This is a genomic window from Cellvibrio sp., from assembly GCF_046347455.1.
Lineage (GTDB): Bacteria > Pseudomonadota > Gammaproteobacteria > Pseudomonadales > Cellvibrionaceae > Cellvibrio.
In genome coordinates this window covers 173,015-220,000 of the sequence record NZ_JAXMGC010000006.1, presented here as the reverse complement: position 1 = coordinate 220,000, position 46,986 = coordinate 173,015, and the positions used below count along the sequence as shown (strand labels likewise).

General features: G+C 47.3%; 47 protein-coding genes (2 of these 47 only partly in view). 26 read left to right on the top strand and 21 right to left on the bottom strand.

Annotated elements, in window-relative coordinates; genetic code table 11:
- On the bottom strand, positions 1-547 hold the 5' end (the start) of the coding sequence (gene tyrS / locus U1F02_RS12695; protein ID WP_409990774.1) for a tyrosine--tRNA ligase. It extends 764 nt beyond the left edge of the window; only the first 547 of its 1,311 coding nucleotides appear in the window; the start codon lies at positions 545-547; its stop codon lies off the left edge, out of view.
- A gap of 197 nt (positions 548-744) precedes the next feature.
- On the opposite strand from tyrS, the gene U1F02_RS12690 reads away from it, so the two are divergent.
- Together U1F02_RS12690 and U1F02_RS12685 are read left to right on the top strand one after the other, a co-directional pair.
- Entirely contained in the window at positions 745-2,220 is a 1,476-nt protein-coding gene (locus tag U1F02_RS12690; RefSeq protein WP_409990773.1) for a peptidoglycan DD-metalloendopeptidase family protein, read from the top strand.
- Positions 2,220-3,329, top strand: a complete 1,110-nt coding sequence (locus tag U1F02_RS12685; protein WP_409990772.1) for an anhydro-N-acetylmuramic acid kinase — start codon at positions 2,220-2,222, stop codon at positions 3,327-3,329. Before U1F02_RS12690 ends, U1F02_RS12685 begins: the two co-directional genes overlap by 1 nt.
- A 43-nt stretch (positions 3,330-3,372) precedes the next feature.
- Here U1F02_RS12685 and erpA read toward each other — a convergent pair whose 3' ends face one another.
- From erpA to argC, 4 genes are all read right to left on the bottom strand, one after another.
- Entirely contained in the window at positions 3,373-3,726 is a 354-nt protein-coding gene (gene erpA, locus U1F02_RS12680) for an iron-sulfur cluster insertion protein ErpA (protein WP_409990771.1), read from the bottom strand.
- A gap of 58 nt (positions 3,727-3,784) precedes the next feature.
- Positions 3,785-4,207, bottom strand: coding sequence for a polymer-forming cytoskeletal protein (locus U1F02_RS12675; RefSeq protein ID WP_409990770.1), 423 nt, complete (start codon positions 4,205-4,207; stop codon positions 3,785-3,787).
- Positions 4,208-4,219: 12 nt separating this feature from the next.
- On the bottom strand, positions 4,220-4,969 hold the full coding sequence (locus tag U1F02_RS12670; RefSeq protein WP_409990769.1) for a DUF6776 family protein: 750 nt from the start codon (positions 4,967-4,969) through the stop codon (positions 4,220-4,222).
- Positions 4,970-5,071: 102 nt separating this feature from the next.
- The gene (argC, locus tag U1F02_RS12665; protein WP_409990768.1) at positions 5,072-6,118 is read right to left on the bottom strand and encodes an N-acetyl-gamma-glutamyl-phosphate reductase; all 1,047 of its coding nucleotides are present in this window, start codon (positions 6,116-6,118) and stop codon (positions 5,072-5,074) included.
- Between the two features lie 148 nt (positions 6,119-6,266).
- On the opposite strand from argC, the gene U1F02_RS12660 reads away from it, so the two are divergent.
- The 5 genes from U1F02_RS12660 to U1F02_RS12640 all read left to right on the top strand — a co-directional run bounded on the left by U1F02_RS12660 (position 6,267) and on the right by U1F02_RS12640 (position 12,245).
- Complete coding sequence (locus U1F02_RS12660) at positions 6,267-8,021, top strand: chloride channel protein (protein WP_409990767.1); 1,755 nt, start codon at positions 6,267-6,269, stop codon at positions 8,019-8,021.
- Entirely contained in the window at positions 8,018-8,446 is a 429-nt protein-coding gene (gene hemJ / locus U1F02_RS12655) for a protoporphyrinogen oxidase HemJ (protein ID WP_409990766.1), read from the top strand. The genes U1F02_RS12660 and hemJ overlap by 4 nt, the downstream gene beginning before the upstream one ends.
- A 17-nt stretch (positions 8,447-8,463) precedes the next feature.
- Positions 8,464-9,084 (top strand): thiamine phosphate synthase, encoded by a 621-nt coding sequence (gene thiE, locus U1F02_RS12650; protein WP_409990765.1) that lies wholly within the window; start codon positions 8,464-8,466, stop codon positions 9,082-9,084.
- Positions 9,085-9,121: 37 nt separating this feature from the next.
- Positions 9,122-10,405 carry a glutamate-1-semialdehyde 2,1-aminomutase gene (gene hemL, locus U1F02_RS12645; protein WP_409990764.1) on the top strand — a complete coding sequence of 428 codons (1,284 nt, stop codon included), beginning with the start codon at positions 9,122-9,124 and terminating at the stop codon, positions 10,403-10,405.
- Between the two features lie 304 nt (positions 10,406-10,709).
- Positions 10,710-12,245, top strand: coding sequence for a carbohydrate-binding protein (locus tag U1F02_RS12640; protein ID WP_409990763.1), 1,536 nt, complete (start codon positions 10,710-10,712; stop codon positions 12,243-12,245).
- A 424-nt stretch (positions 12,246-12,669) separates the two neighbouring features.
- Here the strand turns inward: U1F02_RS12640 and U1F02_RS12635 are convergent, their stop codons facing one another.
- The 3 genes from U1F02_RS12635 to U1F02_RS12625 form a co-directional block, all read right to left on the bottom strand.
- Positions 12,670-13,749 (bottom strand): response regulator transcription factor, encoded by a 1,080-nt coding sequence (locus U1F02_RS12635; protein WP_409990762.1) that lies wholly within the window; start codon positions 13,747-13,749, stop codon positions 12,670-12,672.
- A 191-nt stretch (positions 13,750-13,940) separates the two neighbouring features.
- On the bottom strand, positions 13,941-16,814 hold the full coding sequence (locus tag U1F02_RS12630) for a TonB-dependent receptor plug domain-containing protein (protein WP_409990761.1): 2,874 nt from the start codon (positions 16,812-16,814) through the stop codon (positions 13,941-13,943).
- 312 nt (positions 16,815-17,126) lie between these two features.
- Positions 17,127-17,843: a glycerophosphodiester phosphodiesterase gene (locus tag U1F02_RS12625; protein ID WP_409990760.1), complete on the bottom strand. Its 717-nt coding sequence runs from the start codon at positions 17,841-17,843 to the stop codon at positions 17,127-17,129.
- A 151-nt stretch (positions 17,844-17,994) separates the two neighbouring features.
- Between U1F02_RS12625 and U1F02_RS12620 the strand changes: the two genes are divergently transcribed.
- Positions 17,995-18,621, top strand: coding sequence for a mechanosensitive ion channel family protein (locus U1F02_RS12620; RefSeq protein ID WP_409990759.1), 627 nt, complete (start codon positions 17,995-17,997; stop codon positions 18,619-18,621).
- A 60-nt stretch (positions 18,622-18,681) separates the two neighbouring features.
- Here U1F02_RS12620 and U1F02_RS12615 read toward each other — a convergent pair whose 3' ends face one another.
- Positions 18,682-19,872: an aromatic amino acid transaminase gene (locus tag U1F02_RS12615; protein WP_409990758.1), complete on the bottom strand. Its 1,191-nt coding sequence runs from the start codon at positions 19,870-19,872 to the stop codon at positions 18,682-18,684.
- Between the two features lie 122 nt (positions 19,873-19,994).
- Positions 19,995-20,915, bottom strand: a complete 921-nt coding sequence (locus U1F02_RS12610) for an ROK family protein (protein ID WP_409990757.1) — start codon at positions 20,913-20,915, stop codon at positions 19,995-19,997.
- Positions 20,916-21,052: 137 nt separating this feature from the next.
- Here U1F02_RS12610 and U1F02_RS12605 point away from each other — a divergent pair, with 137 nt between their 5' ends.
- On the top strand, positions 21,053-21,745 hold the full coding sequence (locus U1F02_RS12605; protein WP_409990756.1) for a YkgJ family cysteine cluster protein: 693 nt from the start codon (positions 21,053-21,055) through the stop codon (positions 21,743-21,745).
- A gap of 23 nt (positions 21,746-21,768) precedes the next feature.
- Here the strand turns inward: U1F02_RS12605 and U1F02_RS12600 are convergent, their stop codons facing one another.
- Positions 21,769-22,554, bottom strand: a complete 786-nt coding sequence (locus tag U1F02_RS12600; protein ID WP_409990827.1) for a TSUP family transporter — start codon at positions 22,552-22,554, stop codon at positions 21,769-21,771.
- Positions 22,555-22,686: 132 nt separating this feature from the next.
- Here U1F02_RS12600 and U1F02_RS12595 point away from each other — a divergent pair, with 132 nt between their 5' ends.
- From U1F02_RS12595 to U1F02_RS12585, 3 genes are all read left to right on the top strand, one after another.
- Positions 22,687-22,983, top strand: coding sequence for a hypothetical protein (locus U1F02_RS12595; RefSeq protein ID WP_409990755.1), 297 nt, complete (start codon positions 22,687-22,689; stop codon positions 22,981-22,983).
- Positions 22,984-23,078: 95 nt separating this feature from the next.
- On the top strand, positions 23,079-24,461 hold the full coding sequence (locus U1F02_RS12590) for an MATE family efflux transporter (protein WP_409990754.1): 1,383 nt from the start codon (positions 23,079-23,081) through the stop codon (positions 24,459-24,461).
- Positions 24,462-24,475: 14 nt separating this feature from the next.
- A complete protein-coding gene (locus U1F02_RS12585; protein ID WP_409990753.1) occupies positions 24,476-24,730 on the top strand; it encodes a DUF2164 domain-containing protein in 255 nt (84 codons plus the stop codon).
- Between the two features lie 233 nt (positions 24,731-24,963).
- Here U1F02_RS12585 and U1F02_RS12580 read toward each other — a convergent pair whose 3' ends face one another.
- Positions 24,964-25,656 (bottom strand): HAD family hydrolase, encoded by a 693-nt coding sequence (locus tag U1F02_RS12580; RefSeq protein WP_409990752.1) that lies wholly within the window; start codon positions 25,654-25,656, stop codon positions 24,964-24,966.
- Between the two features lie 73 nt (positions 25,657-25,729).
- Complete coding sequence (locus tag U1F02_RS12575) at positions 25,730-26,632, bottom strand: LysR family transcriptional regulator (protein WP_409990751.1); 903 nt, start codon at positions 26,630-26,632, stop codon at positions 25,730-25,732.
- A 119-nt stretch (positions 26,633-26,751) separates the two neighbouring features.
- Here U1F02_RS12575 and U1F02_RS12570 point away from each other — a divergent pair, with 119 nt between their 5' ends.
- A complete protein-coding gene (locus U1F02_RS12570; RefSeq protein ID WP_409990750.1) occupies positions 26,752-27,363 on the top strand; it encodes an NAD(P)-dependent oxidoreductase in 612 nt (203 codons plus the stop codon).
- A gap of 27 nt (positions 27,364-27,390) precedes the next feature.
- Positions 27,391-27,990 (top strand): isochorismatase family protein, encoded by a 600-nt coding sequence (locus U1F02_RS12565; protein WP_409990749.1) that lies wholly within the window; start codon positions 27,391-27,393, stop codon positions 27,988-27,990.
- Positions 27,991-28,022: 32 nt separating this feature from the next.
- On the opposite strand, the gene U1F02_RS12560 is transcribed toward U1F02_RS12565, so the two are convergent.
- Complete coding sequence (locus U1F02_RS12560; protein WP_409990748.1) at positions 28,023-28,685, bottom strand: YoaK family protein; 663 nt, start codon at positions 28,683-28,685, stop codon at positions 28,023-28,025.
- Between the two features lie 152 nt (positions 28,686-28,837).
- Between U1F02_RS12560 and U1F02_RS12555 the strand changes: the two genes are divergently transcribed.
- Positions 28,838-29,329 carry a nuclear transport factor 2 family protein gene (locus U1F02_RS12555; protein ID WP_409990747.1) on the top strand — a complete coding sequence of 164 codons (492 nt, stop codon included), beginning with the start codon at positions 28,838-28,840 and terminating at the stop codon, positions 29,327-29,329.
- 60 nt (positions 29,330-29,389) lie between these two features.
- Here U1F02_RS12555 and U1F02_RS12550 read toward each other — a convergent pair whose 3' ends face one another.
- Entirely contained in the window at positions 29,390-29,962 is a 573-nt protein-coding gene (locus U1F02_RS12550) for a TetR/AcrR family transcriptional regulator (RefSeq protein ID WP_409990746.1), read from the bottom strand.
- A gap of 115 nt (positions 29,963-30,077) precedes the next feature.
- Between U1F02_RS12550 and fabF the strand changes: the two genes are divergently transcribed.
- Together fabF and hisC are read left to right on the top strand one after the other, a co-directional pair.
- A complete protein-coding gene (gene fabF, locus U1F02_RS12545; protein ID WP_409990745.1) occupies positions 30,078-31,349 on the top strand; it encodes a beta-ketoacyl-ACP synthase II in 1,272 nt (423 codons plus the stop codon).
- Between the two features lie 85 nt (positions 31,350-31,434).
- The gene (gene hisC, locus U1F02_RS12540; protein ID WP_409990744.1) at positions 31,435-32,484 is read left to right on the top strand and encodes a histidinol-phosphate transaminase; all 1,050 of its coding nucleotides are present in this window, start codon (positions 31,435-31,437) and stop codon (positions 32,482-32,484) included.
- Positions 32,485-32,522: 38 nt separating this feature from the next.
- Here the strand turns inward: hisC and U1F02_RS12535 are convergent, their stop codons facing one another.
- Positions 32,523-33,161 (bottom strand): STAS domain-containing protein, encoded by a 639-nt coding sequence (locus U1F02_RS12535; protein ID WP_409990743.1) that lies wholly within the window; start codon positions 33,159-33,161, stop codon positions 32,523-32,525.
- Between the two features lie 417 nt (positions 33,162-33,578).
- Between U1F02_RS12535 and U1F02_RS12530 the strand changes: the two genes are divergently transcribed.
- On the top strand, positions 33,579-35,858 hold the full coding sequence (locus U1F02_RS12530; protein WP_409990742.1) for an EAL domain-containing protein: 2,280 nt from the start codon (positions 33,579-33,581) through the stop codon (positions 35,856-35,858).
- Positions 35,859-35,909: 51 nt separating this feature from the next.
- Here the strand turns inward: U1F02_RS12530 and rimK are convergent, their stop codons facing one another.
- A complete protein-coding gene (gene rimK / locus U1F02_RS12525) occupies positions 35,910-36,815 on the bottom strand; it encodes a 30S ribosomal protein S6--L-glutamate ligase (RefSeq protein WP_409990741.1) in 906 nt (301 codons plus the stop codon).
- A 27-nt stretch (positions 36,816-36,842) separates the two neighbouring features.
- Complete coding sequence (locus tag U1F02_RS12520) at positions 36,843-37,322, bottom strand: ATP-dependent zinc protease (RefSeq protein WP_409990826.1); 480 nt, start codon at positions 37,320-37,322, stop codon at positions 36,843-36,845.
- Between the two features lie 195 nt (positions 37,323-37,517).
- On the opposite strand from U1F02_RS12520, the gene U1F02_RS12515 reads away from it, so the two are divergent.
- Positions 37,518-37,721, top strand: a complete 204-nt coding sequence (locus U1F02_RS12515; RefSeq protein WP_409990740.1) for a PA3496 family putative envelope integrity protein — start codon at positions 37,518-37,520, stop codon at positions 37,719-37,721.
- A 136-nt stretch (positions 37,722-37,857) separates the two neighbouring features.
- Positions 37,858-39,159 carry a GGDEF domain-containing protein gene (locus U1F02_RS12510; RefSeq protein ID WP_409990739.1) on the top strand — a complete coding sequence of 434 codons (1,302 nt, stop codon included), beginning with the start codon at positions 37,858-37,860 and terminating at the stop codon, positions 39,157-39,159.
- Positions 39,160-39,294: 135 nt separating this feature from the next.
- Here U1F02_RS12510 and U1F02_RS12505 read toward each other — a convergent pair whose 3' ends face one another.
- From U1F02_RS12505 to U1F02_RS12495, 3 genes are all read right to left on the bottom strand, one after another.
- Positions 39,295-40,320, bottom strand: coding sequence for a LacI family DNA-binding transcriptional regulator (locus U1F02_RS12505; RefSeq protein ID WP_409990738.1), 1,026 nt, complete (start codon positions 40,318-40,320; stop codon positions 39,295-39,297).
- A 71-nt stretch (positions 40,321-40,391) separates the two neighbouring features.
- Positions 40,392-41,099 (bottom strand): DnaA regulatory inactivator Hda, encoded by a 708-nt coding sequence (gene hda / locus U1F02_RS12500; protein ID WP_409990737.1) that lies wholly within the window; start codon positions 41,097-41,099, stop codon positions 40,392-40,394.
- Between the two features lie 13 nt (positions 41,100-41,112).
- Entirely contained in the window at positions 41,113-41,715 is a 603-nt protein-coding gene (locus U1F02_RS12495) for a DUF2066 domain-containing protein (protein WP_409990736.1), read from the bottom strand.
- Between the two features lie 191 nt (positions 41,716-41,906).
- Here U1F02_RS12495 and U1F02_RS12490 point away from each other — a divergent pair, with 191 nt between their 5' ends.
- The 6 genes from U1F02_RS12490 to slyD all read left to right on the top strand — a co-directional run.
- On the top strand, positions 41,907-43,169 hold the full coding sequence (locus tag U1F02_RS12490) for an MFS transporter (RefSeq protein WP_409990735.1): 1,263 nt from the start codon (positions 41,907-41,909) through the stop codon (positions 43,167-43,169).
- A 262-nt stretch (positions 43,170-43,431) separates the two neighbouring features.
- Positions 43,432-43,875 (top strand): hypothetical protein, encoded by a 444-nt coding sequence (locus tag U1F02_RS12485; RefSeq protein WP_409990734.1) that lies wholly within the window; start codon positions 43,432-43,434, stop codon positions 43,873-43,875.
- Between the two features lie 208 nt (positions 43,876-44,083).
- Positions 44,084-45,139 (top strand): phosphoribosylformylglycinamidine cyclo-ligase, encoded by a 1,056-nt coding sequence (gene purM / locus U1F02_RS12480; protein WP_409990733.1) that lies wholly within the window; start codon positions 44,084-44,086, stop codon positions 45,137-45,139.
- Between the two features lie 5 nt (positions 45,140-45,144).
- Complete coding sequence (gene purN, locus U1F02_RS12475) at positions 45,145-45,801, top strand: phosphoribosylglycinamide formyltransferase (RefSeq protein WP_409990732.1); 657 nt, start codon at positions 45,145-45,147, stop codon at positions 45,799-45,801.
- Between the two features lie 13 nt (positions 45,802-45,814).
- Entirely contained in the window at positions 45,815-46,525 is a 711-nt protein-coding gene (locus U1F02_RS12470; RefSeq protein WP_409990731.1) for a DUF3108 domain-containing protein, read from the top strand.
- A 163-nt stretch (positions 46,526-46,688) separates the two neighbouring features.
- On the top strand, positions 46,689-46,986 hold the 5' portion of the coding sequence (slyD, locus tag U1F02_RS12465) for a peptidylprolyl isomerase (RefSeq protein ID WP_409990730.1). 188 nt of this gene lie beyond the right edge of the window; only the first 298 of its 486 coding nucleotides appear in the window; its start codon is at positions 46,689-46,691; its stop codon lies beyond the right edge, outside the window.

The following is a 46,986-nucleotide window of genomic DNA, read 5'->3' as shown; positions in this document are numbered from 1 at the left end:
ACTGCAACAACATATAGGTGAATTCGGTAAAGGAGATGCCCTCACCTTCGCGCTCAATCCGCTGCTTGACCGATTCTTTGTTGATCATGTTGTTAACGGAGAAGTGCTTACCCACATCGCGCAGGAAGCTGAGCACATCCATTTTCCCAACCCAATCTAGGTTATTAACAACGTCGGCGGAATTAGCCCCGCATTCGAAATCGATAAAACGCGACACCTGAGCGCGCAACTTACCAACCCAGGACGCCACTACATCAGGTGTGTTGAGCTTACGCTCTTGCGCCTTAAAGCTAGGATCGCCGATTAAGCCGGTCGCACCGCCTACCAAGGCGATAGGTTTATGACCTGCAAGCTGGAAGCGCTTGAGCATAAGCAAGGGAACCAAGCTCCCTATATGAAGGCTGTCGGCGGTGGGATCGAAACCACAATAAAGAGTACAGCTTGCGGAGTTAAGGTGTTCGGCCAAAGCATCGCCGCCCGTTGTTTGCGCGATAAGGCCGCGATCCTGCAACTCCTGCAAGAAATTTGTGTCAATTTTCGTCGTCATACTTCACCAAAACCGTGTTCAAAGCTGAATTTAAGCGGGTAAAAAAAGTTGGCCACAATATCCTATCCCGCGCCAAAAACAAGACCGAAACACGACCAAGTTACAAGAAAATGAATTTTAAAGATGTCTTTAGAAATTTTTTCTGCTATAACTATCAGCCCAGAAACTAACATATAACGCCGGGTTAGCCTTTCTATATGCATTCAATAATAAAAAGTTCCAAAAAGGCGCTCAGCGCAACGCTTGAACAGATTCCGCGCGGCCACTTGGTTGCAGCAGGTTCGTTGGTTGCTAGCTTGTTAGTCATGCTCGCGTTGAATCCAAGTCAACCGGCTCCCTCTGAAGCAATTGATAATCCCGCGCAAGATCTTGTTATTGATACCCATTTAGTTGATTCCATTCCTGAAACCAGCATTCTCTTGTCATCTAAGAATGAAAAACAGGATGAAGAGCAAGCAGATTTCAGCTTGGCTTTTTCAGACATCAACACCATTCTGGCACCGCAAGAAGCTAATCAAGAAATAGCAAAGAAAGAAGCAAAATCTAGCAAACCTGCGTTACAAGAGCTCACGATTAAATCTGGCGATAACCTATCCAGCGTGTTTGCACGCATGGGGCTGAATGACCGCGATATCTATGAGTTGTTTGATGGCAATAAAAGCGCTAAAGATTTACGAAGTATCGCCCCGGGACAGAAATTTGAATTCCTCGTGGACGCACAAGGCAAACTGCAAGAACTTAAATACTACAAAAATAACCTAGATTCGCTGAAATTTACCCGCAACGAAACCGGTTTTACCAGCCAACAAATCTCCCTAAAACCTGAAGTGAAGCGCAGCTTCCGTCAAGGAACCATTAATAGCTCCCTGTTCGTTGCAGGCAAGCAGGCCGGCCTTCCTAATACATTAACCATGGAACTCGCCAATATCTTTGGTTATGACGTGGACTTCGCATTGGATATTCAGAAAGGCGACCAGTTTAAAGTTTTGTTTGAAGAGCAATATCTCAACAACGAGAAAATTGGTACTGGTGCGATTCTAACGGCAGAATTTACTAACGCCGGTAAAACATACCGCGCAGTGCGCTACACCAATAAAGATGGTATTACCCGTTATTACTCGCCGGATGGCAAAGGCTTAAATAAAGCCTTCTTACGTACACCAGTGGATTTTGCTCGCATCAGTTCTTCCTTCAGCTTGGCGCGTTTGCACCCCGTTTTAAACACCATTCGTGCGCACAAAGGTACTGATTACGCTGCTTCTGTGGGAACCCCTATTCGCGCTACGGGTGACGGAAAAGTGATTTTCGCGGGTCGCCAAGGTGGTTACGGCAACCTGATTGTGATTCAACATGGCCAAGGTTATGAAACACGCTACGGTCACATGAATGGCTTTGCCAAGGGCATTTCAACCGGATCGCGTGTAAGCCAAGGTCAAGTTATCGGTTATGTGGGAATGACTGGTTTGGCCAGCGGTCCTCATTTGCATTATGAGTTCCATGTAAACGGGCAGGTTCGTAACCCCGTGACTGTTCAACTGCCACAATCCATGGGCGTAGCTTCCAACGAAAAAGAGCGCTTCAATGCTGCAACCCAAACCTTGGTTGCGCAACTGCAAACAGCTGATAGCAAGAGCCGCCTGGCTTTAGGCGAGAGCCAAACCAAATCTAACTGATGAGCACTGAGTATTATCTTGGTCTCATGTCTGGCACCAGCGCTGACGCCGTTGATTTAGCGTTGGTCGATTTCGCAAATAACACGATCAATCTAGTCGCTACACACGCCTTCCCCTTACCCAGATCCACGCGTCAGCAAATTCACGGTTTATCCACCCCCAGCGAAAACGAAATTGACCGAATGGGAGAGCTGGATATACAGCTTGGCGAGATTTTCGCGGATTCCATCAATCAATTAATCCAAAAAACGGGCATTCCAGCCCAGCTAATTCTGGCAATTGGAAGCCACGGTCAAACTATCCGTCACCGCCCTCCCGGTACCTTCGCACATCCATTTACATTGCAAATTGGTGATGCAAATGTCATTGCCGAGCGCACAGGTATTACCACAGTCGCTGACTTTCGCCGCCGCGATATGGCGGCGGGTGGCCATGGAGCGCCGCTAGTACCGGCATTTCACCGTGCTATTTTCCAGTCCGAAACTATAGATCGCGTAGTGGTGAATATTGGCGGAATGGCGAACATTACGTGGTTGCCAAGGTTTGGCCATACAAAAGGGTTTGACACAGGCCCCGGCAACGTTTTGATGGATGCTTGGACTCTGAAAACCTTGGGCAAAGCTTATGACTCGAATGGCGATTGGGCGGCCTCTGGAAAGATTGATGTAAATTTGCTTCAAGCACTGCTCGAAAACCCGTTTTTTGCGCAGATGCCCCCCAAAAGTACCGGTCGGGAACTATTTAATCTGGCTTGGATTGAAGCTCATACCGCAGCCAGAAACTTGGCAACAGAGGATATTCAAGCCACGCTACTGGCTTTAACGGCAGAATCCATTGCGCAGGAAATTTGCCGACTCAGCAATGAACCTTGCGACATTTTTGTATGCGGTGGCGGGGCTTACAATCGCACGCTGATGCGCGAACTCGAGAAGCGTTTGCCTCAAGCAAAGGTCGAGAGCACTCAAGCACTTGGAATCGCCCCCGAGTGGATTGAGGCCATGGCGTTCGCTTGGCTTGCGCGACAAACGATGAACCACCGAGCCGGAAACTTGTGCGCAGTTACCGGAGCGGAGCGGGAAGTTATTTTGGGTGGGGTTTATTTTGCTTGATTGGAACTGTAAGAACAGCTTAAAACAAATCAGGCAACCGAATTTATATGGAGAAGGACGAACCGCAGCCGCAGGTGCTAGACGCATTAGGGTTTTGAATCACGAATTTTGAGCCTTGAAGCCCCTCTTCGTAATCTACTTTGGCACCCACCAAATAGGGATAGCTCATAGCGTCTACTACGACTTTAACGCCATCTTTTTCCACAACAGAGTCATCTTCTGCGACGGCTTCATCAAAGGTAAAACCGTATTGAAAGCCTGAGCAGCCGCCACCCGTTACATAGACACGCAGCTTCAGATCCGGATTATCCTCTTCTTCTACAAGGCTTTTTACCTTGGCAACAGCGCTATCTGTAACGTAAACAACTTGTGGGACAAAGATTTCTGCGGTGGCCATTAACAACTCCAAAGACGGTTACTGCGCAAGTAATTATCCCTTTACCTGAGTAAATTAGTCAACTATTAACGGGGTTTGAGGAAATGAACTCTACCTGTACATCCTTCATGGCAGCTTGTTGCTTTACGTTGGAATGCATTTGGCCGATCAACTGTGCACCCTTCACCATTTCTATCGATTGATAATAAATCGCCCCTTCCACCACCGCTTTAGCCGCGAGCTCCAAGTGCTTACTCGAATAAATGGTTCCGCGCACGTGACCATTAATGATTGCATTGGACGCATGGATTTCGCCTTCAACAACGCCCGTTTCGGTCACAATAAGCTTGGCGGGCTTGCCCTCTTCCGTATAAATATTGCCTTTAAGCGTACCTTCAAGATAAAAGTCGCCGCTGAAATGAATATCACCTACCACCTTAGTTGCCGCGCAAAGTAAGGAGTGATGACTAGCAAAGGCTTTTTTCTTTTTGGAGATCAGCATGGCAATTCTCTTTTAAGGAATGGATTTATTGGGTTTGGTAGCAGACATCGGCCAGTCCAGTTCAGCTGTGACCAACGGAGGAGCTTTTTTATCGAGCGTTTTGACTACCAATTCAACATTTTGCGGTGTAAAACCGGAAGGTAGCGTCATATCGCCTTCCAAGGTCTGAAAATACTTAAAGTTAAGTGGAATACTAGGCACCGTGACCTGAGAGGACACTTGGTACAAAGACAACTGCAAGGTTTTGCCGTTTTGCTGGCCGATAATCCTAAACTCCAAGGTTCCTGAAAAATCCGCCTCTTTGGTAGACAGCTTTTGAACCGTCAGGCTGTAACTAAAATGTCCACTATCTTTCAAAGGCAAAACAGTAAAAACGCCAAAGCTAATTCCCAGAGGATTGGTTTTTACACTCGGGGATAAAAGGTCTTTGTAAACTCGTAAATCACGCTCTGAAGCGCTAATTTGAGCTTTTTGGGTCATGACGAGCTGACGTAAATCTTCCATGGTTTGGCGATCCACCTCTGCACCAGTGCGTAACTGTGCGACCTGCCGGGAGAGTTCGGCGGTTGCTTGATCTTGCTTGGCTCCCGCTGCTGCCTCCAGCGACTCATAGCGTTCTTTCGTAAACCAAACACCCGTGTAATAGGCACCACCAACGCAGGCGACAAATAGCACAAGCAACACCAACCACCGCACCGCGCTAGCCAGCGGGCTATGGGGGATAATGCGCATGGGTTTAACTTTGCTACCTTTAACCGCCACGTTTATCTGCCTTATTAAGTGGAACGAAAGTGTTTAAAGTACGAAAGCTCTAAAGCAAGAAGGGACCAAGTGGTCCCTTTTTGATGATCTAGACGAACAAACTTATGGCAAGAGCGCCACCACATTCAGACCGGCGGTTTCTTCAAAGCCGAACATAATGTTCATGTTTTGAATAGCTTGGCCTGACGCGCCCTTGGTCAAGTTGTCGATGACGGACAATACCACTACCGTATCGCGATTTTGCGGACGCAATACCGAAATCCTGCACATATTCGAGCCTTTCACGGTACGCGTTTGGGGTAATACGCCAGCAGGCAAAACATCTACAAAAGGTTCATTGGCATACCGTGCCTCATACAAGGCCTGAAGATCAGGTAGCTTGTTTACATCCAACGCCGTTGCATAAAGCGTAGCGTGGATACCCCTAATCATCGGCAGCAAATGCGGAACAAAAGTTAAGCCCACAGGCGCAGCGCCAGCGGGTTGAATGTCACGTAAACCCTGCTCAATTTCTGGTAAATGACGATGGCCTGATACGCCGTAAGCTTTAAAGCTATCCATAATTTCGGTGAGCAAATTATCGATTTTGCCTTGGCGACCAGCACCGCTTGCACCGCTCGCTGCGTTGGCAATAAGACGGGTTGGATCAACCAGATTGTTCTCCAACAATGGCAAGAAACCCAATTGGGTCGCGGTTGGATAGCAGCCTGGGCAAGCAATCAACTTAGCGGTTTTAATGGCTTCACGATTTACTTCAGGTAAACCGTAAACAGCTTGGGATACCAACTCAGGCGCGCCGTGAGGCTGGTTGTACCATTTCTCCCAGAGGGGAACATCGCGGATTCTAAAGTCAGCGGACAAATCGATAATGCGGGTGTTAGTAGCCATGAGCGCAGGCATCATGTTTTGCGCTACACCGTGCGGAGTGGCGAAGAACACCACGTCCAACTCACCAAGCACAGCAACGTCCGGCTCGGTAAAGGCTAAATCGATGTGACCGCGCAAGCTTGGGTACATATCAGCCACTTTTACACCCGCTTCGGCGCGTGAAGTAATTACGCTCACCTCAACCTGTGGATGATTGACCAACAACCGTAGCAATTCGACTCCGGTGTAACCTGTACCGCCAACAATACCTACCTTAATCACGTGCAACCCCTTAAATTTACTGCGTAGCTAATTTACTGCGCTAACCAAATGGTTTCGCCATTTGCTTCATGGCGAAGCTTTGGGCTATGGTGCAGCCCTGAACAGCCCACTATGATAAGAGCCTTGCCGATAAACCGAAAGTAAAAATATGACCCAAATGACCCCGCCTCTTGAGCCTAAATCGCTACAAAGCCGCTGGCATACGGCAAGCGAACGCTGGCGGGATCGGCTCTCGGGCATGGATGCGCTACCTTTGCTAACCATTTTGGGGTTACTCACAGGTGTTATCGCGGGAACAGTGATTGTTATTTTCCGCCTCATGGTTGAAATCCCCCTGCACTTCATACTTCCTGAAAATACTGAAAATTTTGAGGGTTTAAGCAATAGCTGGCATTTCTGGCTACCCTTTTTGGGTGCAGCAGTATTCGGGTTAGTCCTGCAGCGTGTAAATAAAGAACATTACGCCGCCAGCGTCGGCCATGTTATCGACCGCATCCACAATCATCAGGCGCGCATGCCGCTGGGTAACTTTATTAACCAGTTTTTGGGTGGTGCTTGGTGCTTGATTACCGGGCAATCCGTAGGTCGTGAAGGCCCAGCCGTTCACTTGGGTGCCGGTAGCGGCAGCTTACTGGGGCAATGGTTAAATCTACCGAGTAATGCCTTGAGTTCCTTAGTCGGATGCGGCGTTGCCGCCGCTATCGCCGCCTGTTTTAACACACCACTAGCGGGCGTTATTTTTGCGATGGAAGTGGTCGTAATGGAATACAGCATCACTGGTTTCATTCCCGTCATCCTCGCTGCCGTAGCTGGGACTTTTATCAACCAGTGGGTGTTTGGATTTTCAACGGTATTCCACGCTCCGCCTGTTGCGCTCAAGAGCTTGCTGGAACTGCCGTTGATCACTGTATCGGGACTGATAATCGCAGGATTCGCCGCTGCATTTATCCGCTTGCAGGCGATGACTTGTAGGGCTTCGTTAAACCAACCTATCGCCTTACGCTTTGCTGTAGCGGGTTTACTGGCGGGCATAGTTTCGCTTTTCGCACCGCAAATCATGGGTGTGGGTTATGACACCATCAACAGCGCTCTCGCAGGCAACATGGGACTCTGGCTGTTGCTGGTCATTCTGCTGGCCAAGCTTTTAGTGACATCCGTAAGTCTTGGCGTTGGCTTACCGGGCGGCGTTATCGGGCCTTTGCTGTTTATGGGCGCCTGCGCGGGTGGAGCTTTAGGTGTGATCGCCAACCACCTTATGCCGAACTCAGCCAGCCCCGTCAGTTTTTATGTGCTTCTAGGCATGGGCGCTATGATGGGCGCAGCGCTCAATGCTCCACTGGCCGCCATGATGGCAATTTTGGAGCTCACCTATAATCCCAATATCATATTCCCCAGCATGTTGGTCATTCTGGTGGCATGTCTCGCCACACGCTGGGTATTTAAATGCGATGGTCTTTATCAAACCCTACTCGCTATACACGGCAAAAAATCGAGCCTTAGCGATCACGAACGGCTTTTGAGTCGCGTGGGAATTCGCAAGGCGATCGACAAAGAGGTTGTTGAAGCGGCAACGCAAATCAGTTTTTCTCAGGCACGGACACTCTTGTCCGACAACCTCCGATGGATTGTTCTGACTGAACAGAAATTGCTCGTGGATTCCAATAACCTTGGGCATTTACTAAGTGACAAGCAAGCGCCGGCTGATACACTGCTCAACCTGTTAAGCCTGCCCGCGAAGCCGTACGTAGAATTGGCAGATCACTCCAATTTGTACCAAGCCTTGCTGACCATGAACCAAGCAAACGTGGACGTCGCCATTGTGAAAACCCTGCAAGCCCCCGGCTTGGGCGTGATCACGCGCGAGGCCATTAATCACATTTACAGCCCACAAAAAATCTTATGACATTCCTCTGGCTAAAAGCTTTCCATATTGTTGCCGTCGTCTCCTGGTTTGCCGCGCTGTTTTATTTGCCGCGCCTATTTGTTTATCACACCATGAGTGAAGACACTCCTAGCCGCGAGCGTTTCAAAATTATGGAACGCAAATTACTGCGCGGAATTGCAAACCCCGCCATGATTGCCGTTTTCATTTTGGGCAGTTGGATGAGCTACTTAAATTGGGATTATTACTCACACGCCACTTGGTACTGGTGCAAGTTGGTTTTGGTTGGATTAGTGACAATTTATCACCACGCATGTGTCGGTTACTTCAAGCAATTGCGCGACGACAAATGCCAAAAGAGCCATACTTTTTTTCGCATCTTTAATGAGCTGCCCGTGTTCTTATTAATTGGGATTGTCATCATGGTTGTGGTAAGACCGTTTTAATTTTTACTCTTGCATTTATGAATTGTCTCTACGCCATTACTGATTCACATCTTATGCCCGGTGAAAAACTTTTTGCTGGCGTTGAGGCCGCATTAAAAGGTGGCTGCCAGTTTGTACAATACCGCGATAAATCTGGCGACACATTAAAACGACTGAATGACGCAAAAAAATTACGTGATCTATGCGCCCTTTATCAAGCAAATTTAATTATTAATGACGATGTAGAACTTGCGCACCAAGTACACGCACAGGGTGTGCATCTAGGCCAAGGCGATGGCGATGTTAAAGCGGCACGCGAACGCTTGGGTGATAAAGCAATCATTGGTGTTACTTGTCATGACTCGCTCGCGCTTGCGCAAAAGGCGCTTGACGATGGCGCAACCTATATCGCCTTTGGACGTTTTTTTTCATCCAACACAAAACCAGATGCACGCCCCGCTCCGCTAGATTTACTTACACAAGCAAAAGCGCAATTTCCCAACACACTTGCGGCGGCTATAGGCGGTATCACACTCGACAACGCACAAGATGTTTTAACCGCTGGTGCTGATTTAGTCGCCGTTTGCCATAGCTTATTTTCAGCACATGATATTGCCGAGCAAGCTAAACAATTTAACCAACTCTCGTTAGCGCGATAGGCGCTGAGAAAACTCACATTGTTTTAAGGAATTATCCATGAGCCGTTCCGAAGAATTATTTGCACAAGCACAAATTCATATTCCTGGCGGAGTCAATTCACCTGTTCGCGCTTTTCGCGCCGTAGGTGGCACGCCGATCTTTTTTGAGCGCGCGCAAGGTGCTTATGCGTGGGATGCAGATGGCAAACGTTATATTGATTACGTTCAATCCTGGGGTCCAATGGTGTTGGGTCACGCTCACCCAGAAGTAATTAACACGGTTATTGAAACCGCAAAATTCGGTTTAAGTTTTGGTGCGCCAACTGAACGCGAAACAACGCTCGCCGATAAACTTTGTGCACTTATGCCCGGCATGGATATGGTGCGCTTTGTAAGTTCTGGCACCGAAGCGACCATGAGCGCAATTCGTTTAGCGCGCGCTTTTACTAAACGCGACAAAATCATTAAATTTGAAGGTTGCTATCACGGCCATTCTGATTCGCTGTTAATTAAAGCCGGATCGGGGGCACTGACGATGGGCGTTCCAAGTTCACCTGGCGTCCCCGCCGTCTTGGCAGACCACACAGTCACACTTGATTACAACAACATCCAGCAAGTCCGCGATTATTTTGCGGAGCACGGCGACACAGTGGCGTGCATTATTGTTGAACCCGTTGTGGGCAATATGAATTGCGTTCCACCTGTAGAAGGATTTTTGGAAACCTTGCGCGAGGTTTGCGATCAATCTGGTGCAGTTTTAATTTTGGACGAAGTTATGACTGGTTTCCGCGTGAGCCATAAAGGCGCGCAAGGTTATTACAATGTTAAAGCAGATTTAACCACGCTCGGTAAAGTGATCGGTGGCGGAATGCCCGTCGGTGCTTTCGGTGGTAGACGCGATATTATGCAAATGATCGCGCCATCAGGTCCTGTCTATCAAGCAGGGACTTTATCGGGAAATCCTGTTGCAATGGCTGCTGGTTTAAAAACACTTGAGCTTTTAGAGCAGCCCGGGTTTTACGAAAATCTTTCAGCGAAAACCACTAAGTTGGTTAAAGGCTTACAAGAACTTGCAGATGAAGCTGGCATCCCTTTTACCACCAATCACGTTGGCAGCATGTTCGGTTTCTTTTTCACAACAGAAAAAAAAGTAACTAACTTCAAGCAAGTTATGGCGTGCGATATTCCACGCTTTAATAAATTTTTTCACGGCATGTTAAAACGTGGAATTTATCTGGCACCAGCATCTTATGAAGCAGGATTTATGTCCGGCGCGCATACAGATGAAGATCTAAAAGACACATTAATTGCTGCGCGAGAAGTGTTTCAAGAAATTAAATAAATTTTCTGAACTTAATTAAACCCTTCCAGTCCCAAAGCCGCGTAAACAGCCAAACTGCTTATGCGGTCTTTCCAATAACATTTAAATGCAAAAATATCATAACGATATACACGCCTAAAAATGTTTAAAAAAGCGCTATAACAAAATACGTATAAGCGGAATTTTTTCCATTTCAAAATATTGCTACGTTCATACAGCTCGTTAAATAAAATCTTATGAATATCTTTTACACTGTTAGTGTGTCGCCATTTTTTTGCGGCAAATTTTTAGTTGGCAAGTTTCCAATCACGACGTGGGGGATACCATGTTTAAGAAGAAAGATGCAACCCGCCTTGGCGAGATCCTGGTTAGTAAAGGACTTATCACACCGGAGCAATTGGCCATCGCTACACACGAACAAACCAAACGAAACCGGTTGCTCAATGTTACCGGCACCAAGGCACCGATGACTGTTATGATTGGTGAAATCTTGGTTGAGTTTGGCTTTATTGACCAACTCGAATTAAAACGCGGACTCAATTGGCAGCAACGTTTACGTCACGTATCTATCGCGATGGCGTTATGCGCGCCGTTTATGGCGTTTGCTCCTGCCAGTGCTACCGCGCAAACAATTTCTTCTTCGTCGTCATCTTCGGTGAGCAGTACAAAAAGCTTCACACCCACAACTATTCAGGCAGAAGAGTACGCCACAATGAATGGAGTACAAATTGGTAGTACGACTGATGCCGGTACGGAAAAATATGTGGGCTATATAGATACTAATGATTGGATGTCCTACACCAATAAGGGCATTTATATTCCGAGCGCAGGCAACTACAAAATAACCTTCAGGGTTGCAAGCCAGAACGGTGGGGGAATTCTGGATTTAAGGGAAGCAGGTACCGAAGCAACAATCGATAGTTTTAGCGTGCCTAAAACTAACGGATGGCACACATGGGTCGATGTCGTACGCACGGTTTATCTAAGCCAAGGCAATCATTCATTTAAGCTCTTCGCAAAAGCCGGCGGTTTTAATATCAACTGGTTCAGAGTCGATTGGTTGCCCACTCCCATGCCTCTAACCATTCAAGCTGAAAGCTATTCGGGGATGAGCGGTGTGGTTGCCGAGCCAACAACTGACACTGGTGGCGGAACTAATATAGGGTATCTAGGAGCCACGGATTGGATGGCTTACAACAATACAGATGTCATCATCCCAACCGCGGGCACCTACAAAATTACTTATAGAGTAGCGAGCTTAAATGGAGGCGGGAGTTTTACGTTAAACGAATCGTCTGACCAATCCTTAATCGATACGGTTTCAGTCCCCAAAACCAGTGGCTGGCAATTCTGGATTAACCTTGAGCGCACAGTGACCCTTAGCGCCGGTAAGCACAACTTTCTTATCAAGATTATTGTTGGCGGTTTCAATATTAATTGGTTCAAACTGGAACCAACCATGTCAGCATCTTCCTCTAGCAAGGCTAGCTCACTTTCTTCATCTTCAAAGAGCAGTTCCGCCACAGTTTCATCCGCGTCATCAGCCCCGACCTCCAGCTTATCGAGCTCCGTCGCATCCAGCACTCCCTATCTGGCGTACACAGTCAAAGGTCCAGTTGGGCTAAGTTGGCTTGCACCCAATCAGCGCGAGAACGGCACTTTTCTGGATGTAACCGAACTGGGTGGATACGAAATTCGTTATAAATTATCTGGCGCTGCTAGTTTTTCTTACATCACCATAAACGATGCCTGGACAACCCAGCATATGTTCAACTGGTTAGAAGGGGATTACATCTTTCAGATAGCAGCCTTTGATAAAAACGGGATTTACAGCAATTTTGTAGATATTCGCCCACACTGAGTCATAAAAAAAGCGGGCTTTTCAGCCCGCCAAACGTGCAACCCCGTTAGGGATCTCTTAGATGTTGAGAATCAATGATTCTCACACACGAATTCTTTGCTCAATCGACACATTCATTGCAGCTCTTGTTATAAGCTTGGCAAAAAGGTCATTTGCTTGCGCAATCATTAACTTTAAAAAAATACGAGTCATTACGAACACCCTGTCCCAGACTCGTTAAACACCGCGCCATCCTTTGCTCGATGCGTAATTAGACCCAAGAATAGCCAATTACAGGGAGGAAGCATACAAAACACTAGCCACATCATCGTACGACCACAATGATTGCGCTAACAATAAGACTAACAAAAAAAAGCACTACTGCCAATTGCTAAATAGCGCTTTTTTCATACAAATCATAAATATTGCGACCAACGGTAATTAGCTAGAAAAAATCCACGTCTTTTGAATATATCTGATCACCTGATTCTGCCTGCCCCATTTGATCAGCTCCCGCCAGCACGCGCTGCACATCCTCTTGGCCGCGCCCCAGATACTCAAGCAAAGCCAGCGATGACTCCAAATGCGCCATCGCTTCTGCATTAACCGGGCGGGACAATGTCTGCAGGGCTTTATTGAGATCGGTATTCAAAATACCCAAGGTTTCTGAAACCTTTTGATGTTGCGCCACCAATGCAAGCTGCGTATTAAGCGCCCCCACCTTCCCGTCTACCGTACCCAAAATCCACGGAACCGTATCCTTAATTCGACCATAACGCTCTGGATCTGCCTCCGGCATATTTTTTACCAAGAGCGATGCACGATTAAAATTACAAAATGTTCGGCTACCGAAATCACAGAAGCGACCCTCGGCATGAATAGCCTGAAACATATCTTTCTCAAGAGGGGACAAATCGTAACCATTGTGAGAGTAAAATTGCGGCCCCGAATCGGTTAAAAACATGACCGAGGTATCTAGACCGAACTCCTCCATAGTCTGGAATAGACCTTCCGCTAATTTGTCAAAACTATCCATGGCGTATGTGCGCTCGGCAAAACGCACTGAGCGACCCAGATCCGCACTGCTATTCATAGCTTCAACGGCAAGAACTTGAGCACCAGCTGCTTTTTCGTCCAACGCCTTTTTCTCGTGGTACAGCTTTATGCTGCGAGCAGCTTTGGCTCGCAGTATTTCCGCCTCACAAGGTTTAATCAGGTAATCATCTGCCCCCAAACGAAACCCGGTAATTTTTTCCTGCAAATCTGACTTACCGGATAAAAATATAACGGGAATATCACGCAAAGCAGCGTCAGCCTTAAGCTCTGCACACACGCCGTAACCGCCTTTCACAGGCATTTCTATGTCCAGAAAAATCAAATCCGGCAGCCATTCGCGCGCAAGCTTTAACCCTATATCGCCATCGTAAGCCGCGAGAACACTGTACTTATCTTGTAAATGTGCAGACAAAAATGCCTGCCAGGTTTTGTCATCATCCACTATCAATATTTTTTGAGACTCTACCATGCTTGTCACTCCGTTCACCTCATCAGGGTAAGTGTAGATAGCAGCTCTAAAGCCCGCTAGAAATTTGCAGGGTTTTCTTAGCAAAGATCGCAACATTATTTTTTGGACAAAAAAAATCGCCACCCAGTGGGGTGACGATTTTCAGCTACCAGAGAACCTTGATACTCAAGATTCAAGCTGGGTAATGTGATTTAGAACTGGAAGCGCAGACCTACACGGTACATACGGCCAATCAAGTCATAAATCATTGGGTTAGCAACAGTACCAGTACCTGGTGACACAGCCGGATCTTTGTTCAACAGGTTGTCGATCTTAGCGTAACCAGTCAAGTTGTCAGTAAACTTGTAGTTAGCACCCAAATCGAAACGCAAAGTCCCGTCCATATGGTTTACGTTAGCAGTTGGATGAGTAACTGTCGCCACCGGGCAGTTGGTTTGACACTCGATGACTTCGTTGCTGTAAACACCGTCACTTACCCAGTGTTCAGTCAAGCTAACGCCCCACTTATCTGTATCCCAGCTTTGAACAGCCATGACTTTCCAGTCAGGGGTACTGCCGATGTTCACGCCAGCACTATCAGTAGGAATGGTATTTGGCAGACCAGAATCAACCATGAAGCTGATGTTGTGAGTTCCCAAGGCGCGCAAGGTTAAAGTGCCATCACCGATAGTCATGCGGTATGACGCTTCGATGTCATAACCTTTGGTATGCCATGACGCCAAGTTAAATGGCTGCAAGCGAACGTAGTTAGTGTTTGGCACTGTGCTGGTAAGCAACATGGCTTTACACATATCCTGGTTGCCAGCGTCCACACAAAGGTCAACTTCTTGCTGAGCACCAATGGTACCAATCACGTCGTCTACTTTAATATCAAAGTAGTCAATCGACAGGTTCAAGCCTGGTGCCCAATCAGGTTGCGCCAACACTATACCGAACTCTTGGTTACGAGCGTCTTCAACACGCAAATCTGGGTTACCCACAGTACGCTGTTGAACGGTGATGTTGGTGCCTTTGTAGTTAACGGTGTTGTTAATTACAACCTCAGCAGCAAACAGCTCACTCAAGTTTGGCGCACGAACGTCTTTAGAGGTTACCGCGCGGAAACGCAGGCCGCTAACAGGCGTTTTCCAAGTCGCACCTAACTTCCATGTATCTACGTTACCTGCAGTGCTGTAATCCGTACCACGAATCGCCATGTTAATGTTGGCTTCGCCCATGGTATCTGAATCGATAACTGGCAAGTTGGCCTCAAGGTAGGCTTCTTTTACATCAAACTCACCTTTAGCCCAGTGATAGTTACCGGCGAACCAGTGGTTACCAATTGGGTTGGTCAATACTGGGTCAGCTGGGTATTGCGCGTTGTTCGGGCTTTCTGGACGGTTACCGTTGCCGTATGGATCGCCAGTTACTATGTACTCTTCTTTACGGTATTCTAAACCTGCTGCAACGGCGATTGGACCTGCCCATGAGGAGAAAGGCTCACCCGAAATGTTAAAGCTAGCTACGTTTTGCATTTGTGGAGAATGCTGATGTGGGCCATTCTCTGGGAATACATATGCGTAGGAAGCCGCAGATGGCGCCACGTTGCCAAAGATGTTCATAGGAACACAACCGCTCGCTTGGGCGGCTGGGTTGCGGCAAACGATGGTACCGTTAGGACCTTGGATTGCGTCAATCGCCGCGTTGTAGCGGTTGTTGAGCATAATGTCGTGGACTTTAAGATCAGTTACGTTTCTACCGTATTGATAGTAAGTGTCATAGCTCCACTCAGTACCGAAGGCATTGAACTTACCGTCAGCACCCACTACGAAACGCTCTTGCTCACGCACTGGATGAACGTTTTGACGTGGCTCAATTTGCGCATTCACAGTACCGTATTGGAATTGGGTAATGTTATTCGCTGCACAAGCTGCTTTGATTGAAGCTGGCAAGTAAGGGTTATCACACTTCATGGTCAGGTTAGCGTTCTTAGCCGCACCCAAGATTGGGTAGTTGACTGACGCAACGCGTGCTTTATTGATGGTGGCGTAGATTTCGTTGTTTTCGTCCAAATCGAAACCGATACGTGCATACCCAACGGTACGCTCAATGGCAGAAGCCAAGCTCTTGCCACCGCTGTTCAAGCCGCTCAAATCGCCGCCTTCACAGAGGTTCGCAATACAGTTTTTACCGTATTGGAATTGGTATGGTTCGCCGTTTTCACCGAAGGCGATACCTTTCAATGGGCCCCCAGTAATCAAACCGTACTTGGCGTATTGGTTGTTTTGCGCGCGGTCGATTAAATAACGTTGTGGCTTACCGTCTGTCGTTTCGCTCAGCTGACGGCTTGCGAATTCAGCACCGGTGTACCAATCACGGCCACCCGGGCCTTCCAAACCAAAATCACCTGGCGGAATACCATCTTCTTTACCGTGTTCACCGCTCAATTGAATATGCAATCTGTCATCCATGAAGTTACCACCCCATGCGATTTGACCGAGAACACCTTCGTTATCTGCGTAGGTTGACTGACCGGCTTGGATATTACCTTTCACGCCTTCAAAACGCTTATCAGTAATGAAGTTCACCACACCACCAACGGCGTCTGAACCGTAGGATGCAGAAGCACCACCGGTTACCACATCTACGCTCTTAATCAGCAATTGTGGGAATTGGCTTACGTCAGTAACGCCAGTTACGTTAGCACCAACAACACGTTGACCGTCCAATAGCGTCAAGGTGCGGATAGTCCCCAAACCGCGTAGACCGAACGAGCTCAAGCCTTGCAAACCACTACTGGTACTGTAGGTCATCGCCTGAGTACTAGCGCTACCTTGCAAAGATGGCAATTGCGCAATAGCGGTAAATACGTTGGGTTGAGCTGACTTTTGAATATCTTCAACAGTCATTGAGGTTGTTGGGGTTGGTTGAGTGAAGCTGCTCGAAACGATACGTGAACCGGTTACGGTTACTTCAGTTACGGCTTCTTCTTCCGCTGCATAGGCTTGAACACTGAACACGGTCAGTGTTGCCAGCGCCATACAAGCGGGCAGTAATTTGCGTTTGAATTGCTTTTCAGAGTTCATCTCGTAATCTCCAAGGTTTTTATTGTTAGTGCGCGCGAACCGGAGTGTTTGCGCTACCATGTGATACTCAAAAAAAATGAGCCAGTTTTCAGGTGCTACTGAACCCACTAATAGTCATTAAAACTATATATACAACCGTTTTCATTGCGAAGCATAAGGTTGATGTCTCGATCCCCCTAGACGTTACAACACAAATTCTACACAAGGCTGCCAACCTAAATGGTTGCGCTACCAAAACGATAACAAAAAAAAACCTCCAGACCAAGCACTTCTGAAGGCTTTTTGTATGATTATAATTAAAACTCTTATAAATCAGGCGCTTAACGTAAAGTTCTGTAAGCGATCCGGAACGTCAGTGAATACCCCATCCACGCCCAAACTGGCCAACCAGCGCCAATCTTCCTCATGGTTGACGGTATAAACCCAATTTTTTAATCCGCGCCGAGCCGCGTCTGCCAGTAATTCCGGCGTAATGAAGCTTAAATGGGTGTTAAACGCATAGGCTTTTAGGGGGTTACAACACTGTGCGTAATCCAGAGGAATACCTTCGATTAGCGCAGCGCGCTTAACTTGAGGCAGAACATTCAGCGATTCGTACAACTGTTGGTGATCAAAGCTGGACACAATGTAATGTTCGTAAGTCAATTGATATTCCTGCACAAAAGCATCGAGCTGGCGCTTCAACGCAGGAACACAACCAAGACCTTTAATTTCGATATTCAGCATGGCGCGGTCTTTCACCAGCGCGAGTACATCGTTTAGCGTGGGAATAGGTTCGCCATTCGCCAGCGTTTGTTGACGTAAATAGGCCAGCGACTGTTCCGTGATAATCCCCTGCCCAGACACAACTCGCCCTAAGCGACGGTCATGTGTGACGAGCAACTCACCTTCAATTTGGTAGATATCAATTTCAACGGCATCCACACCCGCATCAAGCGCACGCGAAATCGCCGCCAAACTATTTTCAGGCAGCGGAGCATTATTCATTAAAGGACCACCGCGATGGGCGATGCACGTAAGTTTGGGCATAAAATTCACAACATATTCAGATAAGAGTTTTATAATGCAGGTTCGCTTTGCATTGAACCTTTTGATAGCAACATAGCTCACATGAGTATGGCAGTCAGCTTCTGGTTCGGCAATTCATGTTCAAATGATCTTCTGTAGGTAGAGTTTTTCCGTGCTATCCATAACTTCCATCGACGAAAAAATCATGAGCGAAAGCCTCACAACAAAATTATTACTCGTGTGCGTATGCATCATGGTGTTTTATTTAGCCACTAAGTTGCTCAACAAAATCGCGCATGATGTTAGCGTTCGTAAAGCGCTGGGTGACGAACGTGTGCCGTACATTACCAAGCTGATGAATATAGGAATGGTGTTTTGCTGCATCGTTGTAATGTGTTTACTGCTGGGGCTCGGTTATAGCGAGGTCTCAGTATTTCTGTCTTCAATATTTGCAGTTGTTGGCGTTGGTTTATTTGCACAGTGGTCGATTCTTAGCAACGTTACCGCCAGCATGATTATCTTTTTTGGTTTTCCTTACCGTATCGGTGACAGAATAAAAATCGCCGATAAAGATGAAGACATGTGTGGCGTGATTGAAGAAATCAGCATGTTCCATGTTATTTTACGCCGCGATGATGGAAATCTAATTACTTATCCAAACTCCATGGTATTGCAAAAAGCCGTTATTAAAATTGAACAACCGGAAGCAAAAACTGTAGAAAAAACGATTGAAGATAGTGCCGCTGCAGAAAAACCGGCCGCAGAATATTTTAAAGGTTTAAAAACAGTTCGCGATTAAAACGATAGGCATTAAAGAAAAAAGGCGAGCTAATTGCTCGCCTTTTTTATATCATCAAGATTATAAAACCGAGGCTATAGCCTTACTCACATAATCCATTTTTTCTTTGGTTAAACCCGCAACACTAATACGGCTCGTGTCGGTCATGTAGATGCTGTAATCATTTCTAAGCTTATGAACCTGCTCAACACTCAAACCTAAAAACGAAAACATGCCGCGCTCTTTGGCGATAAAACTAAAGTCGCGCTGCGATTGCAGTTGGTTTAAAGCTTGTACCAAATCTACGCGCAAACCGGCAATGCGCTCACGCATAGTCGTTAATTCATCGCTCCATATTTTAGTCAGTTCATTGCTGTGCAAAATAATATCCACCAACGCGGAACCGTGCGCAGGCGGCATTGAATAAATTGAGCGTGCCACGCTTAACAAATTGCTCAAACCCGCATTAGCTTGCTCCTCATCGGCAAACACAAAACTCAGTGCCGCTGTACGCTCGCGATACAAACCAAAGTTTTTGGAAAATGAAGTTGCGACAACCACCTCTGGCAAGCGCGCAGAAAGCATACGCAAACCATAGGTATCCTCTTCCAACCCCTCGCCGAAACCTTGGTAAGCCATATCGACAAAAGGAATCAAACCATTGGTTTCGCACAAATCCGCAACTTGGTTCCATTGCTCGCGCGTTAGGTCTGCGCCGCTAGGGTTGTGACAGCAGGCATGCAATAAAATTAAATCACCGCGCGGAACTTGCTTAAGCGCGTCCATCATCGCCGTGAAATTAATGCTGTGAGATGCGTAATCGTAGTAAGGATATTCGCGCAACTTCAAACCCGCGCTACCGAGCAGAGGAATATGGTTCGCCCAGGTGGGGATGCTTACCCATAAGGTTGCGCCGGGTTTCGCGCGTTGAATTAATTCCGCTGCAACACGCAAGGCTCCGCAACCACCAGGAGTCTGCACTGTACGAACACGATTGGCCTCTACCGCTGCGTGGCCCTCGCCGAACACCAGCTTGGTAGCGGCTTCGTTTGCACCAGGGTAACCCGCCGGTGGGGTATAGGCTTTCGTGGTTTCTTGCTTAAAGCGAATTTTTTCTGCCTCTGCCACAGCAGCCATGATTGGGGTTACACCCGCGTCATTTTTGTAAACACCTACGCCCAAATCCACTTTGGATGGATTGGTGTCTTTTGCGTAGGCGATACTTAAACCGAGAATGGGGTCGTTGGGTAGTAAAGGCAGAGTTTCAAACATAGGAGGTTCCAAAAAATATCCAGAATATTAGTTAAGCTAAAGCGCGGATTATACATTGGCACCACAATAAGATTGGTGGGAGTTAGTATGTGGCTCGCAAAAATCCCACTGCTCTACCCTGACTAGGTATTTCTGGCCTCTAAATAGCATCGCCGAGCTAAGGACAGCGCTCCTGTAATACCCGCGTTGCCGCCCAGTACAGTAGGAATTACATAACTATCCATGTCTTTCAAGACAACGTCGTGGGCATAGCCATTAAGCATGTGTTTCAGGTTGGCGCGGATTTTTGGAAATAGAAAGTCGCTTACCATCACGCCACCACCAAAAATGATTTTCTCAGGCGCATACATCCACGTGAGGTTTACGCACATCACCGCCAAGTAATAGGCTTCAATATCCCAAGCTAAATGATCGTGTGGTAAATCCTTGGGATGCGTTTGCCAGCGCTTGTGAATAGCTGTTCCGGATGCCAACCCTTCCAAACAATGGGTGTGGAATGGACAACAGCTATCGAAGTGGTCGTCCATCGCTTGCGGAACCATCATGTGGCCAACTTCAGGATGACTGATACCTTGCATCAACTTGCCGCCGGCGAAAATGCCTGCGGCTATTCCTGTACCAACCGTAACATAGACAAAGTTCTCGCAATCCACCCCAGCCCCTTCGGTAAACTCACCGACTGCGGAACCATTGACCTCCGTTTCCAGCTCGACCAAGGTGTTAAGTGAGCGCTTGAAATAGCCGATAAGATCAATTTGCGACCAACCCGGCCGGGAGGTTTTGGTGATATAGCCGTAGGTCGCCGAGCGACGATCTAAATCCAAAGGACCGAAACTCGCTACCCCTAAGGCCGCGAGATACCCATACATGGGCGCAGTTTGCAAGAAAAAATCCCGAACAGCAGCCAAGGTGGCATCTGGCGTGGTGGTCGGAATTTCCGTGCGAGCCTTAATAAATCCGCGCGAATCCGCCAACACACAAATAAAACGAGTTCCTCCCGCTTCCACACCACCAAATACGGGCTGCGTTTTATCCTCACTCATAACAAGACCTCAATAAACTTGCTTGCCTTGAGTGTAGAACATGAAAGCAAAAGCATGAGAATTTAAACCGTGTACAATTTCCCCGACTTTTAAGACGCCACACATGCAAAACGATGATTTTTTAGGCAAGGTATAAGATGACGAGTGATCCTTTCGAAACAGCAGCGGTTAACGAATACCAGCGCTCCCTCAACGATATTGGAAAATTAAAGTCGACCTTGGCGCCTTTACAAAAATCCTATCAACGCTTTGACAAGATAATCGCAACATCTATTGAAGATTCACCCACCAAGCCAGCCTGTAAAGCCGGTTGTTTTTACTGCTGTTATTACAAGGTGGAAGTCAAAGCACATGAAATGCTGCTCATCCACGAGCACATGCAAAAAAAGCTGAGTGCGGAGTTAAGATCGCAAATTTTGGAGTGCGCAAAAGCCAACGCAGAATTGATTCGCAGCTTCACGGCGCAAGAACATTTATCCACCAACTTGAAATGCCCGTTTCTGATTGAAAACCAATGCAGCATTTATGAGGCTCGCCCGTTTCGCTGTAGAAGTTTTCACGCCGTGCAAGTTGACGGCTGCGAGGCCTCGTATAACAACCCGAGTGATTTTACGATTGCGACTGAATTAATTCCGGATGTTTCTCACTACAGCGATGCACTCTCTCAAGGCTTTGAAGCAGCGGCAATGGATGCGGGATTTGATCACCGCACATACGATTTAAATACCGCCTTGCTTGAAGTGTTTGAAGATCCGGCGATTGAAAAACGTTACAAGCGCGGCAAGAAGGCATTCAAAACAGCGATTGAAGTAGTAGATGCTGAAGAGTAAAGCTTGTCGCTGACCAAGCTTTACTAACGAATAAATAAAGAAACAACTCCCATAAGACTTACGCTTAGCAAACTAACTCCCAGCACACGGTAAAAAATCTTTGGGTCGCCCTCCAAAATTTTCTGGTGAAACCGCAGACCAATTAAATGCCCAACAGTAGCACAGGGTAATAACCAAAGATGGTGAATCAATTGTAAATCGACGCCTGCGATTACGAAGGCAGTCATTTTAATTACCACCAAAATAAACCAGAGCACAAAAAGCGTATCACGCAACTGGTGTTTGGCAACCTGCGTTCCGAACACAGAGATGATTAAAGGCGCACCAATCAGTGACGTGCCACTAATGTATGCTCCCAACACCAAAAAGAATTTATCCACTAAAGGATTTGTACTTTTGAAAGGCTTGTTCAGAATATAGGTAACGGCATATACAGAAACAATCGAAAAAATAATGCCCGTCATTACACTTGCAGGAATAGTTAACAAACCTGCCACGCCGATGAGTTTGGGGATAATCATTATCTTCATGGACTTTTTCAAATAAGCCCAATCGATAGTTCCACTTTGCTTTCGCGACTCTTCTGATTGCTCGCGATGCTTGCGGTAGTTTTGCCACACCACTATGGAAGAAAAAAATAACAAATGCACAGCAATGATCGGCAAATAAACCAACGGACGGTTATCGATCAACAACAAAAATGGGAGCGACATAACAGCTCCACCAAACCCCAATCCAGAGCGAACAAACCCACTCCACACAAATACCAATGCGATTAAAACATATTGGTAAACCTGTAACTCGCCCATCATTCACTCACAGATTGCACAAAGAATATGGATGCTACGCGAGAAGCAGAACAGAGTGAAGTTTGATGTGTCAATAAAGCGAATTCGTTGCATAAGGCAACTAATCAACCCCACGACACACGAGGACTTATTATGAGCAAAAGTTTATCTCGCTTACTGGCCGCTATGACTTGTGCCGCATCACTCAGCGTTTACGCTTCGGAAGATTCTGATTCGATCCACAACGAGCATAAGCCTCATCGCCCACCGCAAGCAGCCTTTGACGCCTGCAAAAATTCCACCGAAAGCGCGACATGCCAATTTACTGGACGCGAAAATCAAACCATTTCGGGTACCTGCGCTAAACCGCGTAACCCCGAAGAGAAATCCACCTTGGTTTGCAAGCCAGACAGAATGGATTGGAAACCGAAAGAAGGCGACAAACATTAATTACATTTGAAGGCTTGCGTTCACTTGTCGCAAGCCTTCCCTTTTTGAATCATTGGGTTATATTGCCAAGCCCTGTTGTACTGCTGGTAAGCCCTGTGAATTCTTCTGCTCAACACCCAACTGCAATCTCACAAACACTTCAAGAATGGAAAGCGCTTGCGCTACTTGGCGGCCCTATTTTGGTGGCTCAACTAGCGCAAATGGCAAATGGCGTTATAGATACCATGATGGCCGGCCACGCGAGTGCGCGTGATCTCGCCGCCGTTGGCATAGGTACGGGTATTTGGGGCCCCGTATTATTGTTTTTTATTGGTGTGCTCAGCGCTTTGCAACCGTTGGTTTCTGGCCACAGAGGCGCGGAGAATCATGCGCGAATAATGCCGGTAACCTGGCAAGGTTTGTATATCGCTTTTGTCGGCTGCATTTTAATGGCTGCCATTCTTACGCACGTACGCCCTATTTTTGTGTTGTTGGGTTTAGATGCTGAAACAACTGACATAGCCCAAGCCTATCTCGATGCTTTAGCTTGGGGCATTCCTGCAGTTTTATTATTGAATGCGTTACGTGGGCTTACCGACGGTATGGGCCATACAAAAATTATTATGGTGTTTTGTTTAATTAGCACCATTCTAAACTTACCGTTTAATTACTTATTTATTTTTGGATTTTCCATTGGCAATTGGCAGTTCCCCGCACTGGGTGGTGAAGGCTGTGGCTGGGCAACCGCCGCATCTAATTGGATTGCGCTTATTGCACTGCTGGTGTACTTGAATCGCAATAAGGATTACAAAAACTTCCATTTAATTGGCGACTGGACGAAGCCGGATTGGCAAGAAATAAAACATATTCTTCAGCTGGGTTTACCTATAGGCTTTGCTATGTTTGTTGAAGTGAGTATGTTTTGCGCCATTGCTTTATTTTTATCGCCACTTGGGCCAACGGTTATCGCCGCACATCAAGTAGTGCTTAACGCCATCTCACTCTTTTTTATGGTGCCCTTAAGTTTGGGCATGGCTTTAACACTGCGCGTTAGTTTTTTAATTGGCGCGGAGGAACATCAAAAAGCAAAACTCTTGGCGCGCAGCGCTATTTTCCTCGCGCTGGGAATCTCTTGTGTTAACGCGCCCATCCTATTCTTTGGCCGTGATTTTATCTCTTCTCTTTATACGAACGAGATGGAAGTGCGCCTTATTGCAATCCAATTATTTGCCTTGGGCGCGATATTTCAAATCGCAGATGTCACACAAGTCACCATGATTAATGTACTGCGCGGTTATAAAGATACAAAAATCCCCATGTTTATTATGCTGTTCTCCTTTTGGTGTGTGTGCTTGCCACTGGGTTACGTTTTAACCTTTACCAATTGGCTAAGCGCGCCTATGGGAGCAGCAGGATTTTGGGCGGCATTGATTGTCGGTTTAACTTGCGCAGCAATTCTATTAAGCGTTCGGGTTTTACGATTTAAAGCACATCAATAACAATTAGGTGTTATATGGCACAAATAGAATTTTCCAAGGCAGAAAAAGAATTAATCGTTCGCAAGGTACAAATGTACTTCCGCGAAGAACTGGACCAAGACATTGGCCAATTTGACGCAGAGTTTTTACTGGATTTTTTTGCCGAGGAAGTAGGCGCCTACTTTTACAATCGCGGACTAAGAGATGCACAAGCTGTGATCGAAGCTAAAGTTGCGGATATTAATGACGCACTTTATGAGATTGAAAAGCCTACGGAGTTCATACGTTAGCTTTTTGCTTTTGCTTCTCAATTATCCCATGCGAACGTCCCGAGCACTGGAAGAAAATTTCCGTCAAACGCACAGGACGTGCGTTTGAGTGACTACGCGACATGGATGTCGCGTCGGAACGACGAAAGTTTTCTGAAGCGCGCAGGACAAGACGTGAGACGGGTCGCCTTTCTTTTGACTACTTTTCTTTGGCGAGACAAAGAAAAGTAGTTCGCCAAGAGGCGAAACAAAAACTATACCGTTGGTATCTCCAACGAATGAAAAACACGTTCCCTCAATTCCCCCGGCGTCTTAGAAATAATTTCCTCCGGAATATCAAACTTCTTCGTCAAGCGCAAAAAATTCTCAAACCCGTAAGACACCATAAACGGATGCATCCCCGTATTAATCGCGGCCACATAATCCTTATTCTCATCACCACACACACCCGCGCGCGCCGGGTTTACACCAAACTGTTCGCGCACGGCACGAAAATGCGGTGTCTTTTTCTCTTCCAAAGGGACGTGAATGAGAAAATCAAACTCGGCGATGTTAATATCATGACGAGCAAATAACTGACGCAAGGTTTCCAATGGCTCGTTGGTGATATTGCGTGTAATCAACCCGACAATGACATCGGGCGCCGCCATAAGCGTGCGGATAAACTCGGGAATGCCTGAATAGAGAGCGGCTTCGTTGCGATAGACCTCTGTCAAAGTATCCACAATTTGCTTGCGATTGCTTTTACTAATATTTTTGCGAAGGTTGGAGGGAAATTGTTTTAAGCCCCCCAAGTATTTAAAAATGTTATGGCGTTTTTGAAAGCTCTCTTCGTCACCCAAATCCATTCCGTGGTACACAAATGCCTTTTCGATTGCATTGTAGGCATCTATGGTTGTGCCATCAGCATCCAAAATAATAAGTTTTTTGTTATTGCTGTAAATCATCCCCGCAGCCCAAGATTGCCATACCTGATCATCAGTATAAAAAGCAAATGTGACAATTTGGAAACAGCGCTAATCAGTCGAACTGACTTTGCTGTTTTAACGCATCAATAAAAATATCCACTTTGTGAGAGCGTTGCACTGCGGATGGAAATACCGCGTAAATACCGCCACCAGGTAGCGTCCAGTCCGGTAGAACACGAATCAATCGGCCTTCTTGAATATCGTCTATAACGGAAAAATTCGGTTGGATCATAAAACCCGCGCCAGCCAACACCGCAGCCCGAACGGATGCTGATGTGTTGGCCATAATAGTAGCGGTGAATTTGACGGACTGCGTGGCGTGCCCTTCGCGTACAAAATTCCAGTTCAACGGATTAGGCAAAACTGATAATGCAACAAACGGATATTGTTCCAACTCCGACGGGCTTTTGGGTAAACCCTGCGCAAACAAGGCAGGCGGAGCAACTACCCACTCTTCAAAATGCGTGATTAATGCAGCTTTATGGGAAGAATCTGCAAGGCGCCCTACGCGAATCGCTAAATCAATTCCTTCCGCCACCATGTCTGTGCGGCTGTCGCTGGATACAATTTCCACTCGCAACTCAGGGTGCTTAAGCGTTAGCTCTGCCGCCAAGGGGGCAACCACCGATATGCCGTAATCAACCGTTGTCGATACACGCAATTTTCCGCGCGGACCACGTGTAGTGCCTCCTGCCAAAGCGATTGCAGCTTCCGTATCCTGCAAAATTTTCTGGCAAGCTTCGTAAAATAACGTCCCTGCCTCAGTGAGATGCAAGCGGCGAGTTGTGCGCACCAGAAGATGACTCCCAACCTCCGCCTCCAACTTTTGCAGATGAGCACTCACCATGGTTTTTGCCAAACCCAAACGTTTGGCGGCCGCAGTAATCGATCCAGTCTCAACCACGGCCGCAAATACCACCAGCCGGTTAAGGTTTACATCCAGCAAGTTGGCCATTTGTTATTATCCATTTTAGATGCACAAACAATCAGTTTTTAGCCATCTTATCAGAACAATAAACCAAGACCATACTGACCTTACTCACGAACTTCCAAACAACCACAGAGGACAAGGTCATGAAAATCGCAATCGTTGGTGCAACGGGTTTTATTGGACAACCTATTTTTGACGAAGCCGTCACTCGCCAACATGAGGTCACGGCATTGGTGCGCAACCCAAACAAGGTTGTGCCCCACAAAAGAGTCACCGCCTTGGAACTCAATGTGCAAAACAGTCTTGCGTTGACCAAGTTATTAAACAGCCATGATGCAGCCGTTATCAGCCTTCACTACGAAAACCAAAACTTGCCTCAGCTAATCCAAGCGATAAAAGCGTCAAGCGTTCAATACACACTCTTCGTTGGCGGTGCCGCAAGTTTAGAGGTTGCACCAGGCGTGCAATTGATCGATACACCTGAATTTCCAGAGCAATGGAAAGCCACGGCAGGCGCAGCGCGTGAGTTGCTCCAAATTCTGCGGGGAGAGAAACATTTCAATTGGACTTACGTGTCACCTTCCGCCTTTATCGAACCCGGCGAACGCACAGGAAAATTCCGGTTGGGCACAGATCAACTTTTAATAAATGAGCGCGGCGAAAGCCGGATCTCGACTCAGGATTTTGCTGTGGCGGTGTTGGATGAATTGGAAAGTCCTACGAATCAGCAAACACGTTTCACTGTCGGCTACTAATTCATTTTTTATTGGGGAGGTACGAACATGACGAACAAAACGTTCATGGAATTATTTGGTTTTAAACCCGTGGCCGCTCGCTTAAGCGAAGCCGTCGTGATTTTAATTGATATGCAACGCGAGTATCTTGATGGCGCAGTACCGCTACCCGATTTACAGTCTGCAGTAGCGGGAGCGGCGCGCTTAATTGAACGCGCCCATCAACAAGGCGCGCCTGTTATTCACGTTCTTAACAAAGGCCCTGACGGCAACCTTTTATTTAATGTCCAAGAGCCTTATTACGTAGAGTTGACTGAAATAGCGGCCAGACCCGGCGAACAGATTGTCATCAAACATTTACCCAATGCGTTTGCGGGCACCCAATTGCACGAGCTGCTTCAAAAAATTGGGCGCACGCAACTCATTATTGCCGGATGTACAACGCACGTTTGTGTTTCGGCCACAGCACGCGCCGCTTTGGATTTGGGTTATTCAAGCACCATCGTTGCGGATGCAACTACAAGCCGGGATTTGGATGACGGTTTTAGTAATGTCATTCCCGCGACGCTGGTGAAGCAAGTTGCGTTAGCAGAATTACGCGATGCATTTTCAGTTGTCGTGAAAACGGCTGATGATTTACCTGTGTAGATGTTGGGTTAACAAAAGGCGCGTCAAAACATTTAGTGTGAAATTTTTTTACGATAGAACTCATAAATAATCGCCAGTAGCGCTGCAAGGCCTGCTGGCATCAAGAGCGCGTAAAATGCGAAATGCGCAAAATTTACCGCCCCCATGAATCCACCGGTAATGAACCCACCGATGAGTGTTAAATATAAAATTACTCGTCGTTTATCCGCCTTATGCCCGCGCAACCAAAGGCCGATGATTATGCCTAAATCGGTAAACAACCCTGTCACATGGGTGGTACGCACCAAAGCACCGCTAAAGGTACTGGTCATGGCATTTTGTAAACCACAAGCTGCAGAAGCCAAATAGTGGCCAAGGTTATTACCCTCCATCAAAAAATACATCGCCAACAACAAGAGCAAAGCAACTGCGAGCAACGCAAATCCGTAACGTCGCCCGAACTTAAGTGATTCATTACCAATGGCAAAACCGCTGACGCCTGCACCCACCACAAAACTTAAAATAATCCAACCTATGTGAATCACCTCTGTGTAATCCCCCTTAGCAATTTCCACACCCAAGAGAGAGGAGCTACCTGTGAGATGTGATACACCTTGGTGATTAAAACCAAGCAACGCAATAGCGTTCACACTACCTGCAATAAAGGCGAGCACAAACGCACTGGCTTCCACCCACTTTGGTAATTTATGAATCATAAGTATCCGCCTGTCGCTTTTACGTCAAAAAACTGCAACGCCCGTGCCTATAAAAAAACAAAAATTCATACAACAGATAACTCAATCATTAACAAGCGATTAAAAGTGGACTAGTATCGGCGCGAATTAATCAAAACACTTAAGGAAATTTTATGAGCAAGCTATTACTTAAGATTATCGGCTTTAGCGCTTTATGTTTGAGTTTACACAGTGTTGCGCAGGTCGCCGTTACCGCCAACTCTGATCACGCTGCCATGCTAGCCAGCAAAGATCCCAAACTCGCTGCAAACAAAAAACTGGTGTACGATTTTTGGCGCGAGGTATTTGAAGGCGGCCACTTGGAGTTAGCGCCTCAATATATGACGGAAACTTACATTCAGCATAACCCAACCGTTGCCACCGGTCGTAAAGCCTTTGTAGATTTCTTTGGCCAGTTTAAAAAGCCACAAGCCATTGCCGATAAAGTCAAAGCACCGCTAGTATCCATTACAGCTGAAGGCGATATCGTCACCCTGACATTTGTGCGCGAACAAAAAGATCCTAAAGACCCTACAAAAACCTATACCACAACTTGGTTTGACATGTTCCGCATTGAAGATGGAAAAATTGCTGAACACTGGGACCCAATGACAAAAGCAAATTAATGGACTTGAACCGCGCTCTCTACCAATGAGCGCGGTTTGAATTTACCGCCAAGATTCGTCTCAAGAAATTTCCTTCGCTTTTTTCAATACCAAGGCTAATACCTCTTGCGAGGTTTCCTCGTCATCCAACGCACGTGCAATTGTTTGTGCACCTACCAGCATCGATAAGGTGACCAATGCATTCTCGCGAGCTTTTTTCTTGTTGCCGCCGGGAATAATCTCCATCAACGCTGACACCAAACGTTTGGCCGATTGCGTAAATGCTGAGCGCACTACGGGATTATGCCGAGCAGCCTCTGCTCCTAAAGCAGCCATTATGCAGCCCGCACCCGGGTGATCACGATGCTCAACGGATAGGTAATTTTTTAAAAACGCGTGATAAGGCAAATCTTTTGATTCTCTTCGCCTTGCCTCGCCTGCTTGAAGCAATTCGTCGACCGCACGTTCGCATGCTTGCGCCATCAAATCTTCTTTTGAGGTGAAATGCCCGTAGAAACCTCCATGGGTTAAGCCTGCAGCTTTCATTAAATCGGCCACGCCTATGCCATCGAATCCCTGTTCGCGAAATAATCTAGCCGCAGTCGTAATGATTTTTTCGCGGTTTTCTGCCGCTTGTTCTCTGCTTACTCTCATGTTGCAACTTCCACCATAGAAATAAGGATTGACAGTATACATGATGAGCATCATATAATTTTATAAATGACGGCCATCATTTATAAACCCAATTTAAGAAGCAGAGATCAAAGCTATGAACCAACGCATCGTAATTACCGGCATGGGAATAGCCTCCCCATTGGGTTGTGGAGTAGAAACCGTCTGGCGACGACTGCTTGCCGGCCAATCGGGTATTCGCCGGCTGCCCGATGAAATAGCCGCTGATTTACCAGCCAAGGTAGCTGGGCTAGTTCCAGATATCAGCGAAGACGCTGAAGCCGGGCTGGACCCCGACAAAGTCGCTTCCCCCAAAGACCAGCGCAAAATGGACCGGTTTATTTTATTGGCCCTGGCAGCAGCGGAAGAAGCTTTGCAGCAAGCCAATTGGTTTCCCACCGATGAAGACAAGAAAATCAGCACAGCAACGGTTATCGCCTCTGGTGTGGGCGGTTTCCCGGCAATTGCGGATGCCGTACGAACAGCGGATTCACGCGGGGTTCGGCGATTGTCGCCGTTCACTATCCCTTCCTTTCTTGTCAATTTGGCGGCGGGGCATGTTTCCATGAAGTACGGTTTTAAGGGCCCGATTGGTGCGCCAGTAACGGCCTGTGCCGCCGGTATTCAAGCTATTGGTGATGCCGTGCGAATGATTCGCGCAGGCGAAGCGGAAGTAGCACTTTGCGGCGGTGCCGAGGCCTGCATACACACGGTAAGCTTTGGTGGCTTTGCAGCGGCACGAGCACTATCCACCAACTTTAATGATGAACCCAAACGTGCATCGCGCCCGTTTGATCGCGATCGCGACGGTTTTGTTATGGGTGAAGGCGCAGGTTTACTGGTGGTGGAAAGCTTGGAGCACGCGCTGGCGCGTGGTGCGAAACCCATTGCTGAAATCATCGGCTACGGCACCAGTGCAGATGCCTATCACCTCACCTCAGGTTCCGAAGATGGAGATGGAGCAAAACGGGCTATGGGCGCTGCACTGCGCCAAGCGGGGCTCAAGCCAAGCGATATACAACACCTTAACGCCCACGCAACCTCAACTCCCGTAGGGGATAAAGGCGAGCTAGCGGCCATAAAAGGTCTATTCGGTGAAGGTAGCGGCTTAATCGTTACATCAACCAAGTCTGCCACCGGCCATTTACTCGGTGCGGCTGGAGGCATCGAAACTATTTTTACCGCCTTGGCGCTACGCGATCAAATAATTCCTCCAACCTTAAATTTGGAAAATCCAGATGATGCCGCCATCGGTATAGATATAGTCGCAAGTACTGCACGCATTGCCAGCCTCCAACACGCGCTCTCCAATGGTTTCGGGTTTGGAGGCGTGAATGCAAGCATATTGCTCAAACGCTGGGTGGAGTAGCGCCACAAGCCTGTAAGATCGTGGGCGCTTAAGGTTATACTGCCCGGCCTTTTTGCCCATTTTCTAGCTGCTTTGAGGAGCAATCATGTCGAAGTTTTGGAGTCAGGTGGTGCGCGAGCTCGAGCCCTATGTGCCCGGCGAGCAACCACAAATTGATGGTCTGATCAAATTGAATACCAACGAGAGCCCTTATCCGCCCTCGCCAGAAGTAATCAAGTTGATGACTCATGACGCCATCGACCGCTTGCGCCTCTACCCGGACCCCAATTCTAAAAAGCTGAAAAACACTATCGCCAACTATTTTGGTTTAAGTGCCGATCAGGTTTTTGTGGGCAATGGTAGTGATGAAGTGTTGGCGCTCGCCTTTATGGCATTTTTCCAGCAAAGCAAGCCTTTGTTGTTTCCGGATATCAGCTACAGCTTTTATCCGGTTTACTGTAAGTTGTTTGGAATTAGCTACCAAACACCGGCGTTGCGTGATGATTTCACCATCAACTTTGATGACTACACGACCGAGAATGGCGGCATTATTTTCCCTAACCCCAATGCGCCTACGGCCATAGGTAAACCGCTTGCCGATATCGAAAAATTGCTGCAAAAAAATACCGAATCTGTTGTGCTGGTGGATGAAGCCTATATCGACTTTGGTGGCGAAACCGCAGCAAGTTTGGTGGATAAGTATCCCAATTTGTTGGTAGTACAAACCTTGTCCAAGTCGCGCTCGCTTGCCGGTATGCGCGTTGGCTTTGCATTAGGTAATGTGGATTTGATTACCGCATTGGATCGCGTGAAAAATTCTTTCAACTCCTACCCGCTCGACCGTTTGGCTGAAGCATCCACTATTGCAGCTTTTGAAGATGATGCTTATTTCAAAGCTTGCCGCGACAAAATTATCACGACGCGCGAATGGACAGTTAAGCAATTGGAAGAGATGGGCTTTAATGTTTTGCCATCGCAAGCAAACTTTGTGTTTGCAAAACCACCTAAAAATAACGCGGCGGAACTTGCGCAAAAGTTACGCGAAAATAAAGTCTTGGTTCGTTATTTTAGCGCACCACGCATCAACGAGTTTTTGCGCATTACTATAGGCACGGATGAGCAAATGCAACGGATGATTGATGTTTTACGTAGCTAAGCAATCAAAAAAAACGCCTGAGTACATCAGGCGTTTTTTTAGGCGTTAGATTGTCCACCCGGAATACCTTGAATGGTGAAATATTTATCCATTCCGGTCCACTGCAACATTTGCCACACCTCACGATTACAGTGACACAATTTTATATCGCCGCGTTCCGATTTTTTTTGCTCTTTGAAAAGCAAAAGCAGTCCCAATCCCGTTAGCGACAGACTTGGTGCTTCAGTGAAGTTAAACTCAAATTGACCGACACCGGTGCGCTCTGTTTCCTCCAGCAAGCGGCGCCATTCCGCTCGCAAATTTTGGTCGAGCTGGCCGCAGATATTAATGCGCAAGCCGTGGCCACTATTGATAGGTAGCCAATCGATGGTGGAAAGACCTTTTGAAAATGCACTTTCAATTATCGCCTTTTTGAGTGCAGGCACTGGCCCTGGAGTAACGGGTACCGTCTTTGGACGAGGCTTCCTGGGTATCACAGGTGCGCGTGCCGCACTCGGAGGCTGCAATCCCAAAGGATCGGGGTAATCGCTAGTGACCAAATCGTCCCATGTACTGGGCTGACTGTTGGTGCTCAGAATATCGTCAATGACCTGCGCACGAGCCTTCTTCGCCTGCGCTGCTTCGTCGCCATCACGGACTATTTGATCTTCACCCAAAAAGGGCACTTTACGCCTCATTTGGCGCCTCCAACCTCAACAAACTGTTATTAAAAAAATTGTCGCTAGGCCAACTCGTGCAACAAGCGTTACATGAATATGCACATAGTATAGGCAAGTTTTAAAAACTGTGGTTTTTGCCGAAAGAAGTGTTTCCCTTGGTAACTCTCAACACCCGATTTCGCCTTTTATTACAGACATGTTATTTATTTTTGTTTATGATGAGGAAAAGCTATATACCCAATCAGCCATAAGAGCTGAAGCGACTATAGCCGCGTGGATGTAAGGCAATACAACGCCTTGAATGTGCAAGGCAGCAAGACCGCAACACGCACTTGTGAGCTCAAGGTGCCGTTTATCGCGGTTATCACTATCTGTGTATTAAGTGATCTGCAGGCAGATCCCCTGCCGCTTTACAATCATCCCTAGTGGAATGCTATGCAACATAAAAATAATGCTGTGGAGTTAATTAAAAAGTTTCAGCAACTTTTTACCAATCTAAACCATAAAGAAATTGCTGAACGGCTGGTAAAACTTGTCATCGCTAAAGCAGCTGTGACACGGGCTGTTTTGGTGGTAGAGCGCGATAGCCATTTATATGTAGAGGCCATAGCCTCGCAGCAGGAATCCGACCTATTAGTAAACGGTATCACTACCTCCCTCAATCGCTTGAACTACCTTCCGCACCAGCACATTCATCAGGTTTTTGATTCCGGCAAACCGCAAGCACTGGACACCGATCAAATCCAGCTGCTAGGTGCCATGTTTACCAAAAAAGGCTGTAACGCTTGTTATTTGCACCCTATTTTGGAAAACAACAAAACCATCGCCGTCTTCTATATGGAAGCCGAGCAAGGTTTAGCCGGTTTGATCAAAGCGGTGAATGAATTGGATTCCGTTTGGACATTCAGCTCATTACTGGTGCGCCAAGTTATTGATATGTGGCACCACGAAGAGCAGTCAGAGCGATTCCGGTTGGCCGAACAAGCTTTGTGGGCGAGCGAAACTTATCTCAATGCCATTTTGCGTTTTTCACCTGCGCTGATTTCCGTTAAAGATCTGGACGGCAACGTGGTGCTCGCCTCTGAACATTTTAAACAGATGGCGAATATCGACGAGACGGGTTTTGTCGGCAAAAACGTGTTTGATGTCTACCCCAAAGATGTTGCCCAATCTATTTGCGATATAGACACCGCCACCAAAACCAAGCAACAAACTTTTGAAGTTGAACTGGATTTGATGCACAAAGACGGCAGCATGCACACCTATTTAATGGTGAAGTTTCCGCTGCGCGGCAAAGACAATCGCGTATTTGGTGTGTGCACAATCGGTACCGATATTTCCGAACGCAAGCTGGCAGAGAATGCCTTACGCGAACAGCAATCGCGCCTGAACTATATGGCATTCCACGATGCCCTCACCGGTTTACCAAACCGATCTTTGTTTTACGATCGTATCTATCACGGATTGGCGCGCGCCCGTCGCGCCAATTCAAAAGTCGCTTTGATGTTGCTCGACATAGATCGCTTTAAAAACATTAACGACAGTCTCGGTCACGACGCAGGCGACCTTATGCTCAAGGCCATATCAACCCGCTTAAACGAAGGCGTACGCGATATGGATACGGTTGCGCGTTTGGGTGGCGACGAGTTTGTTGTGGTTCTGGAAGGCGTACATGATTTAGAAGACGTGATGTTTGTTGCCAACAAATTATTGGTAACGCTCGCACGTCCCATGGAAATTAGCGGCCACGAAATTACGTCTACTGTAAGTATTGGCGTCAGTATTTTCCCCGAAGACGGCCAAGACACGGACGAGCTACTTAAGAATGCCGATATTGCTATGTACAAGGCAAAAGAAGCAGGAAAAAACAATTGCCAGTTCTACACCAAAGGCATGAACGCCACGGCGGTAAATGATTTGCGCCGCGCCTTGGAATTGAATCAATTCACCTTGCAGTACCAACCACAAATTGATTTGAAAACGGGCGATCTCATGGGCGTTGAAGCGCTCGTTCGCTGGCAGCATCCTGAACGCGGTTTGGTGTCACCCGCGCATTTTATTCCGCTGGCAGAAGAAACCGGCTTGATTGTTCCTATCGGCGAATGGGTATTACGCGAAGCCTGTCGTCAAACAAAAGTCTGGTTAGATGCAGGTAAAAAGATTGGCAAAATTGCAGTGAATTTGTCGCCACGTCAATTCCGACAAAAGAATTTTCCCGGCAAAGTCGAAGCTATTTTGCGAGAAACCCAACTGCCGCCGGAATATCTGGAATTGGAAATTACCGAGAGCTGCGCGATGGAGCATGCGGGCGAAACTATCAACCAGCTAAATCAACTCAATCAAATGGGTATGTATCTAGCGATTGATGATTTTGGCACGGGTTATTCCTCGCTCGCCTATTTGCAACGCTTCCCTATCCAAAAATTGAAAATCGACCGCAGCTTTGTGAACGATATTCACGACGACATGAACGATGCCGCAATTACCAAAACCATTATTGGTCTTGCGCACAGCATGCAGTTGCGTGTGGTTGCTGAAGGTGTTGAGACGGAGCATCAAGCAGAATGGTTGCGCCAACGTGGATGTGATCAGGCACAGGGATTCCTGTACGCCAAACCTATGTCACCCAAACAATTTGAAAGCCATTTTCACGGTGGACGCTTCTGTTTCGATGGAACCGTGATTCCGCTCGAAAACTATAAGATGGGCGCTTAAGAAACCATTATCTGACCTGCTGATTATTCCCAAGCGCGCGCTTGGGAATAATTAACCTTTTCCTTTGGTTTTGGTGTTATTTGGTCGCGCATTTTCTTCAATGAAGGCGATGATCATATCGGCGATATTTTTCTTGGTGGTTGTTTCTATTCCCTCCAAACCCGGCGATGAATTTACCTCCATCACCAAGGGGCCACGGCTGGAGCGCAGCAAATCCACACCGGCCACTTGCAGCCCCATGGTTTGCGCCGCCTTAAGCGCGGTGCTGCGTTCTTCCGGCGTGAGTTTGGTGACCTTCGCGGTTCCGCCTCGGTGTAAGTTAGAACGAAACTCACCCTCCTGCGCGGTGCGCTGCATAGCCGCAACAATCTTTCCGCCAACGACAAAGCAGCGCACATCACTTCCATTGGCTTCTTTAATAAACTCCTGCACCAAAAACTCTGCACGCAACTCGCGAAAGGCTTCGATAACGCTCTCAGCTGCTTTAGACGTTTCTGCCAACACAATCCCTCTACCCTGCGTTCCTTCGCACAACTTAAGTACCAAGGGCGCGCCGCCAACCAGCTTAATCAACTCTTTGGTGTCGTGAACATTGTAGGCGAAGCTGGTTTTAGGAAGGCCGATCCCTTTTCGTGACAACAATTGCAATGCACGCAACTTATCCCGCGAGCGACCAAGCGCCACAGACTCGGTTAAACAATAAACGCCCATCATTTCGAACTGGCGAATAACGGCAAGGCCGTAATGGGTCACGGACGCGCCAATGCGAGGAATAACCGCATCAAAACCCTCCAACTTTTCGCCCATGTACCAAATCGCTGGGCTGGCAGAGGTGATGTCCATGTAGCACTTGAGAATGTCGATAACACGCACCTCGTGCCCACGGGCAAGCCCAGCTTCCACCAAACGCTTGGTGGAATAGAGATGACGGTTGCGCGACAAAATAGCTATTTTCATAAAATATCCGAGAAGTGAAACGGCCTGCTATTCAGCGTAAGCAGGCGCATTCAGAGGAGGATGGGATTTGTTCCCACCCAAAACAAACGATCGTCCGCTGTCTACCACAAAGAACCGCTTGAGGGCACTACGCCCCAATAACATGCGGAAAATCATAGTTTCACGGTCCGTAAGGGTCAGTTCGATGACGCGCACTTGGTTATCTATCACCACAGTGGTTTCTATGACTGGGCGCATCTCAGCATGGCCGCCAGAGTCTGTAACGCGGCGAATCTCTTTAATGGGAGCCTCACAGTGGACGGCATCGTCCAGCGAAGCCTGTAAAGGGTGAACGCCAAACCTAACCCAGGGCGCACCGCTGCGCTCAAACTGCTCGACATAATACGAATGGAGCGCGCTGGTTTTGGCTCCCGTATCAACCTTGGCTTTGATATGGGGAATGGCGAGATCAGGGAGTGCAACCCACTCCCGCCAACCGAGCACTCGCTTTTGGCTTTCGATTTGCATCTCTGCCACTATTGAAACTCCGTAAGTTATGCCCAGATTGAACACATTATAGAGGTCTTATGACCGCTTATTCCCGAGATGCGCTAAAAGAAAAATCTCTGAGCTTTTTTAACATTTTTCTTTTTTTTTAAATTGGCCTATGGTAAATAGCGCGGGTCAAATTTATCCACCTAAACCTGTTACTGGAGCATACACATGTCTGTTGATGTAGACACTCAAGATTCGGATTTAATTGGCGATGCAAGTATGGAAGTTGAGGATGATGTAGCCCCAAAGCTAACTGGCAAAGAAGCCAGCCAACACACACTCGAAATGCGCCGTAAACTCGAAGACCGCCTGGAACGCAAGCGCATTAAAGACCAACTCGGTTACGACGATATTTCAGACCTCGATTTCTAATCTCTTCTAATGTTTAAGAAGGCTTCAATTAACTCAGTTGGAGCCTTTTCCTCCCATCAACCTAAGCCCACGCCCGGTTGCAAATACGGGTTTATCAACTAGTATTCAGCACTATAAGACGGCTAAAAGGCTCAAGATGTTGAAACGATGGCGCTTGGAGATAGTGTTAACTTTAATGGTGTTGCTAACCTTGGTTGCCATCATTGCAGAAAAGAAAATTCTCCAGTCTTCCATTAGCATCACCCCACAAAGCGGTTACTTTACCGAGGTTTATGACGATAAACGCAACGGCGGAAACAGCATCTCCAAGATTCTTAACCCTCAAAACTTTGAATGGCGCTGCACGCTGCGTGATGCTTTCGCCTACCCTTACTGCGGCTTTGAGATTTTCTTTGACCCTAAGCGAGAGCACGGAGTCGACTTAAGCAATTACAATAAAGTCCGTATCTGGATGGATTACAAAGGGCCCAACAAAACCCTGCGTGTTTACCTTCGCAATTTCGATCCGCTTTACAGCTCTCCCGATATTGAGCCCAGCACAAAATACAATCAAATTGAGTTTTCGACAGATTTGCTGAAAGACCAGTACCTCGAGTTTTCACTAAAAGACTTTTTTGTGGCGGATTGGTGGTTGGTGGAATACAACATTCCTCCAGAACTAAGTCATCCACAATTCGACAATATTATTTTGTTTGAAATACAGACAGGTTCCAAAGAGCCGCTAGGCGAACACAACTTTCATTTGAAAAAGGTTGAGCTGATCGGCCAACGGTTGCCCACTGAAAAATGGTACTTGTTAATTATGTTGGCTTGGCTGGGTAGCATAGTGATATTCCTCGGCTACCGCATTACCTCGCTGACCAGCCAAGTGCACTCACAGAAAAAGCGTGAGGCGGAATTATTGGAAATTAATTCCCTATTGGATTTGCGCAGTAAACAATTGGAAGAGAAAAGTAAAACAGATGCGTTGACAGGTGCGTTCAACCGCGAAGGTATTGAAGAGGCTATACGTATAGGTTTGTGGGAGTGGCGCAGCCAGAATAAACCCCTATCTCTTATACTTATGGATATTGATCATTTCAAAAAGATTAATGACCAATATGGCCATTCAGTGGGCGATAAAGTGCTATCCAGCCTCTCTCAAATTGTAAAAGGCCATATTCGCAGTAACGATTTATTTGCGCGCTGGGGCGGCGAAGAGTTTGTATTGGTTTGTCGCAACACCAAGATTGAACAAGCGCAACTTATTGCTGAGAAAACACGCGAGCTTATTGCCTCGTACGAATTCAACGATGGTGTACGTGTAACTGCGAGCTTCGGTGTTGCCACCTTAAGCGCCAACGAAACTCTTGAACAATTATTCAACAACGCAGACAAGGCTCTGTACCAAGCCAAAAATAACGGACGAAATAAAGTTGTCACTGCAGACATTTTCTAATACTAAAAGGCAAGCACATCCGATAAAAAGCGCGGGACAACACTAAACTACTCGCCGACCCAAATACCCATGGCTCCTTAAACCGAGAATATGTGCACCGGAACAAAAAAATGTATTGATTTATAGGACTGCGTCTCAATTAGATTTCTTAGGTGCAACACCCGTAGACTCACGCACAATAATCGTTGAGGTCAGCATACTTGCAGGCAGCTGAACATCTTTCCCACGCAATTGTTTAATCAATAACTCAGTCGCTTTTTTTGCCATAGGCTGAATGGGTTGACGTACGGTTGTTAGTGCAGGCCAAATTTGGTGTGCGACGGGCGTATCGTCAAAACCGGCGACCGATAATTCTTGCGGAATTTTAATGCCCATTTGATGGGCAACCATCATCACACCTGCAGCCATGTCATCGTTAGCCGCAAAAATTGCCGTGGGGCGAGATTTCTTTTGCAATAATTTGCGCGCGCAGGCTTCGCCCGATTCGAATGAATTTAAGCCCTTCTCAACCAACTCAGCTGAAATCGGAATATTGTTTTCAATTAGCGCAGCTTTGTAACCGTCGTAACGCAAAGTCACAGCGCGGTGATCCGGGTGGCCGCAAATAAAACCTATGCGTTTATGACCGAGAGCAATCAGTTTACAAGTCATATCGTAAGATGCTTCCTGATCGTTGGTTTCCACGTAGGGTGACAAGCTTTTATTTTCCGTAGGCGCAACGCGTACAAAGGGAACAGACATTTTCTTGAGCGCTGCCATTAAAGCAAGGTTGTCCGAAATCGGCGGAGTGAGCATAACGCCGTCGATACGTTTGTCGCGCATGAGGTCGACAATTTCTTGAGTGATGTTTGGGTCTTGGTGATTGCAAGGGTGAACAAGCAATTCGTAACCTTCAGGGCGGCAGACGTCGAGCGCACCTTCCTGAATATCCAACACGTAGTGCGCTGAGGGAATTCCGTATAACAAACCTAACAGATAGGAACGATTGCCTGCCAAACTACGCGCAGACAAATTGGGGCGGTAATCCAACTGCGCAACGGCGGCTTCTACTTTTTCACGCGTCGCGGGCCTCACGTTGGGTTCTTTATTCATTACTCGCGAGACAGTTTTCATGGAGACGCCTGCAAGCGCAGCTACATCATCAATTGTCGCCTTGGCCACAATGCACCACCTGTTATTATTAGATTGGAAATGATCCCTTAGTGATCACGTTTTTTGTTACTGATCTAAATCTATAAGCCCAAAATTTTCTTCACAAACGGAATCGTTAATTTGCGCTGCTCAGCAAGCGATGCATGATCCAAGCGATTCAACTGCCAAAACAATTCGTACATATCGCGCGGCAAACGTTGGATTATGTAAGCCGCAACATCGTCACTCAGCTCCAACCCACGTGCCTTTGCGCGGAACTGCAACGCAGCTTGTTTTTCATTATCATCCAAGGTTTGAACGTGAAAGGTTGCGCCCCACTGCAAACGGGATTTTAAATCAGGCAAATTCACCGGCAGCTCTTGCGGGCCTTGTACGGCAGATACCACTAACAACTTCCCAGCATCCCGCATGCGGTTGAACAAATGGAACAAGGCCAACTCCCACTCGGGGCGATTGATGATTTCTTCCAGCGCGTCCAGCACAACCAAATCCAATTCTTCCAAACCCACAAACAATTCGTCCGGCGCGTAGCCTGCTAAATCAAACAGCGGAAAATACTGGAAGCTTTTTTGCAAACTCTGCGCGTGATGGCAAGCCGCCTGCAACAAATGTGTTAGGCCGCTGCCGGTCGCACCCCACAAAAAAATAAACGGCTCGTTCGCGGTTTCAATTTGCTGGCGCAAGCTCGCCACAATCTGCGCGTTGGTTGATTCAACGGGCGCATAAAAATTTTCAAAGGTGGCGTCGTCGTTAAGGCTAACGCCCAGCGAAAGTTGCTGCGGATTCATCCTTTAAAACCTATCAATTCTGCCAGCGAAAGGTTAGAGACTCTTTTGTGTCGCCCACTACAGGTTGCAAACGGCCAGCGGCGCTCAAGGTGGTAGAAAGCATTTGGGCATCGCCATCGAGCGTGATGTCGAATTGCAGCATATCTTTTTCCACACTGTGCAAACTTAAACTACGAATCATGCCCACAGTTTTCAAATAGGCTTGCACTTGCTTGAAGCTCGCAAAGTCTTTTACGCCAGTCACATAGAGTTTGGATCCCTGCGTTGAGCTGGCACTGGTGGCAATAATTTGCGCTTTTTGAAGCAGGGTTTGAATGGCTTGTTGAGAGTAATTTAGAACGATGGTTTTGTCGGAGGTGTAGCTGAATTTGGAAAGATAGTTAGGAGCCTCGCTAAGCGCTTGGCGAACCAGAGGATGTTGCAACGCGGCCGAATCGCCCGCTACCCGCGTAATCACCTCGCCCAAATTTGCTTTGGCAGCGGCGATGCGCTCAGCTTCCGATTGATTGGCAACGGTGGCCTCTATGCGATAAATGTCGATGTTCAATTGCGCCCATGCGCTTAGCGACGCGCTCATGGATAAAAGACTAAACACTAACACGGCGATTCGGGCCACAGCTAACTCCTGCCATTCGGTTCTTGTGCAAAGCGCCCATTGTACAGGCTTGGATTTCGTTTGGGTGAAATCCCCGCACAGCGCGCGAGCCGCACGGAAATTTAGTAGACGTAAGCCAGCTAAATTTTTGTACAATGCGCGCGTCTGCCAGCGGCAGCAATCCGTGCATTTAACCCAATAAAGATAAAATCATGACCACGACCATCGAACAAAACGCCTCCCCCGACGCCCAGAAAAAAGTTATCACAACCACTATCTTGGTCGCCGCGCTGGGTTACTTTGTGGATATCTACGACCTTCTCTTGTTTCTCATCGTCGGCAAGAAAAGCTTGGTCGAACTCTACCCCCAATGGGCAGACCAGCCGATTCTGATCGAAAAATTCCAACACCTGTTGGATTTGCAAATGCTGGGCATGCTGATTGGCGGCGTGCTCTGGGGCGTGATTGGCGATAAAAAGGGCAGGCTGGCCGTACTCTTTGGCAGCATCATTCTTTATTCAGTCGCCAACTTGCTGAACGCCTTTGTCACCAATATGACCAGCTATGAAATTCTGCGCTTTATCGCGGGTGTTGGTTTGGCGGGCGAGCTGGGCGCGGGCATCACGCTGGTAAGCGAGTTGATGGACAAAAACAAACGCGGTATTGGCACCATGATTGTTGCGTCCGTTGGCGTGTTCGGAGCCGTGGTTGCCGGTACCATTTCGCAATTTGTGAGCTGGCAAACCTGTTACATCATTGGCGGGCTTTTAGGTATCGCCCTCTTGTTCCTCCGCATCGGTTTGTTTGAAAGCAAGATGTTCAACAAAGCTCACGACGCAAACATCCCGCAAGGCAACTTCTTTATGATGTTCAATAAGGGCGAGCGTTTTGCGCGCCTGCTGATTTGCGTATTGGTCGGCCTACCCTTGTGGTTTGTTGTCGGCCTGCTGGTTGCCCGCGCGCCGGAAATCGCCAAAATCCTGCACGTACAAGGCGCTATCCAACAAGCCTATTGCATCATGGCTGCCTACGGCGGACTCGTAATCGGTGATTTCGCCTGCGGCGGTTTAAGCCAAATTCTACGTAGCCGCAAAAAAGCCTTGCTGATTTTCTACGGCCTTTGCACCTTTATGATGGTCACTTACCTTAATCTGGAAGCCGTAACCAACACGACCTTCTACGTCGCCATCTTTTTGCTCGGCGTTTCGGTGGGCTTTTGGGCCGTATTCGTCACCAACGCCTCCGAACAATTCGGCACCAACCTGCGCGCAACCGCCGCCACCAGCGTACCCAACTTCGTTCGCGGCTCGCTCGTACCCATCGCTTGGTGTTATTCGTTAGTGTTGGGCGCCAACAATGGCGATGTTATTAAAAGCTTTTACTACCTGGGCGGTGGAGTGATGTTGATTACACTGATTGCGCTCTATTTTGCGAAAGAAACCTTTGGCAGGGATTTGGACTTTTACGAGAAGTAGGTTTTGTAGGGCGTATTTAAAGCGCAGCGTACGACTGCATGGATGCAGGAGGTACCCCTAACACGATGTTAGGGGATTCAGCCGCGTCTGGAACTTGCGGCTGTTGAGCGAAGCAGGAGGCCAGAGCCGAATACGCCTATTTGCGTATGATTAAAAATACGGCGCACCACGCTTTGCTTTAGGCGCGCCCTAGGTGGTACGCCGTACACGGTAGCCCCCTAGAAATGTTCGTTCAAAAATATCTACTGATAGGGACTCAAAAATGAAAAAAATCATTGTTGCTATTTTTGTCGGAATTGGGCTACTAGGTTGTTTAACTTTATATTACGTACACAATAAGAAAATTGCTGCCATTAATTATTCCAATCAAATACTTGGCGATATAAAGGATGATTTGCAGACATGGAGCTATGTAAGAAGCAATGATGTCAATATTAAGAAAAATTATTCGAGATCTATAGTCAACAAGTTGATCAGGGTTGTCATACTGAAACCCGAGGTTGTAAAGCTGGATGGAAACTCGTTGGAAACTATTTGTCTTTTAAGAGCAACTGAGTATCAAAAGTTAATTGAACTGTACGATGTTAATGATCACGCAAAATTGGTTTTGATGTACTTAGACGACATTAGGGAAGACTCAGAGATTGGTTTGAAAAAATTGCAAAAATCCTTGGGCGGATCAGGATGTAGCCCTGTTAAAACTTGAAATTTTAGCTCGGATCAAAAACAAACTACTTCAAGAAGCTAATTTGGGGCAATGCCACCACCCACTAATCAGCACACGATCATACCTATCCGCCCGCCAAGCGCTGCTTTTTCCAGCAGCCAAAACCCACACAAGCTGTTAGAATGGCGGCCTTTTTTAGCCACCCCCTTTTGTCTTACTCCGACTGCATCAGCCTGAGAGCCCCTATATGAGCGAACATCAAAACCCTACTCCATCCTTAAGCTACAAAGACGCTGGCGTTGATATTGAAGCCGGTGATGCGCTGGTTGAACGCATTAAAAGCGTTGCCAAACGCACCAAGCGCCCTGAGGTTATGGGTGGATTGGGTGGTTTTGCGTCTTTGGTGGAGATTCCCGCAGGCTACAAGCAACCGATTCTGGTATCAGGTACCGACGGCGTGGGCACCAAGTTGCGCTTGGCCATGCAGCTGCAAAAGCACGACACCATTGGTATCGACTTGGTGGCTATGTGCGTAAACGACTTGGTGGTTACAGGCGCTGAGCCTTTGTTCTTCCTCGATTACTACGCTACCGGCAAGCTGAATGTAGATGTTGCTGCTTCTGTAGTATCTGGCATTGGCGATGGTTGCGAGTTGGCTGGCTGTGCGCTGGTAGGCGGCGAAACCGCTGAAATGCCCGGTATGTACGAAGGCGAAGATTACGATTTAGCCGGTTTCTGTACCGGTGTTGTTGAGAAATCTGAAATTATCGACGGCAGTAAAGTACAAGCTGGCGATGCCTTGATCGCATTGACCTCAAGCGGCCCACACTCCAACGGCTACTCACTGATCCGTAAAATCATCGACGTAACCAAAGCTGACCTGACCCAAGATTGTGGCGGCCGTCCATTGGGTGATGCGCTCATGGAGCCAACTCGGATTTACGTTAAATCTGTATTGAAGCTTATCAAAGAAAGCCAAGTAAACGCCATGGCGCATATCACTGGCGGCGGCTTGACCGAGAATATCCCCCGCGTTTTGCCGGATGATTGCAAAGCGGTTATCGATACCAAAAGCTGGACTTTCCCACCGGTTTTCCAATTCCTACAAAAAGGCGGCAACGTTAATATCCGCGAAATGTACCGTACCTTTAACTGCGGCGTGGGCATGGTGATTGCTGTTCCTGCGAGCGAAAAAGACAACGCATTGGCGATTTTGAAAGCCGCTGGCGAAACACCTTTCGTGGTCGGCCATATTGCGAAAGCAGTTGGCGATGAGCCACAAGTGGATTTGCAGGGCCTTTAATCTAGATGCAAAAAAAACGCGTTGTTGTTCTTATCTCTGGCGGCGGTAGCAATCTACAAGCATTGATCGATGGCGTTCAAGCTGGCGAGCTGCCGGTGGAGATCGTGGCTGTTATTAGCAATCGCCCCGGTGTTTTAGGCTTAGAACGTGCGGCTAAGGCGGCTATTCCTGCCGATGTGCTCGATCACAAAGCCTTTACCGACCGCGAGAGTTTTGACCGCGCACTTATGGAAAAAATTGACAGCTACTCACCCGACTTGGTGGTACTCGCCGGTTTTATGCGCATACTCACGCCGGAATTTACCCAGCACTATTTGGGCAGGATGCTAAACATCCACCCTTCTCTGCTGCCCAAATTCCAAGGTCTACACACCCATCAACGCGCTATTGATGCGGGCGAAAGTCACCACGGTGTCACCGTGCATTTTGTAACGGCAGAATTAGATGGCGGCCCATCCGTCGTTCAGGCTTGGGTTCCTGTCTTGGCGGAGGACGATGCAACTTCTTTGGCGAAACGCGTGCAGCGACAAGAACACATCATTTATCCGCTCGCGGTTAAGTGGTTTGCGCAAGGCGATATCTGCATGCAAGACGGTAAATGTGTGTTAAACGGTGAACCTTTACCACCCTCGGGGTTCCTAATTAGGTCGGACGAACCTTAATGGGAATTTACCAATGAATCGATTACGCTGGCTGTTTAGTATTTTTTCGTTAGCACTTTCTCACGTGATTTACGCCAGCGAACCGATTACCTTTGACAACACCTACGCTGCAAAACTCTACGGTTTTAATATTGAAGTTACCAGCCGATTAACAGCACAAGGCAGCGGTCTTTACGAATTTTATTTTGACGCCAACGCCGCGCTGGGCCGCGTAACGGAAACCAGTAAATTTAAGTGGGATAGCAAAGACAATTATGCAATTCCACAAGAGTACAACTACAAGCGCAACGGCATAGGCAAAAACCGTAACTTACAGCTCGCATTTGATTGGAACGCTAACCAAGTTAGCAACAGCGAAAAGAAAACGCTGATTCCGCTTGAGCCGGGCAAAAAAATTCAGGACAGCCTGAGCTACCAAGTTCAATTGCATCAGGATTTGGTCGCTGGTAAAAAGAAATTCAGCTATTTCATTACCAACGGCAAAAAAGTCCGCGAGTACAAATTTGAAATTGACGGCGAAGAAGTGCTGGGCACGCCTTTAGGTAAAGTGAACAGTGTCCGCGTCAAACGTGTACAAACCAGCGATGAGCGTGAAACCTACGCGTGGTTTGCTAAAGATTTTCAATACTTGTTAGTCCGTTTACAGCAAGAGGAAAATGGTTCTGCTTACACCATCTATATCAGTAAAGCCTCTATAAACGGCAAAGCAATCGACCACTTTTAACCCAGCTATTACGCTCGGTATTACGGCGTTAAAAATGATTTAAAACATACTCTCCTACTCTAGTAGGCTCCGTTTTTTTAAATCATTTTTGCCTTGTACTACCATCGCTCATGACGCTGGATGATTTACTTATTAATTTTTTATTTAACGATTGGAAATCATTATGAACATTGCAGAAAATTCCGTTGCCAGCATTCACTACACCTTGACCGATAACCAAGGCAAAGTGATCGATTCATCTGAAGGCCAAGAGCCTTTGGCGTATTTGCACGGCGCTGGCAACATTATCCCCGGCTTGGAAAAAGCCTTGGTTGGCAAAACCGTGGGCGATAAATTCAAAGTAAGCATTCCTGCTGCAGAAGCTTACGGCGTGCGCGACGACAACATGGTGCAAGAATTGCCATCTAACATGTTCAGCGGCATCGACAAAATTGAAGTAGGCATGGAATTCCACGCTGAAA

Excerpts from the sequence above, each read along its gene's own strand:
- U1F02_RS12485 (WP_409990734.1), top strand. The coding sequence starts at position 43,432 with ATGAAAAAAATCATTGTTGCTATTTTTGTCGGAATTGGGCTACTAGGT.
- U1F02_RS12580 (WP_409990752.1), bottom strand. The coding sequence starts at position 25,656 with ATGATTTACAGCAATAACAAAAAACTTATTATTTTGGATGCTGATGGC.
- U1F02_RS12675 (WP_409990770.1), bottom strand. The coding sequence starts at position 4,207 with ATGCTGATCTCCAAAAAGAAAAAAGCCTTTGCTAGTCATCACTCCTTA.
- hemL (WP_409990764.1), top strand. The coding sequence starts at position 9,122 with ATGAGCCGTTCCGAAGAATTATTTGCACAAGCACAAATTCATATTCCT.
- thiE (WP_409990765.1), top strand. The coding sequence starts at position 8,464 with ATGAATTGTCTCTACGCCATTACTGATTCACATCTTATGCCCGGTGAA.
- U1F02_RS12605 (WP_409990756.1), top strand. The coding sequence starts at position 21,053 with ATGACGAGTGATCCTTTCGAAACAGCAGCGGTTAACGAATACCAGCGC.
- U1F02_RS12595 (WP_409990755.1), top strand. The coding sequence starts at position 22,687 with ATGAGCAAAAGTTTATCTCGCTTACTGGCCGCTATGACTTGTGCCGCA.
- hisC (WP_409990744.1), top strand. The coding sequence starts at position 31,435 with ATGTCGAAGTTTTGGAGTCAGGTGGTGCGCGAGCTCGAGCCCTATGTG.
- U1F02_RS12565 (WP_409990749.1), top strand. The coding sequence starts at position 27,391 with ATGACGAACAAAACGTTCATGGAATTATTTGGTTTTAAACCCGTGGCC.
- U1F02_RS12625 (WP_409990760.1), bottom strand. The coding sequence starts at position 17,843 with ATGCCCAAACTTACGTGCATCGCCCATCGCGGTGGTCCTTTAATGAAT.
- U1F02_RS12550 (WP_409990746.1), bottom strand. The coding sequence starts at position 29,962 with ATGAGAGTAAGCAGAGAACAAGCGGCAGAAAACCGCGAAAAAATCATT.
- U1F02_RS12630 (WP_409990761.1), bottom strand. The coding sequence starts at position 16,814 with ATGAACTCTGAAAAGCAATTCAAACGCAAATTACTGCCCGCTTGTATG.
- U1F02_RS12515 (WP_409990740.1), top strand. The coding sequence starts at position 37,518 with ATGTCTGTTGATGTAGACACTCAAGATTCGGATTTAATTGGCGATGCA.
- U1F02_RS12600 (WP_409990827.1), bottom strand. The coding sequence starts at position 22,554 with ATGGGCGAGTTACAGGTTTACCAATATGTTTTAATCGCATTGGTATTT.
- purN (WP_409990732.1), top strand. The coding sequence starts at position 45,145 with ATGCAAAAAAAACGCGTTGTTGTTCTTATCTCTGGCGGCGGTAGCAAT.
- hemJ (WP_409990766.1), top strand. The coding sequence starts at position 8,018 with ATGACATTCCTCTGGCTAAAAGCTTTCCATATTGTTGCCGTCGTCTCC.
- U1F02_RS12490 (WP_409990735.1), top strand. The coding sequence starts at position 41,907 with ATGACCACGACCATCGAACAAAACGCCTCCCCCGACGCCCAGAAAAAA.
- fabF (WP_409990745.1), top strand. The coding sequence starts at position 30,078 with ATGAACCAACGCATCGTAATTACCGGCATGGGAATAGCCTCCCCATTG.
- U1F02_RS12520 (WP_409990826.1), bottom strand. The coding sequence starts at position 37,322 with ATGCAAATCGAAAGCCAAAAGCGAGTGCTCGGTTGGCGGGAGTGGGTT.
- U1F02_RS12555 (WP_409990747.1), top strand. The coding sequence starts at position 28,838 with ATGAGCAAGCTATTACTTAAGATTATCGGCTTTAGCGCTTTATGTTTG.
- U1F02_RS12690 (WP_409990773.1), top strand. The coding sequence starts at position 745 with ATGCATTCAATAATAAAAAGTTCCAAAAAGGCGCTCAGCGCAACGCTT.
- U1F02_RS12585 (WP_409990753.1), top strand. The coding sequence starts at position 24,476 with ATGGCACAAATAGAATTTTCCAAGGCAGAAAAAGAATTAATCGTTCGC.
- U1F02_RS12530 (WP_409990742.1), top strand. The coding sequence starts at position 33,579 with ATGCAACATAAAAATAATGCTGTGGAGTTAATTAAAAAGTTTCAGCAA.
- U1F02_RS12470 (WP_409990731.1), top strand. The coding sequence starts at position 45,815 with ATGAATCGATTACGCTGGCTGTTTAGTATTTTTTCGTTAGCACTTTCT.
- U1F02_RS12560 (WP_409990748.1), bottom strand. The coding sequence starts at position 28,685 with ATGATTCATAAATTACCAAAGTGGGTGGAAGCCAGTGCGTTTGTGCTC.
- rimK (WP_409990741.1), bottom strand. The coding sequence starts at position 36,815 with ATGAAAATAGCTATTTTGTCGCGCAACCGTCATCTCTATTCCACCAAG.
- U1F02_RS12575 (WP_409990751.1), bottom strand. The coding sequence starts at position 26,632 with ATGGCCAACTTGCTGGATGTAAACCTTAACCGGCTGGTGGTATTTGCG.
- U1F02_RS12610 (WP_409990757.1), bottom strand. The coding sequence starts at position 20,915 with ATGAGTGAGGATAAAACGCAGCCCGTATTTGGTGGTGTGGAAGCGGGA.
- U1F02_RS12635 (WP_409990762.1), bottom strand. The coding sequence starts at position 13,749 with ATGGTAGAGTCTCAAAAAATATTGATAGTGGATGATGACAAAACCTGG.
- U1F02_RS12660 (WP_409990767.1), top strand. The coding sequence starts at position 6,267 with ATGACCCAAATGACCCCGCCTCTTGAGCCTAAATCGCTACAAAGCCGC.
- U1F02_RS12570 (WP_409990750.1), top strand. The coding sequence starts at position 26,752 with ATGAAAATCGCAATCGTTGGTGCAACGGGTTTTATTGGACAACCTATT.
- U1F02_RS12640 (WP_409990763.1), top strand. The coding sequence starts at position 10,710 with ATGTTTAAGAAGAAAGATGCAACCCGCCTTGGCGAGATCCTGGTTAGT.
- U1F02_RS12510 (WP_409990739.1), top strand. The coding sequence starts at position 37,858 with ATGTTGAAACGATGGCGCTTGGAGATAGTGTTAACTTTAATGGTGTTG.
- U1F02_RS12535 (WP_409990743.1), bottom strand. The coding sequence starts at position 33,161 with ATGAGGCGTAAAGTGCCCTTTTTGGGTGAAGATCAAATAGTCCGTGAT.
- purM (WP_409990733.1), top strand. The coding sequence starts at position 44,084 with ATGAGCGAACATCAAAACCCTACTCCATCCTTAAGCTACAAAGACGCT.
- U1F02_RS12685 (WP_409990772.1), top strand. The coding sequence starts at position 2,220 with ATGAGCACTGAGTATTATCTTGGTCTCATGTCTGGCACCAGCGCTGAC.
- hda (WP_409990737.1), bottom strand. The coding sequence starts at position 41,099 with ATGAATCCGCAGCAACTTTCGCTGGGCGTTAGCCTTAACGACGACGCC.
- erpA (WP_409990771.1), bottom strand. The coding sequence starts at position 3,726 with ATGGCCACCGCAGAAATCTTTGTCCCACAAGTTGTTTACGTTACAGAT.
- U1F02_RS12615 (WP_409990758.1), bottom strand. The coding sequence starts at position 19,872 with ATGTTTGAAACTCTGCCTTTACTACCCAACGACCCCATTCTCGGTTTA.